This is a genomic window from Maribrevibacterium harenarium (assembly GCF_006385675.1).
Lineage (GTDB): Bacteria > Pseudomonadota > Gammaproteobacteria > Pseudomonadales > Marinomonadaceae > Marinomonas > Marinomonas harenarium.
On the sequence record NZ_VFRR01000025.1, the window covers coordinates 1 to 46,659 of the forward strand.

A 46,659-nucleotide genomic window follows, 5' to 3' on the forward strand; every position below is an offset into this window, starting at 1 on the left:
AAAGACGTTAAAACAGAGATCATATCTTGAACAAGATCGTCGGTGAGTTCTGATTGATCCACGATCATAAGTTTCACACCACGAGCTGAAAGTGACGCTTCGACGAATTCGGAACCAAAACGCATTAAGCGATCCCTGTGCTCAACAATGATGTGAGTTAACTCAGGGTCAGCAAGCAACTGCAACAGCTTCTTGCGTTTGCCATTCATCCCGGAACCGATTTCAGAGACAGTAGCGGATACAGCAATTCCTTGAGCATTTGCGAAGCTCAGGCAGCGGGCGATTTGACCATCTAAATCCTTTTTCTGATCGGAGCTGGAGACGCGACTATAAATAACAGCTTTAGACTCTCTAACAACCTCATCAACAATGATCGTGCCAGTAGGCAGCTGCCTTGCAGGCACAGGAAGCTTGCCGCTACGAAACTGGTTCCATGCGGTACGATAGCTTATTCCTTGTTTTCTTGCCCAATCTGAAAGCTTCATTTACACCAATATATTACTATGTATATACATACAGTAACATAAAATCAGCAACAGTTGCAAACCCTTCTTCATTAACATGACGACAGATCTTGTGTTGTCTGATGCTTTTTTTCCAATCGCACCGGAAACGGTATACATAGAAATTTTGGAAGAACAGGAAATCACCCCGCAATTCGTCACGGCCGTAGCGCTGGCATGAAGCAGGCTATCGCTTTGTACTGGATGACTATCAATTTTCGCAATCCTATGAAGCATTGCTGCCTTATATGTCGATGATTAAGGTGGACGTACTAGATACCCACCCCGAGTAATACATCGATCGCTTGAATGTATTAAAGGAGCGCGGTTTAATGCTCGTGGCCGAAAAGGTCGAAAATCAAGCCATGTTCGACTTGTGTCTAGAACTTGGGTTTGAATATTTCCAAGGCTATTTCTTGAAAAAGCCGGAGGTGATAAAAGGTAAACGTGTGGATGCCAATGTCCAAAGCGCTATGAATTTGGTCAGTGCACTACAGGATGAGCAGATTAACATCGATACGATTGCTAACTTGGTTTCCCAACACCCAAAACTATCATACCAACTACTACGCATACTAAATAGCCCAGTGGCTGGCATCCCGAGAAAAGTGGAATCAATCCGAGAAGCAGTGGTTTACTTGGGGCTAACGCAACTACGGAAATGGGCGCTGCTGATTACCGCTACCTCTAGTAGCAATAAAAATATCGATCAACTCAAACTACTGCTGGTTCGAGCCCGATGCTGCCAACTCCTTGCAGACAACTCAAAAAATATCTCCAGCGATGTAGCCTTCACCATGGGCCTGATGTCAGGCATAGATTTATTGTTAGGCATAGATAGGCAGACCGCTTTGAAGCAAATTGCGCTACAGGAAGGAATTACGAAAGCTATATTGCTAGGGGAAGGCCCTTTAGGAAAACTGCTTTACTGCACCATGTGCATCGAGCAAGAACGCTGGGACGCCATCGAAAAGATGCCCTCACCGATTCGTAAAGCTTTGAATCACGCTTTTTTTGATGCCTTGCGCTGGGCCAACGATATCGCTCAAGAATTGCGTCAGTAGACAGATTATTTCTACTCTAAATCGTTGACAAGCCTTTAAAAATACTTAGAATGCTCAACCACAATTTCAGCGCCAGTGTGATGGAATTGGTAGACATGACGGATTCAAAATCCGTTGCCGCAAGGCGTGGCGGTTCGAGTCCGCCCACTGGTACCATATTAAAGCCCATGCTAATCAACAGCATGGGCTTTTTTATTTTGGGCTTATCAATTAAAGCCTATCTCGCAAAATCCATTGTCATCCTCTAACACATAATCGGGCAACTCGTCTCTTGATGGGATGGGTTTAGATTTCCCTTCATCATCGATAGCAACAAATTTAAAAACACCTTCTGTTACCTTTTCACGCATCCCAATACGTCCGCGGCGTACCCACGCCTCTACATGAATATTCATGGAGGTGCGACCTACAGACTCGACACAAGTGTACACCCCAAGGATGTCACCCACTTTCACCGGACGGATAAAGCTCATCCCCTCAAGCGCTACAGTGACTACTCGACTTTGCGCCCTCTGACCAGCACAAATACCTGCCGCAATATCCATCTGGGACAACACCCAGCCACCAAAAATATCCCCAGCCGGGTTAGTGTCCCCAGGCATTGCCACCGTACGCGTGGTCAAACGCCCACGGGTCATTCCTTCATCAGACATGTTTACTCCTCTCGCTTTACGATTAGTTCTGCAGAGCATAACACGGGTTCAAGGAATGAAAATCAACCTAAGAATGGAATTTTAGTAAAGGAAGAAAAGGTGCAGTCTAGTAGTCAACTAGGAGAAGAATATGAGGGGAACAGAAACAAAAAAGGCACCAAATGGTGCCCGGGACCGGAATCGAACCGGTACGATATTTCTATCGCAAGATTTTAAGTCTTGTGCGTCTACCAATTTCGCCACCCGGGCAAGTAAAACTGAATTGGAGGCCGGAGTCGGAATCGAACCGGCGTACACGGAGTTGCAGTCCGCTGCATGACCACTCTGCCATCCGGCCTCAATCAGTTAATCTTAAGAGAGTGGAGCGGGAAACGAGGCTCGAACTCGCGACCCCAACCTTGGCAAGGTTGTGCTCTACCACTGAGCTATTCCCGCGTCTCAAAAGACGGTGCCTATTCTATGTATTCTCTCTGTGTCGTCAAGGAAAAAATCTAAATAAATAGCTAACTTAGCAAAATTTTTACAGATTGATTAAATCTCGTTCGATTTCTTCGGCATTAACACTGGCCAAGCCGCTTTCAGGTAAACATACATCGACCAAAGTGTCAGCACCGCAGCCACAGCTAGAATTCCTTGACCAATATCCGCATATAAAGTACCAGGATAACTACCTAGCAGTACAAAAATCGCCAGCATCTGCATAGCGGTTTTCAACTTACCAATAAAAGAAACAGCAACACTTGCCCGCTTGCCGAGCTCAGCCATCCATTCCCGTAATGCGGAAATAACAATCTCGCGGCCGACAATTACGGCACTAGCCAATGTCATTAAGATATTGTCATAGGCTGCGACCAACAAAACTAACGCCACGGATACCATCACTTTGTCAGCCACAGGATCAAAAAAAGCACCGAATGGGGTGGTTTGGTCTAACTTACGAGCCAAGTAACCATCTAGCCAATCTGTCACTGCCGCCACGCCGAAAATCAATGCCGATACTAAGTAGCGCTCACTCCAAGGCAAATAGTAAATCACTACCAAAACAGGAATTAGAGCAATCCTTAGCGTGGTTAAAAAATTTGGGATATTCATGCCATCTCTTGCATATATTAGGTTTACTGAAATTGTGCATAGCTTAGCTTTTATGGAGGTGCAGGTATATCTCTTGCGCTTTTTTTGCACCAATGCCATGCACTTTAGCAATATCTTCCTCGCTCGCGGCGAGTAACTCCTGCATACCACCAAAAGCGGTAAGTAAATCTTTACGACGTTTCGGACCAATACCCGGTATCGATTCCAAAGCCGAATGGCGCCGCTTCTTATCCCGCCGACGACGATGACTTTTTACGGCAAAGCGGTGAGCTTCATCGCGGATATGCTGAATCAAATGCAAAGCAGCCGAATCGGGGGGTAAAACCACTTCATCTTCCTTTGAACCGATATAGAGGGTTTCCAAACCAGGCTTGCGAGTATCCCCTTTCGCCACCCCCAACAAGAAGATATCAACTAGGCCGAGTTCTGCCAGCACATCCTGAGCTTGTTTGAGCTGCCCCTTACCACCATCAATCAGCAATACGTCAGGGGCATCGAGTTCCCCTTCTTTCACACGCTTATACCGCCGGGTTAGCGCTTGCTTCATTGCCGCATAATCATCACCCGGCTCAATACCCTCGATATTGAAAGAACGATAACGCTTTTTGTCTGGACCTTCCGCACCAAACACGACACAGGAGGCCACTGTTGCCTCACCACTGGAATGACTAATATCAAAACACTCCATGTGAGTCGGCGGCTCCTTGAAGCCTAAGACCTTTTGCAAAGCGGTAATACGACTAAAGTGATTACGCTTGTCGGTAAGCCGAGCCTGTAAACCTTGCTCCGCATTGAGACGCGCAAGTTCCAGCCAACGCGCCCGCTGCCCACGCACATTCCAAACAATTTCGATACGCTTACCGGTAGTGTCGGTAATCGCATCACCAATTGCATCGCCATCTTCCAATCCATGGCTAAGAATTAAGGATTTAGGCAATTCATGGGCACCACCTAAATAGGTTTGCGCGATAAAGGATGATAGCAACTCACCCTCATTAATTTCCAAAGGCATTTTGGGGTAGTAACTTTTGCTACCAATGACTTTACCTTGGCGCACTAGCATCACATGAACACATAAGCCACCGGGCTGAATTAGGGCAGCGATCACATCCGCATCACCACTTTGGCCATAAACATGTTGCTGCTCCTGCACATGTTTTAATTGCACCATCTGGTCACGTAATTCTGCGGCTCGCTCAAACTCCATCTCCTGGGCCGCTGCCGTCATTTTTGCGGTAATTTCAGCCGTTAGCTCTTGGCTTTTGCCTTCGAGGAATAATCTGGCATGACGCACATCTTCCGCGTATTGCTCATCATTAATCATACCGACACATGGGCCAGAACAACGCTTAATTTGATATTGCAGGCACGGACGAGAACGATTGCTGTAAACTGAATCTTCGCAAGGGCGTACTTTAAATACCTTTTGCAAGGTCGTGAGACTTTCTTTTACAGCCACACCACTCGGGAAAGGGCCATAAAGCTTGCCTTCTTTAGACTTATTGCCACGGCGGAACAGCAATGCCGGATGTTGATGATGAGACAATAAAATGTAGGGGTAGGATTTATCATCCCGCAGCAGAATATTGTAGGGCGGCCGGTGTTGCTTGATGAGGGTTTGCTCTAGCAATAGAGCTTCGGTCTCGCTTTTAGTAACCGTAATCTCAATATGGTCAATGCGACTGACCAGCGCCATCGTCTTAGTTGTTAGACCGGTGGCGCGAAAATAACTGCTGACACGGTTTTTCAGGTTTTTCGCTTTGCCAACATACAGCAATTCCCCCTCGCCATACATGCGATACACACCAGGACGAGAGGTAAGGTTGCTAACAAAGTGCTTAGGGTCAAAATCGAAAGACAAGCCGTGATCCGTGTTATCCGGTTAAGCCAAGCATATTATATTTCATTGCCATGCGAGTGAGTTCAACATCACTGTTGATACCCAACTTCTCAAAAATACGTTTGCGATAGGTGCTAACCGTTTTCTCGGAGATACTCAGCTTGTCGGCGATATCTTTATTACGCATACAATTAACGATCATTTGCGCCACTTGCAATTCCCGATCAGCCAAGCGCTCAAAGGGCACATCTACCCCCTTATGAGTAATTTTTTGCAAGGCGATTTTTTGTGCCAGATGTTTGCCAATATACTGCTGCCCATTTAGAACGCTGTGAATCGCATCCACTAATTCCGATGGCGGAGCACTTTTATCCACGTAACCACTGGCGCCAGCTTCCATAATTTTGGTGAGATAGGGAGCGTCCTCATAGCCAGACATAGCGATGATTTGCACCTCTGGAAAGCGCCGTTTGATTTCGATTGTGGCACCAAAGCCACCGATCCCGGGCATATGCACATCCATCAGGATTACATCGGGGGGAGTTCGCCGAGAAAATGCCAGTGCCTCTTCACCGCTCGCTAAACAAGCCAATACTTCCAGTCCCTCTATCTCTGCCAATACGCGACTAAGCCCTTCGCATAGCATATTGTGATCATCGACAATCAGAACTTTATGCACGCTCACCTCTAAAACAACGCTAACAATTACAGAATACTACTCCTATCCTTGGCTCTGTAAAAGTACTTAAATTTGACTAAACGCTTTGATTTGTCTCAATTTTACGGGCCAATACCACGACTATTCGGGTAGCTCTTCTCGGTAACCCAACTTAGCCAAAGTGAACTGCGCCCGCTGCCGATATTGTTGGCGAATACCGGTTCCTTTTGTCTTGTAAAGATAATACAAATGATGGGCCCACTCTTGCTCTGGTGCGTCTATTTGCTTGCGAATTTTCTGCATCAGAGTTTCAAGCTCAGGCGCTTGCTGATGTTCAATCATAGTCACCACAGGAATGGAAAGCGTTTCCCCAGCCATGACTCGGTCTATGATTTTTTGGTACGCCTGCTCAAACATGGGCCAACTGATGCGCTCTTCTTCGCTACGCAGCCTACTCCAACCACAGTCAGACCCCGCATGAAACACCGCAGGGTGACTCCATTTTACCAAACGTGGATCACCACTACTGGAACAGGCTTCCAAATAGGCTTGGCGCGGCTCTTTTAAGCCATAGGATTGATAAGCGGTGTGAATCTCACTTAAAAATTCGGAAATCGTTGGTGGCCAAGCAAACCTCTCTTTGACTCGCTCTACCGCGTAAGCTAATAGTGGTTCCTGAAAGCCCTTTAGCGCCAGAGCCCACTCTCGCTTCGCCAGTTTTAAATCATCTGACGTAGAATAAGCGGAATCAAAGCGATTGGTATAAATCGCCCGAAAACGGGCAAATACCATGTTGACCAACACCTTGGTACGCTCATGAACTTCATTACCGCCCTGTTGTGCTCCTGCCTGATTACCAGTCTGTGTCGTGGATGTTGCGAATGGCGTCCCGGACTTCTTCTCGATTGGATTTAGCAGTTGTTGAATAGGTTGAGGAGCCTTCATAGTTACCTCGATCAGATTGACGATATTGCCATTGGCGTTTTACATATTTGAAAAATTCACTGTTCCAAGTACGCACATTTTTACGCTGTTCTTTTATTCGCAGTAGAAATTCCGGCAACAATTGCTGTGCAAAAGAACGCTCGATCCCAGACTGTAAAATCTGTTCAAAAGTGGATTCCTCGGGCAGCCATTGGTCTGGCTGACGGGTACGTTCTTTTTCCTCTAAGTAACGGTCAAAATCTGACACCCCACGACGCTCCCCAGAGGAGGCGATTGGTTGAGATGCAGGATAACTCCGTTCCCGTGGGGAAAACGCAGGCTTACTTGGTGGTAACGGGGTTTGGACTTGAGGAGCTGCTTTCGCTGAATGTTGCAACCGGCTGACCTTAGCCAACACATCTTCTTCATGTGCTTTTGACTGCGCAGGAGGCTCAGTCAGCTCAGAGGTAACGCCGGAAGCTGGGCTTGTTTGAACAGCAATGCCCTGGTCAGTACGACGATACTGCAATAGCTGGCTGGCTTGTAGACTCGCCAAGAGGCGCAATACCATTGGCATCGTCCAAAATGGCAGCATATTCCCGATATCCCGATGAGACAAAAACATCTCACCCGCCCCTGTCAGAAATGCCCTTTGCCGCAAAAAGCTCAACAGGACACTTTCTTCTAAACCAATTTCGGCGGCCAAGTTAAAAGAAATAGGCAATAAATAATCAGTGTTAGACATATAACCAAAGCAAGGTACAGCATGGCTGTACAGTATTGTGAATTCTAGAAGCGATGGCGCTGACGATACCCCTTTGCAGCCTAACCCGCAAGCAAAGCGTCTTGCATCCATAGCTTGATGACCATTTTATGACTAAGCCATGAAATCTATTTGACAGGCATTTTTTGCACTTCTATGCTGAAACCGTGCCTAGTGGAGAGCACCCTTCCTTTCATCTAGCTTTACTCTCCATGCGGGTTCAACTTTATGAGGAGAAAGTTGTATGTATACAATCAATATTACTGGTCACCACATCGACGTTACCCCAGCCATTAAAGATCATATTAACGAAAAAATGGGGAAGATAGCCAAGCTCAGTGACCAGATAACCTCTGTCAACATCACACTTGTGAAGGACAACAAAGAACAAAAGGCCGAAGCCACTATCCACCTTCCTGGCAAAGAACTATTCGCTGCGGCCAGCTCTGAAGATCGCCTGTTCCATGCCATCGACGGCATGATTGATAAATTGGCCCGCCAAGTAGACAAACACAAAACCAAACAATCCGCTACCAACCATAAAGCGGCAGTAGCTTCATAGAAAGCCAGTTTGTACCCAACTATGCGCGCCTTTCGGGGCGCGTTTTGCATTCTGAAACCTCCCTTCCTGCTTTATTTCAAACAGCCTTTATCAAAAGTCATTGAACTGGGAACTCTTAACCACATATAGTGTCTTAGATTCAGGTTATTTTCTTAAAGGAGAAATCACACCATGCGTTATACAGAAACTCTGTCGACCAGTTCGTCGCAAGCTGCCAACAAAACGCTGCGTAACACCTACGGTCTGTTGTCACTGACTTTACTGTTTAGTGCTTTCACAGCAGGTTTAAGTATGGCATTCAATTTGCCACACCCAGGCCTAATCATCACCTTGGTTGGTTTTTATGGATTGTTGTTTTTGACCCATAAATTCCGTAACAGCGCAGTGGGTATTTTGTGCGTATTCGCATTGACTGGCTTTATGGGATTAACGCTTGGCCCAATTCTTTCGGCGTACCTAGCATTGTCGAATGGCGCTAGCCTGATTATGTCTGCTTTAGGCATCACCGGTCTGTCGTTCTTGGGTCTGTCTGCTTACGCGCTAGTCTCCAAAAAAGACTTTAGTTTCCTAAATGGCTTTTTAACTGTTGGCTTCTTTGCTTTATTGTTCGCCATGATTGCCGGCTTCTTTATCCAGATGCCAGCGCTACAAATCTTTATCTCGGTAGGCTTCACTTTATTCTCAGCCGCTGTAATTTTGCTGCAAACCAGTGAAATCGTACGTGGTGGTGAGACTAACTACGTGATCGCTACCGTGAACCTTTACGTGTCTCTATACAATATGTTCCTAAGCATTCTTTCACTACTAGGAATGTCTTCTGACGATTAAGTTAGCCTTCTCCCACCGCTAACTTACAGGAGAAAAGCCGCTGACCGCGGCTTTTTTTCTGTGTAGACTTAGCGAACCTTGTCGAATTGCCCATTAAATCCTATGAAATTTGCACTTCTTGTCACCGGCGGCCCGTTTCAGAGCAAATCCTGCCATTCCGCATTGTCATTTGCCAAAGCCATCATCGCCCATCCAGACCATGAGCTTATTGGCGTGTTTTTTTACGAAGATGCCGTTCTGGTTGCCAATCAGCTAAGTAACCCACCGCGAGATGAAATGAATATCACCCACAGCTGGCAGCAGTTAGCACAAACCAGCGGAGTGGAATTAAAAGTCTGCATCGCCGCCGCCATCCGCCGAGGCATCTTAAACGAAGCAGAAGCCACGCGACACGAACAAGCCCATCACAACTTAGCCTCTGGTTTCACCTTAGAAGGCCTAGGCACCTTGATCGAATTAGAGCAACAAGCAGATCGCCTTGTGAGGTTTCGCCCATGAGCACCCTGATTTATCTCACCAGCTCCAGTTACAGTAGCTTAACCATCAAAGAAGCCCTAGATATGGCCCTCGTGTTTGGCACCTTTGAGCAAGAAGTTGCCATCGCCGTCACCGGAGGGGGTCTGACCCTCTTACTTGAGGGTCAGACCCCTAGTGAAGAGCATGGCAAGCACTTGTTTAAACTACTGGATGGGCTTGAGTTTTACGATATCAACAAGCTTTATGTGCGAGCAGATGAAAGCGCTCATTTAGCCTTGTGGGAAGGCATCACGGCCCTATCAGACACTGAGTGGCAGCAGCTCTTTTCCCAATACCAACATGTTTTACGGTTTTAATATGGCGACTTTACATACTTTAAATAAAGCAGAGTACCCAGCGGCAGTGGAACGGGACTGGCGTTGCGCAGTAAAACCTGGCGATACGATTTTACTAATCGAAGAAGCGGTATTACGCTTACTCAATCCCGAGGCAATTAACCAGCTAAGTGGCGCAAACTTAACAGCACGGCAAGCTGATCTACAAGCTTACGGCTTACAGCCCCCATCTGTGTGTGATGACACTGCTTGGGTTGAGCTGTGTGTAAGTCATGATAAGTTGATCAATTGGTGATATGTATTTAACCCCATGACGGCCTTTCTCACCGCTGCTATACTTCTGCTATACGTGTATAGCAACGGAGTATCATGATGTTAGCCATACGTTTACCAGCAGATATTGAGTCCCGCCTAAATGCTTTAGCAAATGAAACAGGACGAACCAAAACCTACTATGCCAGAGAAGCGATCTTGAAGTATTTAGATGAACTTGAAGATCAATACATGGCGGAAAAGATTATGGAAAATGTAAAGAGCGGCAAAGAAAAGCTGCACTCATTGGATGAGGTGGAACGTGAACTTGGTCTGGACAACTGAGTTAACAGAGACAGCCAAAAAACAACTCGCAAAACTTGATCGCCAACAAGCTCAGCGAATCATCAAATATCTTAGACAAGTCGCCAGTCTAGAAAACCCAAAGGATAGAGGCAAAGCACTGACTGGCAATTTATCCGGTTTTTGGCGATATCGAGTCGGAGACTACCGTATCATTTGTGATATTCAAGCCAGTGAGTTGGTGATTGTCGCAGTATTCATCGGTCATAGAAAACATATCTATTAAAACAAGAGTAGAACGTATGTCAGTCCCTTTCCCTGAGGTAGACGAAGAAGGCTATTTACTGGATCTAAATAATTGGAATGAAGCCTTGGCAGAGCAAATTGCCAAGCAAGAGGGTCTAAGCCTCACTCCCGCCCATTGGGAGATTATTCATTTGCTGAGAGGATTCTACCAGCAGTTTGAAGTGTCTCCTGCCATGCGGCCGTTAGTCAAAGCCGTAACCAAAGAGCTCGGGGCCGAGAAAGGTAAAAGCATCTATCTGATGCAGCTTTTTCCCGGCAGCCCCCCAAAGCTGGCTGCCAAGATCGCTGGGTTACCCAAACCAGCTAACTGTCTATAGCTTATTTGCCGTACCAAGACAGCTTTTCATGCAAGGTGACCACTTCCCCAATGATTAACAAGGCCGGGGACTGCACGGCGTTATCGGTCACCACTTGATGAATATCCTTGATGCTGGAAGTAAATACCCGCTGTTCGGCAGAAGTCCCTCTCTCCACCACCGCCACCGGCATAGAAGGACGCATACCAAACCGAATCAGTGACTGGGAAATCGACTCCAAGCCGGTTAAGCCCATGTAAATCACCAAGGTTTGGCTAGGGTGTACCAGCTCATCCCAGGGCAACTCGGTGGTACCGTCTTTCAAATGCCCAGTTAAAAAACGCACCGATTGGGCGTAATCCCGATGGGTTAGGGGAATCCCCGCATAAGCCGCACAACCTGCCGCTGCCGTCACCCCAGGCACGACTTCAAAGGATACGCCAGCTTCTACCAACTCTTCTAACTCTTCCCCACCACGACCAAAAATAAATGGATCGCCCCCTTTAAGGCGCACTACGATCTTACCTTGCTGGGCTTTTTCCACTAACAGGGCATTAATTTGATCTTGGGGTAAGCTATGCAGCGACTTCGCTTTTCCCACATAAAGTTTTTCCGCGCTATCAGGGATGAGCGCAATAATGTCTTTCCCAACCAAACGGTCGTACAACACCACCTCCGCTTGAGTAAGTAAACGGTGCGCCTTCAGGGTAAGCAGCTCCGGGTCGCCGGGACCTGCACCAATTAAGTAAACTTTGCCATGCATATCTTGTTTCATCATTCCAATAAACGAAAAAGCCTCCACACAAAACCGACAAACAAAAGGGTCAATCCGTGTAAGAGGCTTTTAATAATCGAGCCGCAACCCGATAAAGTGTTAACCGATCTGGGTTTTACCACCCATGTAAGGCACCAGTGCTTCCGGAACGGTTACCGTACCATCGGCATTCTGGTAATTTTCTAGAATCGCTACCAAAGTACGACCAACCGCTAGACCAGAACCATTCAAAGTATGTGCCAATTCTGGCTTACCGGTTTCTGGATTGCGCCAGCGGGCCTGCATACGACGGGCTTGGAAATCCCACATATTGGAGCAAGAGCTGATTTCGCGGTATTTTTGCTGACCGGGCAACCAGACTTCAATATCGTAGGTTTTGTGAGCCGAAAAGCCCAAGTCACCACCACAAAGCACCACTGTACGGTAGGGTAGGTTCAGTTTTTGCAAAATGGCTTCCGCATTACCGATTAGCTCTTCCAATACCTCGGTAGAACGATCAGGACGACAGATGTGTACTAGCTCAACTTTTTCAAACTGATGCTGACGGATCATGCCGCGAGTATCGCGACCGTAACTGCCCGCTTCAGAACGGAAGCACGGAGTGTGTGCCACGTATTTTTGGTGCAAATCTGCATCGTTCAAGATCTCGTCACGCACCAAATTGGTAACTGGCACTTCTGCCGTAGGGATCAAATACAAGTCGCTGTTACCACTGTCTTTGTCTACTGGCACCTTAAACAGGTCTTGCTCGAATTTTGGCAACTGACCTGTACCACGCAAGGAAGCGCTGTTGACCAAATAAGGTACATATACTTCTTGGTAGCCATGCTCGTCGATGTGAGTATTCAACATAAACTGGATCAAAGCGCGGTGCAGGCGAGCGATATCTTTATGCATTACCGCAAAGCGTGAACCAGTGAGCTTGGCTGCTACTTCGAAGTCCAACATGCCAAGGGCGGCACCGACGTCAACGTGATCTTTGACGTCGAAATCAAATACCCGTGGCTCACCCCAACGGCGAATTTCCACGTTATCATCTTCCGATGCGCCAACAGGTACGGACTCATGGGGAATATTTGGAACCGCCTCAAGCATTGCATCTAGCTCTGCCTGAATGGCATGCAGCTCGTCCTTGGCTTTGGCGAGGTCATCCCCCAAGGTAGCCGTTTGTGCTTTGAGTTCCTCAGCACGGGCTTTATCACCGGCTTTCATAGCCACGCCAATGTCTTTGGAAACCGAGTTACGGGACTGTTGCAGATTTTCCGTTTCGATTTGAATGGCTTTACGACGTTCTTCCAAGCCTTTAAACCCGGCGACGTCTAGTTCAAACCCTTTCTTTTTTAGCAGAGCCGCAACCGCTTCTGGGTCCGCTCGCAGTGTTTTAATGTCTAACATTGCTGCAACAAAGTCCTCTGAATATAGTGAAAAGCTGGCGTTAAAAAGCGCGCGCGATAGCAATACCCGCTGCCAACGCGGCAATACCCACAACGCAGCTCAATAATAAATAGCTTGCTGCGGTTAGCCAAGCCTGCTGATTGATCAAGGCAACGATTTCTAACGAAAAGGTGGAAAAAGTCGTAAAAGCCCCGAGAAAACCCACCATTAATACAGGTCGTAACGATTCAAATGCTGGAACCCGCTCGGCGATCAACACAAAAGCCATCCCCATTAAGAAGCTACCTAATACGTTGATACTAAAAGTGGCCAACGGAAAGGTATGCCCCCAACTATGGTTAATAAAGCGAGTCATGGCAAAGCGCGCCATAGCACCAAATGCGCCACCTAACGCGACCGATAAATACATGGCTACCATAAATCGCCTTCCCCTTCCGTGCTTTCCTGATATTGACGTTGTCTCGGACTTTGGGCATCTAGCTCTGCCAACCAAGCCAACTTCTCGCCGATTTTCTTTTCTAAGCCGCGATCCGTCGGGTGGTAGTAGCGCTCTCCGGCCATTTCCTTGGGAAGATAACTTTCCCCAGCGGCGTAGGCATACTCCTCGTTATGGGCATAGCGGTAGTCTTCACCATGACCCATTTCCTTCGCTAGTTCCGTAGGGGCATTGCGTAAATGATTGGGCACTTCATAGCTCGGCTGCTTGGCAACATCTGCCATCATTTGATTGAAGGCTTTGTACAAGGCATTACTTTTGGGGGCACAAGCCATATAGACAGCGGCTTGAGCAATGGCACGATTCCCCTCATAGGCACCCACGCGCTCGTAAATGTCCCAAGCGTTTAGGCCAATTTGCAGCGCCCGTGGGTCCGCATTGCCAATATCTTCCGAGGCAATCGCCAACAAACGCCGAGCAATATACAGTGGGTCACAGCCACCATCGAGCATACGCGCCATCCAGTACAAGGCCCCATCCGGGGAAGAACCACGCACGGATTTATGAAATGCAGAAATCTGATCGTAAAAGGCATCCCCTTGGCGATCAAAGCGGCGCAAACTGGCCCCGAGCACTTCTTCTAATTGAGCGTCGGTAACTTGCTCCCCGTCTTCCACAAAGTCCGCTAAGACTTCGAGGAAGTTTAAGCTGCGGCGTACATCGCCATCGGCAGCCACGGCCATCAATTCTAAATGGCGATCAGAAATCATAATCTGCCGCTGCCCCAAACCGCGCTCACTATCCGTTAAGGCTTGCCGCATGGCTTGTACCAAGTCAGAGATTTCTGGCGTTTTCAGGCGGTATACCCGCGCCCGAGACAACAATGCCGAGTTGAGCTCAAAAGCGGGATTTTCCGTGGTCGCTCCCACAAAAATAAAGGTGCCATCTTCGATGTAAGGCAGAAACGCATCCTGTTGAGATTTATTAAAGCGATGCACTTCATCCACAAACAGCAAGGTGGGCTTTTGCGTCATATCACGCCATTGCTTGGCTTTATCTACCGCTGCACGGATATCTTTCACGCCGGACATAACCGCCGACAATTCAATAAACTGGGCATCCACGGATTTCGCAAACAACTGGGCAAAGGTCGTTTTCCCTACCCCCGGCGGCCCCCACAAAATAAAGGAGTGGGCTTGCCCTTTAGCCACCATCCGGTACAGAGGTTTATCCGGCGCAACCAAGTGTCGCTGCCCCACGTATTCATCCAAATTGCGTGGGCGCATACGGGCAGCGAGGGGTTTAAAACTGCCTTGCTGTTGATCGGCAAATAAATCATCCATATGGGAACTTAACCTGCTGGCTGCTCAACGCCAGGCTCGATGATCAAATCCACGTAATCCGGCAGGTCGACTTTAAAGTTTTCTGGCGATACCCCTTCGTGGGCTTCGACATTTTTGAACTCAATGAGGGTGGTTTGGCCCAGAGCATCTTTGATCGACATAGCTTGGATCAGATCATTACGGAACGACAAAGTCAGCGTTTGAAACAGGTCCTCCTCCCCTTTTGGAGCCAGCTGATACTTAGCACCCGACAAGGTTTTCACGTCATAGTGCTGCAATACATTCTCGGCGGACTCACCTAATAGGGCCGCTGGAGAATTACCCACGCTGGCAGCCAATGGCTTTTGGGTGGCTTGCTCGAAATCCACATCCCAAATGGTGACGGTTTTGCCATCGGCAATAATACGTTGCGGAAATGGGGAAATGGTATCCCACACAAAACGATTGGGCTCCGCTAGCAAAAATACCCCTTCACTGACCTGAATCTGCTTACCTTGGTCATTGTAAGTGGTTTGGCGGAACTCACCTTCCACATTGCGGTTGATTTCCAGCAACTCGGTAAGAGAACTTTCGGCTTGAGCAACGCTCGCCAACAATAGCAACAACAAACTAAATATACGCACTCGGGTAACTCCTTTGTCTCGCGGCATGACATCTGCCACGAATACCACTTTAATCAATAACGGAAAAATCAATATGGGGGCTTATTCGGGAATTAACACATCCCGCTGACCGTTTGTCCCCATAGGTCCGACTAAGCCCGCGTCTTCCATCGCTTCCACCAAATTCGCAGCCCGGTTATAGCCAATTTTTAAACGTCGCTGAATCGACGAAATCGACGCTTTGCGGGTTTCAATCACGATCTTCACCGCTTCATCATACAGGGGGTCAGCATCTTCACTGTTACCGCCGGTCATAAGATCTTCTGGGTTAGCTACCACCTCGGTGATGTAATCCGGCTCCCCTCTGGCTTTCCATTCTTCCACTACCGCATGAACTTCTTCATCGGATACAAAGGCACCGTGCACCCGAATCGGCGTTGGCAAACCCGCCGGAAGATACAACATATCCCCTTGTCCTAGTAGCTGCTCCGCACCACCCTGATCCAGAATTGTCCGAGAATCAATCTTGGTAGAAACTTGGAACGCCATGCGCGTCGGGATATTGGCCTTGATCAACCCCGTGATCACGTCTACCGATGGGCGCTGGGTCGCCAAGATCAAATGGATACCAGCAGCACGGGCCTTTTGCGCGATCCGGGCGATCAGCTCTTCGACTTTCTTGCCGACGATCATCATCATATCGGCAAACTCGTCTACTACGATGACAATATAAGGCAAGGGTTCCAAATGAGGTACGGTACGCGCCACGCCGTCCTGACCAAACATGGCTTCGTGCTCTGGCTGCCAGAGTGGGTCTTCTAACGGCTGCCCATCTTCGATAGCGTCCCGAACTTTCTTGTTGTAGCCAGCGATATTCCTCACTCCAAGTTTCGACATCAGCTTGTAGCGCCGTTCCATTTCATCTACCGACCAACGCAAACCATTGGCGGCATCTTTCATGTCGGTAATAACCGGGGTAATCAGGTGTGGGATGCCCTCATAAATCGACAGCTCCAGCATTTTTGGGTCCACCATGATCATGCGCACTTCGTCCGGTGTAGACTTAAGCAACATACTCAAAATCATGGCATTAACCCCTACCGACTTACCGGAGCCAGTCGTACCTGCTACCAGTAAGTGAGGCATTTTTGCTAAATCCACCACCACCGGCTCGCCGGAGATATCATGCCCCAATGCCATGGTCAGAGGCGACTTGGCATTGTCATACATGGGGGTGTTTATCACTTCAGAGAAATACACCGTGTCCCGATGCTGGTTCGGAATCTCGATACCAATGGTGGATTTGCCGGCGATCACCTCCACCACCCGCACACTTAATACGCTAAGGGAGCGGGCTAAATCTTTCGCCAAATTGGTAATGCGCGACACCTTAACCCCAGGGGCAGGCTGAATTTCAAAGCGCGTAATGACTGGCCCAGGATTCACTTCTACTACTTCTGCTTTCACGCCGAAATCCAACAGGCGCAGCTCCAATAGCGATGACAACTCGATCAACTCATCTTCCGAGTAGCCACCATTTTTTGGCTTCGGCTGCGTCAACACGCCACGGTCTGGCAGGGTATAACCTTCGCTCTCAGGCTGGGCTGGCGCTGGCTTGCCGGCCGCCGATGACTTCGGCTCATCCGATTGGTGTTCTGGCTCACTAAGGGAATCCAGCTGTTTGGCTTCCGACAAAGTACGCACCGCAGGGCGACTGGCGGCGGGCTTGGGTTCCACCAAGGGGTCAGACCCCTTTTCCACGAGGGTCTGACCCCTTTTAGGGGGTTCTACGGTAAAGGGTTCGTCGTCTTCGATATAGAGGGTATCGGTGAAACCAATTTCTCGGTCTTCGTCATCAAAGTCATCTAAAGTGAAGTCCGCTAGAGAGGGCTCTTCATGGCGTTTTGGAGTTTCCGGTTGAGCTTCCGGCTTAACTTTCTTGGCAGGCAAGAGCTTTTGCCACCAGGCTGGCTTGTCCTCGGCCTCTTCTTCCTCTTCTGCTAGATCCAATTCTTCCGTTTCAGTGACTGATGGCTGGCTGGCACCTTTTTTACGGAAAATAGCTGGGCGCTCTAGGTCTGCATCCCCGTCTTCCTGCTCCTGTTCAGCTAATTCGGCTTTACGCTCTTGACGGGCTTGATGTTTATCGCGAAGTTTTAAATAGCCCTTTTCTAGCATTGCGCCGATGCGTTCAAATACGCTTAACCAATGAATTTGCATCATTAAGGTAAAAGCCAACAGGGTCATGGCTAAACTCACTAGAGTGGCACCATCGTAGCCAAGCCAACGGTGTAGCCACTCCCCCACGCTATGCCCAAGAATCCCCCCTTGACCAAACTGCATCGGGGTAGTGCCGACCGTATGTAAAAAACACAATGCCGAGCCAAAAATAAGATAGCTAAAGGTGCCAAATAGACTAAACAAAGACAGGGTGAGGGGCTGCATACCATGGGGATTGCGCCACAGCACCAAAGTCACCGCCAAAAATAACACTGGCAGAGAGAAGAATAGCGTCCCGAAAAAGCCGGACAACAAATCTGCCAAGGTAGCGCCAAACAAGCCCATGGAGTTACGCACCAAACCATCGGCACCGGAGTAGAACCAGCCCGGGTCTTGAGGGCTATAGGTATAGGTGGCAAAGGCGAAAAAGAGAAAAAACACCAACGCCAATAAAACTGAGCTTTGCTTTGCAAAGGTTCCCCAAATCGGGGGCCGCACATCCTGCGTCAAACGTCACCTGCCTTCAGATCGTGAATTGCTGTGGCGCTAGAATAGCATACTTTAAGCTACAAGCTGACTAGTCAGGTGGGGCATGAGTAGCGAAGAAATTTTCAATCGACTTGATTGGCATCCAGAGCTTTGTAGTTTGAATTTCTTGTTGCAAAAAGATAAAGCCGACCTTTTGGTAAAAGGCAACCAGCGCATCATCTTTCGCATCGACAAACAATCCAACCACACCTAACTGTCTATTGATATGCAAAGTGCGCTGCATGGCATCGATAACCAAGATTTTGGCATAGCCTTGACCTTGGTAGTGCCTATCCACACCCATCCGAGCGAGGAGCACAGCCGGTAACGGATGGGGGTAATTTTTATAAAATTTGTGGTCAATAGGGATACTAACCTGAGTATCGCTCAGAGTATAAAAACCAGCGATGTCTCCTGCACATTCCCCTTCCAACACGAAGGATCTGGAAAGATTGTGTTTGCCCGCTCGACGAGCCGTTTCCCTTAGAAACTTATTGATAAGGTCATTTGCACAGTCAAACCCTTTACGGTTATGACTTGCGTTTAACTCTGGCAACGCCATTATCTATATCCTTATAGCTCTGGTAGGCATTATCAAGATGTTGAATTTTTGGGGGGTTATCCAGTGCATCGAAAAATCGATTCGCTCCGTCCATGGACAATTTTAAAAGCCTATCACGCTCAAATACCACTTTGGCGCGATCGAGAGCAGCATCAATCAAAAACTGAGACATAGAGGCACCAGAAAGCTCCGCCGCATTAAGAATGATCTCTTGAATCTCTTTCGGCGCACGAGCGACGAGTCGCACGTTTTCTGGTATGTGAGACATACTCATATTTATCCCCTTTCGAGTCGCTTTTCGATTAAAAGTAATTGTTGCCATTATGGCACCACGATAGTAAAAAATCAAAAAAGTGCCATTTTGGCATCTACCCCCACTAGCACAAAAAAATGCAATGAATTGAGCGCTGGTGATATAGAGGGATTTCTTTCTCAATTGGAGTACTTGCCTATCTCGATAGACTCCGCCATAGCGCTCAAGGCTTTTCTAGAACCTTAAACATTGCTAGAGCTTATAATCTAACGAGCTATGATGGGACTTACTTAGAGCTTGCCATTCGTAAAGGGGTTGCGCTTGCGACTATAGACAAAAAGCTTATTACCGCCGCGAAGCAAGCAGGAGTTGAAGTGTATTTACGTTAAATCAGTGCCGAGATCGAGCGTCAAACGTCACCTGCCTTCAGATCGTGAATTGCTGTGGCGCTAGAATAGCATAAAAAAACCAGCCCGAAGGCTGGTTTTCGCTTTCACTAAGATAGGGAATCTTAGAAAGAAGCTTTGGCACCGATAACAGTCTTCTCCATAGACTTATCGCCAGTCAGAGAAGCTGCGTAGTAAGTTACGTCACCAGCTTTGAACCAAGCAGCAACTTCGGTGTTGCTATCGTCAGCATTTTTCGCTGCTTCTTGGTTCATTGAGTGTTGGACGCTAAGTTTAAGAGCGTCTGTAGGAGCAAAAGTAGCACCCACTACTACAGAACCGACTTTTGATGCTTCAGCAGTTTTCGCTGCTTTATCGTAGTACTCACCACCAGCATATGAAACTGTTACAGTGGCCGGACCAGCAGGAATAGAAGCGCCGATCGCGTAAATAGTGTGCTCGTCTTTAAGTTTTGAAGTTGTCTCGCCTGCATAAGTACCGAATGATGCAGTAACGTTAGCTACACCAAGGTCTTGAGAGTACTTAGCAGCAGCACCAACACCATTCTGGTCAGTTGCCATTTCCAGTGCGACAGTTAAACCGGGCATTACTGCATAGCGGATACCCAAATCAGTTTGGGAACCATCACCATACTCGCCTTCGATAACACGGTCTGCTTTTAGGTAACCATCATCAGCGATAGAACCGTCGAAGTCACCAAAAGATACAGCACCTTGAGTAACTTTAGCAGAAACGATAGTTGCAGTTGCACCACGGAACTCGATCAACGTAGACACAACACCAGTATCGATGTTTAGATTGACTTCGCCTTTACTACCCCAAGTGTCATTGTTGCCATTAGCAGTAGCATCATCGTGCTTGTCACCAAGCATTGCCATTTCCAAGCCAGCTTGACCAGAAAAAACTGGCTCAGCAGCAAAAGTAGCAGTAGAAACAGCAGCCGCAACAGCAGTTACTGCGAAAACAGAAGCAAGTTTAATCGCTTTCATTCAAGATTCCCCTTTAATTATAAATAGTCGGTCTCAAGACCTTTTGAAAGGTTCTGTTACCTTATCAAGAAACGCTGAAAAATCAACGACTCAGATATACTAAAACCCATCAGTTGCAGTTTTGTGACAGATTCACACCACCGCAAACATTTTTAGTTCCAAAAAACGATATCCGAACGGTTATTCAACTGATCGCTTCGAACTAGGGTGATTAAAACCAAGTTTTCCTTTGTGGGTCAAGCACTCGACGCTATTTTTTTCAGTTTTTTTTGCTTTTTTCCGCCAATCACGCATCTAAATCAGGTTGGCGTTGACAGTTGCTCACGATTCTTATGAAATCTGAAGCAGGTTACAAGCCTTACTTGGTACACTCGTCATCTTGACGATAACATCTAGTTGGACACCAAGTTACTCTTTTTAAGACTGTTTTTAGAATCACAAACACCGACTTCATGACCTCTCACCCAGAACCTGAGCTGCTGATCCTAGCGGATGACCCACACGAGCTACCTAACCCCCACAAAGCTCTCCATGAGCCGGAGGGTTTAGCGGCTATTGGAGGGGATTTAACACCGAAACGCTTGCTCAATATGTATCAGCATGGTTTTTTCCCTTGGTTTAGCGAGCAAGACCCGATCTTGTGGTGGCACCCGGCAGAGCGTTGCGTGATTGCGCCAGAGGCGTTTCATTGCAATCGCAGCCTACGTAAGGCGGTTAAACGGGGCAATTGGCAATGGCGCATCAATGGGAACTTCCCGACTGTGATACGCACCTGTGCGGCCTTACGAGCCCATGAGGAAGGCACTTGGATCGTACCCGAGATCGAACAAGCCTATACCCGCCTGCATAAGCTTGGCTATGCTTTTTCCGTGGAAACCTATTTAGACGGGGAGCTGGCCGGTGGTTTTTACGGGGTCGCCATGGGTCAGCAATTTTACGGAGAATCCATGTTTTCCCTGAAGCCTAACGGCTCGAAAATCGCCTTAGGACAGTTTTGCGCTCTGTGCCCAGAGCTCGGTATTCGGCTCATCGATTGCCAAGTGGAGTCGGAGCATTTGCTTACCTTGGGGGCGAAACTGATGCCCCGCCCGGAGTTTGTTGACGTGTTAAAACGCCATGTACCGATGCAGACACCGAACCTTGCCCTACAAAAATTGGCACTAAATCACGAGTTAATGCCAGTTACATTTGCCTTATGACGCTGATTTGGGCAAAATATCGGCGATTCGAAAAACCGTGTGGCGCAGCCAGATACTGCCCACAGGACTTAAGCTATTGATCTAAATAGCAAATAAGCAATTTTGGCCGGTCGGCCTTTGATAAATTACAGGACTTCTATACAGTGGCAAAAGAAGACAGCATTGAAATGGAAGGGACTATCGTCGATACCCTTCCTAACACTATGTTCCGCGTGGAACTAGAAAACGGTCACGTTGTGACGGCTCATATCTCTGGCAAAATGCGTAAAAACTACATCCGCATCTTGACTGGCGATAAAGTGAAGGTGGAATTGACCCCTTACGACTTGTCTAAAGGTCGCATTGTTTACCGCTCGCGCTAAGACGCAGACGGAATGATTGAAAACGGTTGCCTCGGCAGCCGTTTTTTATTTTGATGCCCCTAATTTATCGGCCATAGAATGGCCTCGTACGAGCTCAATCCTTTGAGCGATTTTACGCTTATCGGCCATAGAATGGCCTCGTACGAACCCAATCCTTTGAGCGATTTTGGTTCCTATCGGCCATGGAATGGCCGTTAGATACGCTATACTGGTAGCCATTCATTACCAATCAGTTTTGAAAAACATGATTACTCAGAAAGAAATTTTCATCATTGCAGGGCCAAATGGCTCAGGTAAAACAACTTTCGCCATGGATTTAATTGACCAAGGCTTAATAGAGCATTACCTAAACGCAGATGAAATTGCAAAAGAACTGACGATTGAAAATTCTGCCCACGCTAACGCACGTGCCGCGAGATGTTTTCTGAAACGACTTAAAAAGGCTTCACTTAGCGGTGAAAGCTTTGCTCTTGAAACAACATTATCTGGACTTGGTTACCTTGACCATATCAAAAAGTGGCAAGAATCCGGCTGGAAAGTTTCGATCTTTTACCTATTTCTAAGCTCCGTGGATGTATCGAAACAGCGTGTAGCGGAGAGAGTCACTCACGGAGGTCATTCTATTCCAATAGAAGATATTGAGCGTAGATTCCCGAAAGGAATTAAAAACTTCTACCACAAGTACGCGAAATTAGCAGATTATGCTCAATGTATTTATAATGAAAACCAAACACCGGTTGCCGTTTTCAGTATCATCGGGGGTCGTGTAGAAATCCATGATGCACATTTGTTTGAGACGTTTTCAGAGGTAGCTAATGATTAAGCCTGAATCAGAGTACAAACCTCCATTTAATGGAGTGGAAATACTACAGTGCGCCGTTGACAAAGTAATACGTCGACGCAAGGCCATGGGGCAATATGTAATCATTGGAGAATCAGGGAAAGCGAAGAAACTGGACTTCTCCGCACGTGATACCGAAATGGAAGTTGATGTTCGGAAAACCTAATACTCAGCAGAAGCTTTAATACCTATCGGCTATGGCAGAGCCTCATGCGAACTCAATCCTTTGAGTGATTTACGCATATCGGCCATAGAATGGCCTCTTACAAAGACTGATCACCCGCACAGCGGGTTTCCACTTTGCAAAGCAAGGCATCGGGCTCTGTTTCGCAGCGACCTTACAAGCTTGCTTGTGGAGCCAGAAACAGTTGCCTGCTGGCGAAGCTGGTAATTGACCATGGAATGGCATAAAAAAATGATAGGCGAACTATTCGCCAAGAGGCCATTGCCTAGATGTGTGCAGTACTCGGAGTATGGCAATATCCGCGCCGTGATGTTGATATACGATAAGATAGCTGGGAGTCAGCACTAACTCACGAGTCATTTCAACAAGCCCCACGCGCCCCATATCTGGAAAATCTAGCAGTTGGGTCACACGCTGCTGAAGAAGGGCAAAAAGCTGTGCAGCAGCTGTTGGGTTCTTTGACTGAAGGTATTCCATTAGGTCAAAAAGATCATTTTGAGCGTACTCAGTCCATTGAATCTCTGCCATTACTACCGCGCTCCATGCGAGACTTCAACTCTTCCATGACTTGGTGATGTGGTTTCATATTGCCCGGCTCTGTTAGGGCCTGATGAACTTTTTGACGGAACCAAATATCGTAGCTTGCTTGATCCGTGGTTAATCCAGCTGGCAAGCCCCCTTCTTTGGCAATAAAAGTCAGCAGGATACGGACAGCATCGGATACAGTTAAACCAAATTCGGCAAGCTTCGCGGTAGCGTCTGCTTTCAACTCTTCGTCTATTCTAACGTGTAGCATTGAGGTTCGTGACATAGCAATTCCTCCTATCGATCTCAATATTATGTATCTCAATTGAGTGACAGGCAAGTAATCGCAAAGTCTCAAATAGGTTATAAATTGGCCACTCAATGGAAATGTACGAACCCAGTCCTTTGGGTGATTTACGCATATCGGCCATCGAATGGCCTCGTACGAGCCCAATCCTTTGGGTGATTTTGCATTTATCGGCCATGGAATGGCCTCGTACAAAAAATCACCCGCACAGCGGGTTTCCACTTTATGAAGCGAGACATCAGGCTCTGTTTCGCAGCGACCTTACAAGCTTGCTTGTGGAGCCAGAAACAGTAGCCTGAAGACGCAGCTGATAATCGGCTATGGAATAGCCTCCTACAAGCTCAATCCTTTGGGTGATTTTACGCTTATCGGCCATAGAATGGCCTATTGCAAAGAGCCGCCCTAGTGCAGGGCGGTTTCTTTGATGACTTTGAACTCCAGTTCGTCTTTGCTTTCATCCAAGGAGATGAGGACATTACCACCCTCGACCAGATCGCCAAATAGAATCATGTTCGCCAGTGGTTTCTTCACATGCTCTTGGATGACTCGCGCCATAGGACGAGCGCCCATCTGGCGGTCGTAGCCTTTGTGGGCCAGCCAGCCCCGTGCCGGCTCGGATACTTCGATCATGACGCCTTTTGGATCCAGCTGTGCTTGTAGCTCGACAAGGAACTTGTCAACCACGTTGAAGATGATGCGCTCATCCAACTGTCCGAACTGCACCACCGCATCCAAACGGTTACGGAACTCTGGTGTGAAGGTGCGGTTGATCACTTCCATGCCGTCGGTAGAGTTATCTTGGGTAGAGAAGCCGATAGAACGCTTCGCCAAGATTTCGGCTCCAGCATTGGAAGTCATGATCAAAATCACATTGCGGAAATCCGCTTTGCGGCCGTTGTTGTCAGTGAGCGTACCGTGATCCATTACCTGTAATAACAGGTTAAAGACTTCAGGATGGGCTTTTTCGATCTCATCCAGTAGCACCACGCTGTGTGGGTTCTTGGTCACCGCTTCGGTGAGCAAGCCACCTTGGTCAAAGCCCACGTAACCTGGGGGCGCACCGATCAAACGAGAAACCGCGTGGCGCTCCATGTATTCGGACATATCAAAGCGGATCAACTCCAAGCCCATGATTTTTGCCAACTGGCGGGTTACCTCGGTTTTACCCACACCAGTCGGGCCAGCCATGAGGAAGGAACCGATGGGCTTCTGCTCAGCTTTAAGACCAGCACGAGATAGCTTGATCGCATCCGCCAAAGTCTCGATGGCGCTGTCTTGCCCGAACACCACCATTTTCAGGTCGCGCTCTAGGTTGGCTAGTACTTTCTTATCGTCGGAGTTCACCGCTTTCACTGGCACGCGGGCGATTTTGGATACGATATCTTCGATCTCGGCGACGGTAATCAGCGCTTTGCGTTTATCCTCTGGCTGCAGGCGCTGGTAAGCACCCGCCTCGTCCATCACGTCAATGGCCTTATCTGGCATATGTCGGTCAGTAATGTAACGACCTGCCAATTCTGCCGCTGCCCGTAGCGCCCCATCCTCGTATTTGATTTTGTGGTGTTCTTCGAAGGCTCCCACAATCCCTCTCAGGATTTGGTAGGTGTCTTCCACACTTGGCTCGTTTACATCCACTTTCTGGAAACGGCGGGCCAAGGCATGGTCTTTTTCGAATATGCCGCGAAACTCTTTAAAAGTGGTTGAGCCAATACAACGCAGCTGCCCCGAGCTTAGCGCCGGTTTAAGTAAGTTAGACGCATCCATCACCCCACCAGAAGCCGCACCTGCGCCAATAATGGTGTGAATTTCGTCGATAAACAAAATCGCGTTAGGCTGCTTTTTCATTTCACCAAGCAAGTGCTTGAGGCGTTTTTCAAAGTCACCACGGTATTTTGTACCAGCAAGCAAAGCCCCTAAATCTAGGGAATAAACCACGCCGTCCTTGATCACATCTGGCACTTGGCCGTCTACGATGCGCTTAGCAAGCCCTTCGGCAATGGCAGTTTTACCTACACCGGACTCACCCACCAATAATGGGTTATTTTTGCGACGCCGGGACAGGGTTTGAATCACCCGCTCCACTTCTTGCTCACGTCCGACTAAGCGGTCAATACGCCCTGCTTTGGCTTCTTCATTTAAGTTAGTAGCGTATTTTTGCAAAGGTGCTTTGCTGGAATCTTCGCCTTCGTCCTCATCGTTATCCATCGAGTTAGACTGGCTTTGATCACCCAGTTTCGAGATGCCGTGGGCAACATAGTTCACCACGTCGATACGGGCTACGTTATGACGACGCAACAGGTAAACCGCTTGGCTTTCTTGTTCACTAAAAATAGCGACTAGCACGTTCGCGCCAGTGACTTCCCGCTTACCGGAAGACTGAACATGAAATACCGCACGTTGTAGTACACGCTGAAAACCAAGTGTTGGCTGAACTTCACGCTCTTCATCGTTTTCTGGAATCAGTGGTGTAGTGCTATCGATAAACTCTTCCAGCTCTTTACTGAGCACTTCTAATTTAACACCACAGGCTTCGAGCACTTTCGCGGCCGCAGGGTTATCGATCAACGCTAATAGTAAATGCTCCACGGTCATAAACTCATGGCGCTTAGCGCGGGCTGCTTTGAAAGCCATATTTAGGGTTTGTTCGAGTTCTTTATCTAGCATTGCTCGTCCCTCTCTCTTAAATCGTTGGACCCGTTGCAAGTCACTCTGCTTTTTCCAAGTCACACATCAATGGGTGTTCGTTTTGTTGCGCGAACTGTTGTACCTGCACCACTTTGGTTTCGGCGATATCGAAGGTGTAAACGCCGCAGACACCTTTTCCCTTCGTGTGGACTTCCATCATTACATGTTGGGCCTTTGCAGCGTCCATGTTGAAAAAGCGTTGTAGCACATACACGACAAAATCCATTGGCGTGAAATCATCATTGAATAGCACCACCTGATACATGGAAGGTGGTTTTAGCTCGGTTTCATCCGGCGCTATGGCAACCGATGAATGACCTAGATCATCATCGTCCTCTAAATTTAGTCTAATTTGTTCAGATGCAAACATGTTTAGGGTCCGAAACTACAAAAATATACGCTTCATGCACACAACCTTGTTGGTAGAGCAAATTTTGCAGGATATGTGCAAGATATAATTTACAAATGGGAAATACCGTTCTAATCTCAAGCATATGGGCAAAAAATAGGCAAACAAGCCCTGAGCCCAATTTTAAAAGAGCATGTGGGATTTTAGCACGATTGTTTAAGGAGTGATTCATGCACCGCGGGTCTGTAAAGTGGTTCAACAATGCTAAGGGCTACGGCTTTATCGTGGCGGATAATTTTGATGAAGATTTATTTATTCATTATTCCGCAATCAATATGGAAGGCTACAAGACATTGAAAGCCGGACAAGCCGTTACTTTTGATGTAACGCCAGGCAATCGTGGTCTGCACGCCATTGATATCACGCCGGTGAGTGCCACTGAAGCGCAAGCTGCCGCAGTCGAGGCATAACTTCACTGGGAATACTCGAGCTCACGGCAAGTATTTGCTATGCTCGTTTACCGCGTTTGTAGCAATCCGCAGTAACACTTTTTCCTTTGGTATTTGTGTTGCTGCGTTTTTGCGTCTATGCAAAAACTTCATTTCTTTTCCTTTTGCCAAAGTGAGCAAGCTTTCTAGCAATGGCCAAGCTATTCCTGTTTAACAAACCTTTCCAAGTGCTCAGTCAATTTACCAGTGATGATGGTAAAGCAACGCTGGCTGATCATATTTCTGTACCAGATATTTACGCAGCGGGGCGGCTCGATTATGACTCCGAGGGGTTATTGCTGCTCACAGATACGGGCAGTGTGCAGCATGTGATCGCTTCCCCTAAGTTTAAATTGCCGAAAACTTACTGGGTACAAGTCGAAGGGGAAATAACGGCTGACGCGGTGGCGCAACTTTGTTGTGGCGTTGAACTAAAAGATGGCATCACACAGCCCGCCCAGTGTCAGATCATTCCCGAGCCTGATTGTCTGTGGCCACGGGTGCCGCCGATTCGAGAGCGAGCAAGCATCCCAACGTCATGGATTGCGTTGACCATTCATGAAGGCAAAAATCGGCAAGTGCGACGCATGACAGCAGCGGTAGGTTTTCCTACATTACGTTTGATTCGCAATGCCATTGGCCCTTACACCCTAGATGGACTGCTTCCCGGCGATTTACAAGAAACCCAACTAACCCCCGATTTAGAGGAGCGCATCCATGGCTTCGAACAACGCCCGCGAACGTCTACCCCACCTCACCGTCGCCGCACTGGTCACACGGGGCGACCGGTTTCTGGTGGTAAAAGAGTGGCAGGACGGGGAGCTAGTACTCAACCAGCCCGCCGGCCACGTTGAGAATGGGGAAACGTTACAACAAGCTGTTATGCGGGAAACCTTGGAAGAAAGCGGCTGGCAGGTTGAGCCAAAAGCCATCGTCGGGCTCTATGCTTTCACCCCATTTGTCGGTGCAGATACTTACCACCGAGTATTGATTCATTGTGAGGCCATTGGCGAAGTAACAACCCATCTCGACAGTGATATCGACTCCGCCCACTGGCTGACCATGGACGAGATTTGCGCCAGCAAATTACGTAGTCCGTTGGTGCAAGCTGGATTTGATGATTACCTCAAAGGGCAAGGCTTTCCGCTTGAAATGATAGATAACAGCCATATTTCTCCGGTAACGGCGTAACTCAGACAGCAGGTTTCCCGCGCATCAAAGTGGGGAATCCGCTATACTGGGCCGTTTCCATCAATGTCGGGCCTTAACCCCGTTTTATTGCCGAGAAGTTGTTATGACCCCAACAAAATCCATTCAAGATACTAAAGTGATCGTCGGTATGTCCGGCGGTGTTGATTCCTCCGTTTCTGCCCTCTTACTGATGCAGCAAGGCTATCAGGTCGAAGGCCTATTTATGAAAAACTGGGATGAGGACGACGGCACCGAGTATTGCACCGCCAAGGAAGACCTAGCCGACGCCCAAGCCGTATGCGACAAGCTAGGAATAAAGCTCCATACCGCCAATTTCGCCGCCGAATACTGGGATAATGTGTTCGAACATTTTCTGGCGGAGTACAAGGCTGGCCGCACTCCCAACCCGGATATTTTGTGCAACAAAGAAATCAAGTTTAAAGCCTTCTTAGAATACGCTATGGCGTTGGGGGCAGATGCCATTGCCACCGGCCACTACGTACGTCGCGGCGAACAAAATGGTGAGCCGGTATTATTAAAGGGATTGGACAACAACAAAGATCAAAGTTATTTCCTTTACGCTGTTGGTAAAGACGAGATCGGCAAAACCTTCTTCCCGGTGGGCGAGTTAGAAAAGCCCGAGGTGCGTCGTTTGGCGGAAGAGCATGGCTTAGTGACTCACAATAAAAAAGACAGCACCGGGATTTGCTTTATCGGCGAGCGCCGCTTTAAAGACTTTTTACAACAGTATTTACCGGCGCAACCGGGCAATATTGAAACCCTGGATGGGGATGTGATCGGCAAACATCATGGTTTGATGTACCACACTATTGGTCAGCGTCAAGGATTGGGGATCGGGGGATTATCCAAATATCCGGACGAGCCGTGGTATGTGGTGGAAAAAGACTTAGAGCGCAATGTTTTGTTGGTAACTCAAGGTGGTCAACACCCTTCTCTTTTCAAGACCCATCTGATCGCCGATCAGTTTGATTGGGTTGCGCGAGAGAAACCAACGCTTCCACTTACTTGTAAAGCCAAGTGCCGTTACCGCCAGCCAGATCAGGATTGCACCCTGTATGAGCTTGAAGACGGTAGTATTGAGGTCTCTTTCCGCGAACCACAGCGCGCTATTACTCCAGGTCAGTCGATTGTTTTCTATGTTGGGGAACATTGCCTAGGTGGTGGCATCATAAATAAGGCGTTCAATAAATAAGGATTCCCTATGGCCCATTCCGAAACTGAACAAGCGATCGCCTTAGCTGCGGTATTTCAAGCAGCAGAATTAGTGGCAACCTTGGCCCGCAAAGGCACGCTAGATAATGACAGTGCCGAGCCCCTACTGGCCAGTGTATTGGTGACCAATGCGCCAACCACCCAAGATATTTATGGCGGTCAATTTGACTGCCAAGGTAATTTGGCGTTGGGGCGACGTATCGCCAAGCAGGTATTTGGCAAAGACAAAAACGCGGTCAACCCTGACACCATCCGTTATGCCCTAAGCTTGGTACACCTAGAAAGCAAGCTTAGTAAAGATAACGATATGCTGGCACAAATCGGCAAAGGTATTCAGGGCATTGAACGCCAGCGGGAACATTATGATTCTGTGCTGCATGATAATATCGTTGCCGGCATGTCGGGCTTATACCAAGACACCTTGAGTAAGATGCCATTTCGTATCCAAGTACACGGGGATAGTCGCTATCTACAACAGGCTGGCGTGGCTCATCAAGTGAGGGCTTTGCTCTTGGCGGGGATTCGGGCGGCTATGTTATGGCGCCAGCTAGGTGGACGACGTTGGCATTTCCTGTTTAAACGCAAAGCGATTTTAGCGGGCCTCGACAGTCGTTTTTAAGCGACTATTGGCTAAATAGCGGCTAAAAACTGAAGAAAAGCTCCTCCATGGGGCTTTTTCTTTATGTTGTGCTCGGCAATAATCATTTGAATCAATTTTCGGTATACGCTTGGTCAATGTAAATAAATTACCCAAATCGGGTAGTATTATGACCAAAATTTTGATCAAACTGATTTGATTACCTAGAAATGGCGGCCAAAAGTCACCTTCTACATAACCGGGCTACTGCGCCCAGCAAGTTAGGGGAATTACATGTCTAAAGATACTATTTACTACACTCTGACAGACGAAGCGCCAGCATTGGCAACCGCTTCTCTACTACCGATTTACCGTGCCTTTGCCAAAGAAGCCGGCATCAAGCTTGAATTAACTGATATTTCATTAGCGGGTCGTATTCTTTCGACTTTTGCTGACCGTCTCCCTGAAGACCAACGCCCACAAGATGGCCTTGCGTTCCTAGGTGAACTGACTGCCGATCCAAATGCGAACTTCATCAAACTGCCGAACATCAGTGCTTCTATCCCTCAGCTAAACGCTGCGATTAAAGAACTACAAGCTCAAGGCTTCGACGTACCAAGCTACCCAGAAGCACCAAAAACTGACGAAGAAAAAGAGATCCAAGCCCGTTACTCGAAAATCCTTGGTAGTGCAGTAAACCCAGTGTTGCGTCAAGGTAACTCTGACCGTCGCGCACCAGCAGCAGTAAAAGCCTACGCTCGTAAGCACCCACACAGCATGGGTGAGTGGAAGAAAACCTCTCAAACTCACGCAGACTACATGCGCGGCGGTGACTTCTTCTCTTCTGAGCAATCTATTACCACTGACAAAGCTCAAACCGTGCGTATCGAATTCGTTGACCAAGCAGGCAACGTAGAATTGAAAAAATCTTTGCCGCTAGTAGAAGGCGAAGTACTAGACAGCATGCGCATGAGTGCTAAAGCGCTACGGGACTTCTTCGAGCAATCTCTACAAGAAGCCAAAGAAGCCGGCATTATGTGGTCTTTGCACGTCAAAGCGACCATGATGAAGGTTTCTCACCCGATCGTATTCGGTCATGCAGTAACCGTATTCTACAAAGAAGTATGGGATAAATTCGGTGATCTATTCGCTGAGATCGGTGTGAACCCAAATAATGGCCTAGGTAGCGTACTAGACAAAATCAAAGTACTACCACAAAGCCAGCAAGACGAAATCCTACAAGCAATCCACGATTGCTACGAGCACCGCCCTGAAATCGCCATGGTAGATTCTGTACGCGGTATCACTAACCTACACGTACCTTCTGACGTAATCGTAGACGCCTCTATGCCTGCGATGATCCGTAACTCAGGCAAAATGTGGGGCCGCGACGGCAAGACTAAAGACACTAAAGCAGTAATGCCTGAGTCTACCTACGCCCGTATTTACCAAGAAGTGATTAACTTCTGTAAAACCAACGGCGCATTTGACCCTACCACTATGGGTACCGTGCCAAACGTGGGTCTAATGGCGCAAAAAGCCGAAGAGTACGGTTCACACGACAAGACTTTTGAAGTACAAGCGGATGGCGTAATGCGTGTGGTTGCCGAAAACGGCGACGTGTTGATGCAACACGATGTTGAGAAAGGCGATATTTGGCGTGCATGTCAAACCAAAGATGCCGCGATCAAAGACTGGGTGAAACTTGGCGTAACTCGCGCCCGTAACTCAAATACACCAGCCGTATTCTGGTTGGATGCAGAGCGTGCCCACGACAACGAACTACGCAAGAAAGTTGAGTTATACCTACAAGACTACGACCTAACTGGCTTAGACATTCATATTATGTCTTACAACGAAGCAATCCGTTTCTCTATGGAGCGTATGATTCGTGGTCAAGACACTATCTCTGTCACTGGTAACGTATTGCGCGACTACCTAACCGACCTTTTCCCAATTATGGAACTAGGTACTTCTGCGAAAATGCTATCTATCGTGCCAATGCTAAATGGTGGTGGCATGTACGAAACGGGTGCCGGCGGTTCAGCACCTAAGCACGTTCAGCAATTGCTAGAAGAAAACTACCTACGCTGGGATTCACTCGGTGAGTTCCTTGCTACTGCCGTTTCTTTCGAAGAACTTGGCATCAAACAAGGCAACGACAAAGCGAAAGTGTTGGCAAAATGCCTAGATAAAGCGACCGAGAAATTGTTGGATAACAACAAGTCTCCGTCTCGCAAAGTGGGTGATATCGACAACCGTGGTAGCCACTTCTACCTAGCGATGTACTGGGCACAAGAGCTTGCAGCTCAAACCGAAGATGCTGAGCTTGCGGCGAAATTTGCGCCTTTGGCAGAAACTCTAACAGCCAACGAAGCAAAAATCGTAGAAGAACTTAACTCAGTTCAGGGCAAACCAGCTGATCTTGAGGGTTACTACCATATGGACCTAGCGGCTGTTGAGAAAGTGATGCGCCCAAGCGCTACCTTCAACGCAGCACTTGAGTCTCTATAAGTCGACAAGACCGATCTTTAAGTTACAAAAAAGGGAGTCCGATTGTCGGGCTCCCTTTTATTTTGTACAGTCTTTTGTCAAATGGCACCCAAAACCGCCTTGCATTTGCCTAGCAATAGCACATCCTCCCCCTTTCCCCTATAATAGCGGCTCCCTGAAAACCATGGTCGAGGCGTTATCTCAATGCAATTAACTAGCTTAAATGCGATTTCCCCAATTGACGGTCGTTACGGATCGAAAACTCATGCTCTACGCCGTTCAGTGAGCGAATATGGACTGTTGCGCATGCGCGTCATTGTGGAAGTGCGTTGGCTACAAGCTCTGGCAAGCCACCCACAAATTACTGAAGTACCTGCTCTAAGTGCTGAAGCAAACACTATTTTGAATAATCTTGCTGAAAACTTCAGTGAAGCGGATGCCCAAGCCATTAAAGACATTGAACGTACGACAAACCACGATGTAAAAGCGGTTGAGTACTTCATTAAAAACAGCATTGCCGGTAACGCTGAATTGGCTGCTATTTCTGAGTTCGTGCACTTTGCTTGTACTTCAGAGGACATCAACAACCTATCCCATGCACTGATGCTACGTGAAGCGTTGGAAGAAGCGATTCTGCCAGAAATGCGTGCCGTCTTGACTGCTATCGAAGATTTAGCGCTTGAACACGCCGAGCAGCCCATGTTGTCCCGTACTCATGGTCAAACGGCTTCTCCGAGTACCATGGGTAAAGAGATGGCCAACGTGGCTGCACGTCTGCGCCGTCAGATCAAACAAGTAGAAGCTGTGGAATTTTTAGGCAAAATCAATGGTGCGGTTGGTAACTACAATGCCCACCTATCTGCTTACCCAGATGTAGATTGGCAAGCCAATGCCGAGAAGTTCGTGACTTCTTTGGGTCTAACTTGGAACCCCTACACCACTCAGATCGAACCACACGATTACATTGCTGAATTGTACGATGCCATCTGTCGCTTCAACACTATCTTGATCGACTTCGATCGCGATGTGTGGGGCTATATCTCTATGGGCTTCTTCAAGCAAAAAACCATTGCTGGGGAAATCGGCTCTTCCACTATGCCGCACAAAGTGAACCCTATCGACTTCGAAAACTCCGAAGGCAACTTGGGTATCGCCAACGCCATCATGGGTCACTTGAGCGCCAAATTGCCAATTTCTCGCTGGCAGCGAGATCTAACTGACTCTACCGTTTTGCGTAACCTAGGTGTTGGTTTGGCCCACAGTTTGATCGCTTACCAAGCCACTTTGAAAGGTATCAGCAAACTGGAAATCAATGCTGCGCGCTTGGCTGCTGACTTGGATGCTGCATGGGAAGTATTGGCAGAGCCAATCCAAACAGTTATGCGCCGCTACGGTATTGAGTCTCCGTACGAGAAACTGAAAGAACTAACCCGTGGTCGCACTATCGACGCAGCGACAATCGGTGCATTTGTAGATACTCTAGAGCTACCAGAAGCGGCTAAAGCAGAGCTTAAAGCCCTAACTCCTGCTAGCTACATCGGTAACGCGGTTGATCAAGCCAAAGCCATTCGCGGCTAAGTCTCAACTGTTCTGATTTTGTTGAAAGAGCCGACTTGTTCGGCTCTTTTCTTTTTAATTGATGTCTTTATCTGGCCCTTGGCCAACTTGAAGGTGATCCATGATGGATTTAGATACGCCGTTAACAATTTTAGGCGGCATGAGTGCCGGTGAATTTTTACGCGACTATTGGCAACAAAAACCATTGCTCATCCGCGCCGCAGCTAAACACTTTGAATTACCGATTTCGGCTGATGAATTAGCTGGCCTTGCCATGGAAGAGGAAGTGGAAGCCCGTATCGTGCTGGAATCCGGCGCGACACCCTGGGAGCTTCGTCAAGGGCCCTTTAGCGAAGCAGACTTCGCCGATCTGCCAGAGCGAGAATGGACTCTGCTTGTCCAAGCGGTGGATCATTGGGTGCCAGAAGTGCAGGAACTACGGGAGGCTTTCAACTTTTTGCCAAGTTGGCGAGTAGATGATGTCATGATCAGCTATGCGGTGACCGGCGGCAGCGTTGGCCCCCATTATGATCAATACGATGTGTTCCTAGTACAAATGGCGGGTAAACGTCGTTGGCAAGTTCTAGCGCCAGAGCAGTACCAAGACCAAGCCCTCGTAGGCACAAAATTACACATTCTAGATAACTTCCCTGTGGATCCAACCATGGAATGGGATGTAGAAACTGGAGATATTCTTTATCTGCCGCCAAACTGGGGTCATAATGGTCGAGCATTGGATGACGACTGCATGACTTTTTCTATCGGTTTTCGCGCACCCGCTGCCCATGAAGCACTCGCCGGGATCACCGAGCAAGTTTGTGAACAAGCTAATGAGAAACTTCGTTTCGCCGCGACAGAGACCGAAGCTAGACTGCATCACAGTCATATCAGTATCGACGACATTCAGCATTTGCGGGACACCATGACTCGCCTATTGGCTGACGATGCACTACTGGCTAGCTGGCTGGGGGAAACCATGAGCGCCCCGAAATACCCTGAATACTCCGCCCCATTATCAGGGGAGGAGGTAGATGAGGTGTTTGACTTGGTCGCGCAAGGGGTGAAGTTCATCCGTCCTGGAGATGCCCGATTATGCTATTACACACTTTCCGACAATGTGATTCGTGTGTTTGCTAATGGTGAATACCATGATGTCGATGGCGAACTAGTTGGTCTAGTTCAAGCGCTAGCAGACCAATTGGAATTTGACTTTAGCGGCCTAGATTTAACCCAGCATCCACAATTACCGGAACTGCTTCGTTTCTTGCTACAACAGCAAGTACTTGTGCCGTTGGATTAATTTGGCCCGGTTCACCAAAGGAGACAAATGATGAAAGTACTCACCTCAGACTGGAATAGCAGCAAAGCACAGTTGATGTTTGTACGTAAACAGGTATTCGGCATCGAGCAAGGGATTGCCGCTGAGGACGATTTTGATCACCAAGATGCCAGTGCGGTGCATTTTGTCTCCTTTGGTACCACCGCCGTACCAACCGGCGTGTGTCGCCTAACAGAGCAAGGACAAATCGGGCGCCTATCGGTTTTGCCGAATTATCGTAGCCAAGGCTATGGCAAAATGCTGTTACGTAAAGCCATTGAGGTAGCGCGAGAGATGGGCTTTAAAGAAGTATTTCTGCATGCTCAGGTAGAAGTTCAGGTTTACTACGAGCATTTTGGTTTCAAAACGGATGGCAAAATCTTTTTCGAGGCGGGTAAACCTCACGTTAATATGATTCGTGAGATCTAAGAGCGAACGCAGCAAAGGCGTATTTTACCTTTGCTGCGTAAGGTGCTTTAGACGATGGCGATTAGCTCAACGTCAAATACCAATACGGAGTGTGGCTTAATCAGAGCGCCAGCACCTTGAGCACCGTAAGCTAAGTCAGAAGGAATAGTGAAGCGGTACTTCGCACCTTCTTTCATTAGCTGTAGACCTTCCGTCCAACCTGCGATAACGCCAGAAAGCGGGAATTCGATTGGCTCACCACGGGCGATGGAGCTGTCGAATACTTGGCCGTCTACCAAACGACCTTCGTAGTGCACACGCACAGTAGAAGAAGCGACAGGTTGCTCACCCGTACCTTCTTCGATTACTTCAAATTGCAAGCCACTCGCCGTTACTTGAACGCCCTCTTTGGCTTTATTAGCTTCTAGGAAGGCTTCGCCTTGGGCCACGCTTTCAGCCGCAGCTGCTTTTGATTTCGCTTCCATTTGTTCTTGTAGCTCAGCAAACGCACTTTCTAGTTCGTTCGCAGGTACACGCATTGGCTGCTCTGCTAGGGCATCTTCAATCGCTGCAAACAGGTGTGGTAAAGACAGCTCACCTAGGTCGCTGCCGCGTAGTTGATCACCAATTTGACGGCCAATGCCGTAGGCGATTTTGGCTTCGTTAGAAGCGAAAGTTAACTCAGACATGTAGTTTCTCTAATTACATAAATTTTAAGAGCGCACAGCATAACATAAATCTCACAGTAAGCCGATGGGGACTATAGACAACATAAATGACATTCATTATCATTTAATGACTGAATTACGGAGGCTTACATGTCACAGTTTCAGCTAAAACACTCTACAACACCCTCAGGGTCACGCCGTTCTAAATGGCTCTCCTATGGCCTAGCCGGCATTCTGTTTACCGTTGTTTCAGGAAGCTTTATTCTGGATAGCTACTTAGATCAAGTTAATAACGTAAATTTATCAGAGGCAGGGCAATTGGCTGACCCAAATCAGTACCCGTCTTAACAGTAGGATTAGACTTTGGTTGTATTCGATCAATGGAGAAAACAACCATGTTACCAAAAGTCAGCACCATCCTTTACGCATGTGACTTGGACGGCAAAACTAACCAAGCGATGGAACTTGTTATGAATCTGGCTATCGCGAACCAAGCGAAAGTTATCATTATGCACGCGATGGAGCCAATTGGTGCGCAAGCCGCCAATATGATTCACAACTACATGTCGGAAAAAACCGTCAAAGCAATGCGTGACGAAGCAGAAGCTTCTGTTCAAGAGCGTATGCAAAAACATTTGGCTGACTTTATCGAGACCCATAAAGAAGATATGGCACAGCTAGAACAAACGCCTGAAACCGTTGTGGTTCATGGTATTCCGGCTGATGCAATCCAAAAAGCCGCCGAAAAACTTGGCGCAGACATGATTGTTATGAATAGCCGTACCCATAGTCGTATTGGGCAGATGGTAATTGGATCTACCGCCAACAAAGTCGTACACCATAGCCGTGTTCCTGTATTAGTGGTGCCAATTCACTAAACAGTTCTTTTCTACAGGAAGGCGTTTGGCTACACTAGCACTGTATAAATAAACATGCTTTTGAGCCATGCGCCTTTTTATTGCCGAAAAACCCAGTCTTGCCCGCGCCATTGCTAGCGCTTTTCCTGGCCCTCAAAAAAAGGGGGACGGTTTCATACAACTTCCCGGCGGAGATTGCATCACTTGGTGCATTGGTCACTTACTGGAGCAGGCCGAGCCAGAAGACTATTCCCCATCCTATAAGCGCTGGTCGTTTGACACTCTCCCCATCGTGCCCGATATTTGGCAGCTCAAGCCGAAAGCTAATACCAAAAAGCAGCTTGCTGTGGTAAAAAAACTCATCAAACAAGCGGATCAAATTATTCACGCTGGCGACCCTGATCGTGAAGGGCAATTGCTTGTGGATGAAGTACTGCATTATTGTCAGACCGCGAAAACCAAATTAAGCCAATGTCAGCGTTTGCTGGTAAGTGACCTGAATACGAATGCGATTAAAAAGGCTCTTGGCAAACTACAAAGTAACGGCAACTTTGCTCCATTAAGCCGATCAGCGTTGGCTCGCTCACGAGCAGATTGGTTATTTGGCATGAATCTGACCCGCGCCTACACCTTGAAAGGCAAGCAGGTAGGTTATCAAGGCGTTCTTTCCATTGGCCGAGTACAGACACCAATTCTCGGCATGGTTGTTAAACGGGAACAAGAGATTAACGCCTTCATTCCCCATGACTTTTATCAGGTAGAAGCCTTGATTCGCACCCCTGATACCCAAACTTTTACGGCAAAATGGGTACCTAGCGAAGCCTGTCAGGGACATATGGATGAAGAAGGCCGCATTATCAACCCCAAACTGGCAGAGCATGTAGCAAACCGCATTACGGATAAACCCGCTGCTGTGAGCAAAGCCGAGCGCCAACAAAAGAAACAACCTCCTCCGCTGCCCTACAGCTTATCTAGCTTACAAATCGATGCTGCTAAGGCTTTCGGCTTATCCGCTCAACAGGTGCTAGATATATGCCAAAGTCTCTACGAGACTCACAAGATGATCAGTTACCCTCGATCCGATTGTCGCTACTTGCCAACAGAGCAACACCAAGAGGCTGGGGCGATTTTAAGCGCCATAAATCGCACCACCTCAGCTTATCAACCCCATGTGATAGCATGTGATCCGAAGCGTAAAAGCCGCGCTTGGAATGACAAACAAGTGGGTGCTCACCACGGGATAATTCCTACCCAAAGCTTAGCCGCCTACAGCAAGCTAAATGCTAATGAACAACGTGTTTTTGACTTAATCTGCCGTCAATATCTGGTGCAATTTCTTGAAGATTACGAATATCGAGCGAGCCGTATTGAGCTTATCATCGAAGGCGGTGTGTTTGTTGCCCAAGGCAACGTGCCGACTAAACTAGGATGGAAAGCGTTATTTAAGCAGGATAAGAAAACCTCCGATGAACTCCCCAATGTTACGGAGCAGGATCAGCTTTGGTGTGAACAAGGTGTACTATTGACTAAGCAAACCACACCGCCGGAGTACTTTACCGATGCAAGTCTTTTGGCCGCGATGACGGGAATCGCCAAATTCGTGGTCGATAAAGAATTGAAAAAAGTACTACGTGACACCGATGGACTAGGCACCGAAGCCACGCGAGCTGGGATTATAGAGTTGCTATTTAAACGGCAGTTTTTATATCGACAAGGAAAACAGATACGCCCTACTCCAGCCGGTATGCGTTTTATAGAAAGCCTACCCGCCAGCTTAGCGACACCTGATATGACTGCCAGGTGGGAGATGATATTAAACCGCATCAGTCACAATGAGGCAGACTATCAAAGCTTTTTAAATGAATTGGTCGCGAACTTGAGACAACAGATCGACACTTGTCAACAGCAACGTTTGACAGCTCTTGCAGATCTACCGGCAAGCCCTAAAACTAATCCTAAACGGCGCTATCGAAAAGCAAACACAGCAAGTAGTGGCAAAGGTCGACGCTCAACCAAACGCCAACCAAATTCCCACACCAACCATTAGACTACCGGCAATGCGATTCATCAGACGAACGTTGCCGGATTGCATTAACAACGAGCGCAATGTGCGACCGCCGCTGGCGTAAATCAACAGACAAATAAACTCTAACATCAGAATCACACTAATCAAGGAAACAAGCTGACTTGCCATCGGCTGGCTAGCGTTGAGGAATGGCGGTAACAAGGCGACAAAAAAGGCCCAGCCTTTCGGGTTTGCGATTGCGGTTACAAACCCTTGAGAAATCAATTCAAAGGCACTAGCTTGGCGCTCACCATCGTCTAGTTTGATTGCCATCTTCCCTTTAGAGAGCCACATTTGCACCCCGATATAGGCCAAATAGACGCCGCCAACGTACTTAAATACCAAGAAAGCGGTTGGATAGTTGAGCAGTAAGGTAGCAACACCAATTGCTGATAAAGTTGCCACTAAACCAACACCGGTGAGTTCCCCAAGCATCATCCACAGGGCACGTTTGACACCGATAGTCATACCCATGGTCATTGCCAAAGTCATGCACATACCTGGGGTAATGGAGACAAAAAAGAAGGTTGGAACAAAAACCGACAAAAGCGCCAGACTCACATGCTTACCTATAGCTGATTAGTAAAAGAGTCGGATAATCTGCCACGGGGATTGCATGACTACAAGCGAGCAAGTGTGGCAGAAATATGAATAACTGGTCAGAAGTGCTTTTTCTTTTGGAAATCATCCTGATTCATAAATTTATTCCACTCATCATCGAGTTCTGCGTCCTCTTCTTCGTCCAGTTCTAATTCGGCCTCCCGTTTCTGTAACTCTAAATCCGCCTCGATTTCATCGATGATACTTTGAAACTGTGTAATCACCGGCTGAGCTTCTGGATTTTCTTGCACAGGCAACAATTGCGAAATGGCTTCCTTATATTGGGCAATGGCGTCATCGAATTTTTGTGTTAGGAACGCTTGGCGAGCCAAGTAAGCATGAAAGTCAGCCATCACTTTGTAACGATAAAAATTCATCAAACTTTCGTAGCGAAATGCTTGGTCAGGCTCAATCTGCTTGTTGTTCTTGGCAAATGCGACAAACTGGGCCACGGCTTCGAACAAGCGCTTCAATTCCATTATTTCCAATTCATCAATGACAGGTTTGGCGCGACGTTTTTGCTTACTCGATTGGAAGTTGATCATCTCCTCTTCAAGATTACGTCGACGGCGGCTGAGGGACTCATCTGGTTGGGTTGTTAGCAACTCATCAAATACCGACATCAAGCGTTGATATAGCCAGACTCGCAACTCTTTGGGCTGATATTGAGGGGGCAAATCATCAATATAGCGACGTATCTGACGTAGTTGATTGTTTAACAGCGCCACCTTACGCAAACGCTCTAGACGGGCTTGTTCTTTCATCTGCAAGTAGATCGCAAAGGCGATAAAACCGCCGATGATCAATAGCAGTATGGTCACTATTAACGCTGTCATATAGTGAAGTTGCTCATCTTGATATGAATTCCAAAGTTATCATCCTTATTAAACACCAGTTGCTCCCTTTGCACAAAATTTGCTAGTTATTCTGACGAGTTACGTTTAAATAATTGATCTTCTAGCTGTTTGATAGTGTTTTTCAATCCTTCAATTACGGGCTCGGATTCGGTGTGGCTACTTACCTTTTCTACCTCTATAAGAGCCTCCCGATAATACTCCAGCGCACGAGCTCGCCGATCGTTGTCCAAAGCATCTCGAGCTCGCTTTAGCAATAAGTCATGATGAGCTAAGGCAAATCGAAAGCGGATAAGTTCTGTTTGATAGCGAGCGCTGGCTTTATCAGCCAAACCATGGGCAATCATTGCTTTTAGTAAGCTAGGTAGTGCCTTGAGAGCCTGTTCCACCCGCTCCAATTGCTCTTCATTACTGATGCGGTCTTTTAATGTGGCTTGTTGTCCCTGCTTTAGCTCACCCAGTAATTGGTTGTATTCAATGAAATCCTTTTCTAATTCAGCATCTAAGTAGGCTTTGGGTAAGGTGGAAACCGTGTCGAGTAAATACTGCACCAACCAAGTTTTGCTTTCTAGCGGTATATAACGGTCGGGAATACCTTTCACGACTTCACCAATGCGATGGCAACGACGTTGTAATTGCTCATGTAACGCATGCCGCTGGCGCTCCCGTTCTTGATACCAGCGCACAATACCAATACCGATGATGACCACCAATAAGGCCAACAGCAACCCCATCGCACTGTACAACCAAGTGTCTGCAGACAAGACTTCACCTTTGCTAAATACTTTGCCCTAAGGTTATCCCGAAACGACGTCAGACAAAACAAAAAAGGCCAGCAATGCTGACCTTTTTCAGTAATTGAGTACCGCTTAGTTAACCGTTGAGTACCCAATTAGCGCATAGAATAGGAAAGAAGCCAGTAGCGCCGATGCAGGAACCGTGATTACCCACGCTGCTGCGATACGCAAAATCGCCGTACGTTTCACCAATTCTTGCTTCGTTGCTTTCTTCAAGGATTTGCGTTCTTCTTTGGAAATCGGCGCGGATGCTTGATGTTCCTTAATCTCTCTTAAGATAGCGCGTTTTTCTTCTACATCGGCAGATTTAAAGCGGGCGATAAAGGCTTCTGTTTCTTCCATATCGTGACCGGCGGCTTGGGAGTGACGCTCAATCGCCATCAACTTATTGTTGTAGGATAGCTTCAGATACTCACGCAAAAAGCCAACACCAAATACACCACCCACGGCAATATGAGTTGAACTCACCGGTAAGCCAAGTTGCGACGCAATGATTACTGTAATTGCAGCGGCCATAGCGATACAGAAGGCACGCATTTTATCAAGTTCAGTAATCTCGCTACCTACTGTACGGATAAGTTTAGGTCCGAATAGTGCCAAACCAATGGCGATACCGATACCGCCAACAATCATAATCCACAAAGGGATGGCAGCCTTGGAGGCTACTGCACCGTGTACCAAGGCTTCATTAATGGCAGCCAAGGGACCAATCGCGTTGGCAACGTCGTTCGCACCATGGGCAAAGCTCAATAGAGCCGCAGACACCACTAGTGGCACAGTAAATAGACTGTTTACCGCATCTTTATCATTACGCAATTGCTCTGCCGCACGGTCGACCATAGGACGCACGATAAAGTAAGCCGTTACCGCAATCCCTAGACCGATGATCCCAGCGGTTAGCATATCGGTTTTCCAGATCTTCTTCAGACCTTTCATTACCAAGTAGGTAGAGAAGGCCCAAACCATGAGCGCAACCAACAGTGGCACAACCTTGCGCGCTGCCTGCACCATGTCACTTTGATAAGTAATTGAGCGTTTGATGTAGATAAGGAAGGCCGCGGCAATCACACCACCCATAACCGGAGAAATAACCCAACTTGCCGCAATCGCGCCCATTTGTCCCCAGTTGGCAATATCCCAACCACCGGCAGCAATACCTGCACCTAGCACACCACCAACAATGGAGTGAGTAGTAGAAACTGGCGCACCGAGGTAAGTGGCTAAGTTGAGCCATAATGCACCGGCAAGCAAAGCAGCCATCATGACCCAAATAAAGGTTGTAGCATCGCCGATGGCGGCTGGATTGATGATGCCGTTCTTGATGGTTCCTACCACATTACCACCGGCAATGATCGAACCAGAGGCTTCAAATACCGCTGCAATCAAAATGGCACCGGTCATTGATAAGGCTTTGGCACCTACAGCAGGGCCCACGTTGTTGGCTACATCGTTAGCACCGATGTTCAAAGCCATGTAAGCACCAATTGCAGCAGCAACCGCTAAAATTGACACATTCGAAATAGCCTCTCCGGTTGACACAGCATAGCCACCGACTAAGACCACAAAACACAGGGCGACAAGTACGCGCACCATTTCCACTCCACGACGTTTAGTTGATTGAATTTGGTTAGTTTCTGTAATTCCCATAACAGCTTCTCTTTTCCGAGTATGTTAGCGGAGGTCCATCAACTGGCCGGAGCCAAATGGCTAACAGACGACACCCTGTCACTTTTATTTAACAAATTTGAAACGTGCGCATTTTATAGTTGAACGTTTTTGTTAAAAACCCTTTTTGCTCAAAAGATTGAGATTTGTTGCGTTCTTGCCTGAACATTACAGATATGTGTCAACTATATTTCCGTTATGTGACAGAAATATTACAAGCCGTCATATTACTGCCATATACAAACAAATTCTCATTGTGACATTTTTTGATCGGCCAATAAAAAAGGCCCTCAGCGCACGGGGCGACGGAGGGCCAAGCAGAAAGAAAGGAGGACCTATCGGTTAGAAGAAACCAAGAGGGTTGATGTCGTAGCTTACCAACATATTCTTAGTTTGCTGGTAGTGATCCAACATCATCTTGTGGGTCTCTCGACCAACACCAGATTTTTTGTAACCACCGAATGCAGCATGAGCTGGGTATTGGTGGTAGCAGTTCATCCATACACGGCCGGCTTCGATGCCACGACCCATGCGGTAAGCAAGGTTAGTGTCACGGGTCCATACACCAGCACCTAGACCAAATTCAGTATCGTTGGCAATCGCTAGTGCTTCAGCTTCATCTTTGAAGGTAGTTACCGCAACCACTGGACCAAAGATTTCCTCTTGGAATACACGCATGTGGTTAGAACCTTTTAGCAGTGTCGGCTTGATGTAGTAACCGTCTTGGAAGCCTTCGATCACTTCATGTTCACCACCGATTAGGACTTCAGCACCCTCATTGCGGCCGATTTCCAAGTAGCTCATGATCTTGTCAAACTGCTCTTGAGAAGCCTGTGCGCCGACCATGGTATCGGTATCAAGCGGGTTACCACGTTTGATTTGACCGATACGATCCACTACTAGCTTGATGAAGTCATCGTAGATGTCTTCTTGAATTAGCAAGCGAGACGGACAAGTACAAACTTCACCTTGGTTAAAGAACGCTAGTACCGCACCTTCAACACATTTGCTAATGAACGCATCTTCTTTGCTCATGATGTCGGAGAAGTAGATGTTTGGTGATTTACCACCTAGCTCAACGGTAGAAGGAATGATGTTCTCAGCGGCACATTTCATAATGTGCGAACCAACTGGCGTAGAACCAGTGAAGGCGATCTTAGCAATGCGTGTGCTGGTTGCTAGTGCTTGACCGGCTTCGGCACCGTAGCCATTGACGATGTTTAGCACGCCTGCTGGTAGCAAATCTTTAATTAGATCCATCAGTACTAGGATGGAAGCTGGCGTCTGCTCCGCTGGCTTCAATACGATACAGTTACCGGCAGCCAAGGCTGGCGCAAGTTTCCAAGCCGCCATCAGCAATGGGAAGTTCCAAGGAATGATCTGACCCACTACACCTAGTGGCTCATGGAAATGGTAGGCAACAGTGTTGTTATCGATTTCACCCAGTGTACCTTCTTGGGCACGGATACAGCCCGCAAAGTAACGGAAGTGATCAGCAGATAGCGGCACATCGGCTGCTAGAGTTTCGCGTACAGCTTTACCGTTATCCCAAGTTTCCGCCACGGCTAGGGCTTCGAGGTTTTGTTCGATGCGGTCAGCGATTTTCAGTAGGATATTTGAACGTTGGGTGACAGACGTTTTGCCCCATGCGTCTTTGGCTGCATGGGCTGCGTCTAGCGCTAGATTAATATCTTCTTCGCTAGAACGGGGAATGCGACAAAAAGCTTTGCCATCTACCGGGCTGATATTGTCGAAGTATTGACCTTTAACCGGTGCGACCCATTCGCCACCGATAAAGTTCTCATATTGTGTTTGAAATGATACGACACTGCCTTCAGAACCAGGTTTTGCGTAGATCATGTTATTTGCTCCGTTGTTTTTGTTTTGTTGGAAACTGATTACGCTTTTCACTCTAGTCCCAGTCTTTGGATATTTCTTGCCTGAGAGTCTAAACTTTTTGTCTGACAATCCAGGAAAGTTGACCCTGATACCCTTTTGGGGTATCTCTAGTCAGGCGTCCAAAGTGAGCACACACAACAAAAAGAGGTTCAAACTATGGGGCAAGCTTCTCAACAAGGAATGTTACAACAAGCCAGTCTACCGAAACGCCAACCTACTCAGTTGGTAGAGAACCGTATTTGTTTTGCCGGCCCCCATGCTGAACTGAGTATTTACGATACCTTTGAACAAGCCAATAAAGTGAGTTTGCAAGCTGATTCACTGTTATTTTGTGGCATGGTATCTGGTGCCAAGGTAATGCATACTCAACACCAACAAGATGTGCCTTTTCTGCCCCATGAATCCTTTATTTTGGCTCCCAAAGAGGAAGTGTTTATCGACTTCCCGGAAGCGACGCTGGATAACCCTACCACCTGTTTGACGATCGAGATTTCTGAGGAACGAATTGCGCAAATTTGTGACCGGATGAATGACGTGCTTACCCCCTCACCTTTTAAAGATCATCAACAATTCAATCCAAACCGACCACTACATACGTTACACACCCAAGCAACCCAACAGGTGTTGAATCGTCTCGTGAGTGACTTCGTGCAAAATGACCCAGACCGGGACTTGCTGGTGGATTTCGGTGTGAGTGAGCTGGTAACGCGCATTTTACGCCACCATGGTAGGGATACCCTATTACACTTCGTCAAAACTCAACCCGATGCCAGTGGCCTAACCATGACCTTACATTGGATTGAGCAAAACTTATCAACCCCGTTAGATGTGGAGCATTTAAGTCGCATGGCTTGTATGAGCCGCAGTCGTTTCTACCAAGAGTTCAAACGCCATTTGGGCTGTACTCCAGCCGAATACCAGCACCAACGGCGTATGACTAGAGCGCTACAACTACTTAAAGAAAAGCGCTCTGTCACTGAGGTCAGTTTTGAATTAGGCTACCAAAGTCTGAGTCATTTTAGTCGTCGCTTCCATCAGCACTTTGGTGTGACACCGCGACAGATAGCTTCTCAAAATACCGTTCCTAGTTGTATGGAAAAATATTCCATATCGCCGGGCGAACAGTGTTCCCGGCTGTGAGTGCTCCAAGCTTACGCTCGGGCACTTACCC

The 46,659-nt window shown here is 47.7% G+C and carries 51 protein-coding genes and 4 tRNA genes; 26 read left to right on the forward strand and 29 right to left on the reverse strand.

The window, feature by feature from the left end; genetic code table 11:
• Positions 1 to 485, reverse strand: a 485-nt coding sequence (locus FJM67_RS11950) for an IS607 family transposase (protein ID WP_140589588.1), incomplete at its 3' end; no start/stop codon positions are given.
• 350 nt (positions 486 to 835) lie between these two features.
• Here FJM67_RS11950 and FJM67_RS11955 point away from each other — a divergent pair.
• Both FJM67_RS11955 and FJM67_RS11960 read left to right on the forward strand, forming a co-directional pair.
• Positions 836 to 1,567 (forward strand): EAL and HDOD domain-containing protein, encoded by a 732-nt coding sequence (locus FJM67_RS11955; RefSeq protein ID WP_140589662.1) that lies wholly within the window; start codon positions 836 to 838, stop codon positions 1,565 to 1,567.
• A 71-nt stretch (positions 1,568 to 1,638) separates the two neighbouring features.
• A tRNA-Leu gene (locus tag FJM67_RS11960) sits at positions 1,639 to 1,723 on the forward strand.
• 50 nt (positions 1,724 to 1,773) lie between these two features.
• On the opposite strand, the gene FJM67_RS11965 is transcribed toward FJM67_RS11960, so the two are convergent.
• The 9 genes from FJM67_RS11965 to FJM67_RS12005 all read right to left on the reverse strand — a co-directional run bounded on the left by FJM67_RS11965 (position 1,774) and on the right by FJM67_RS12005 (position 7,359).
• Complete coding sequence (locus FJM67_RS11965) at positions 1,774 to 2,220, reverse strand: acyl-CoA thioesterase (RefSeq protein ID WP_140589590.1); 447 nt, start codon at positions 2,218 to 2,220, stop codon at positions 1,774 to 1,776.
• 162 nt (positions 2,221 to 2,382) lie between these two features.
• Positions 2,383 to 2,469, reverse strand: a tRNA-Leu gene (locus FJM67_RS11970).
• 14 nt (positions 2,470 to 2,483) lie between these two features.
• Positions 2,484 to 2,557, reverse strand: a tRNA-Cys gene (locus tag FJM67_RS11975).
• A gap of 23 nt (positions 2,558 to 2,580) precedes the next feature.
• A tRNA-Gly gene (locus tag FJM67_RS11980) sits at positions 2,581 to 2,655 on the reverse strand.
• Positions 2,656 to 2,751: 96 nt separating this feature from the next.
• On the reverse strand, positions 2,752 to 3,312 hold the full coding sequence (gene pgsA / locus FJM67_RS11985) for a CDP-diacylglycerol--glycerol-3-phosphate 3-phosphatidyltransferase (protein WP_140589592.1): 561 nt from the start codon (positions 3,310 to 3,312) through the stop codon (positions 2,752 to 2,754).
• A 43-nt stretch (positions 3,313 to 3,355) separates the two neighbouring features.
• Positions 3,356 to 5,173, reverse strand: coding sequence for an excinuclease ABC subunit UvrC (gene uvrC, locus FJM67_RS11990; RefSeq protein WP_140589593.1), 1,818 nt, complete (start codon positions 5,171 to 5,173; stop codon positions 3,356 to 3,358).
• A gap of 13 nt (positions 5,174 to 5,186) precedes the next feature.
• Positions 5,187 to 5,831 (reverse strand): response regulator, encoded by a 645-nt coding sequence (locus FJM67_RS11995; RefSeq protein ID WP_140589595.1) that lies wholly within the window; start codon positions 5,829 to 5,831, stop codon positions 5,187 to 5,189.
• A gap of 120 nt (positions 5,832 to 5,951) precedes the next feature.
• Positions 5,952 to 6,755 (reverse strand): replication protein P, encoded by an 804-nt coding sequence (locus FJM67_RS12000; RefSeq protein ID WP_235890047.1) that lies wholly within the window; start codon positions 6,753 to 6,755, stop codon positions 5,952 to 5,954.
• Entirely contained in the window at positions 6,664 to 7,359 is a 696-nt protein-coding gene (locus tag FJM67_RS12005; RefSeq protein WP_235890048.1) for a DnaT-like ssDNA-binding domain-containing protein, read from the reverse strand. Before FJM67_RS12005 ends, FJM67_RS12000 begins: the two co-directional genes overlap by 92 nt.
• Before the next feature lie 382 nt (positions 7,360 to 7,741).
• On the opposite strand from FJM67_RS12005, the gene hpf reads away from it, so the two are divergent.
• From hpf to FJM67_RS12045, 8 genes are all read left to right on the forward strand, one after another.
• The gene (hpf, locus tag FJM67_RS12010; protein ID WP_140589598.1) at positions 7,742 to 8,059 is read left to right on the forward strand and encodes a ribosome hibernation-promoting factor, HPF/YfiA family; all 318 of its coding nucleotides are present in this window, start codon (positions 7,742 to 7,744) and stop codon (positions 8,057 to 8,059) included.
• A 171-nt stretch (positions 8,060 to 8,230) separates the two neighbouring features.
• Complete coding sequence (locus tag FJM67_RS12015) at positions 8,231 to 8,887, forward strand: Bax inhibitor-1/YccA family protein (RefSeq protein ID WP_140589600.1); 657 nt, start codon at positions 8,231 to 8,233, stop codon at positions 8,885 to 8,887.
• 102 nt (positions 8,888 to 8,989) lie between these two features.
• On the forward strand, positions 8,990 to 9,385 hold the full coding sequence (gene tusD, locus FJM67_RS12020; RefSeq protein ID WP_140589602.1) for a sulfurtransferase complex subunit TusD: 396 nt from the start codon (positions 8,990 to 8,992) through the stop codon (positions 9,383 to 9,385).
• A complete protein-coding gene (locus FJM67_RS12025) occupies positions 9,382 to 9,720 on the forward strand; it encodes a DsrE family protein (protein WP_140589604.1) in 339 nt (112 codons plus the stop codon). The genes tusD and FJM67_RS12025 overlap by 4 nt, the downstream gene beginning before the upstream one ends.
• Before the next feature lies 1 nt (position 9,721).
• On the forward strand, positions 9,722 to 9,994 hold the full coding sequence (locus tag FJM67_RS12030) for a DsrH/TusB family sulfur metabolism protein (protein WP_181161491.1): 273 nt from the start codon (positions 9,722 to 9,724) through the stop codon (positions 9,992 to 9,994).
• Between the two features lie 74 nt (positions 9,995 to 10,068).
• Positions 10,069 to 10,296 carry a type II toxin-antitoxin system RelB family antitoxin gene (gene relB, locus FJM67_RS12035; RefSeq protein WP_235890049.1) on the forward strand — a complete coding sequence of 76 codons (228 nt, stop codon included), beginning with the start codon at positions 10,069 to 10,071 and terminating at the stop codon, positions 10,294 to 10,296.
• Positions 10,280 to 10,540 (forward strand): type II toxin-antitoxin system RelE family toxin, encoded by a 261-nt coding sequence (locus tag FJM67_RS12040; protein ID WP_140589607.1) that lies wholly within the window; start codon positions 10,280 to 10,282, stop codon positions 10,538 to 10,540. Before relB ends, FJM67_RS12040 begins: the two co-directional genes overlap by 17 nt.
• Before the next feature lie 16 nt (positions 10,541 to 10,556).
• Entirely contained in the window at positions 10,557 to 10,877 is a 321-nt protein-coding gene (locus tag FJM67_RS12045; protein WP_140589608.1) for a TusE/DsrC/DsvC family sulfur relay protein, read from the forward strand.
• Position 10,878: 1 nt separating this feature from the next.
• Here FJM67_RS12045 and cobA read toward each other — a convergent pair whose 3' ends face one another.
• The 9 genes from cobA to FJM67_RS12090 all read right to left on the reverse strand — a co-directional run bounded on the left by cobA (position 10,879) and on the right by FJM67_RS12090 (position 20,366).
• The gene (gene cobA, locus FJM67_RS12050; RefSeq protein ID WP_235890050.1) at positions 10,879 to 11,634 is read right to left on the reverse strand and encodes a uroporphyrinogen-III C-methyltransferase; all 756 of its coding nucleotides are present in this window, start codon (positions 11,632 to 11,634) and stop codon (positions 10,879 to 10,881) included.
• Positions 11,635 to 11,730: 96 nt separating this feature from the next.
• Positions 11,731 to 13,026, reverse strand: a complete 1,296-nt coding sequence (serS, locus tag FJM67_RS12055; RefSeq protein ID WP_140589610.1) for a serine--tRNA ligase — start codon at positions 13,024 to 13,026, stop codon at positions 11,731 to 11,733.
• Positions 13,027 to 13,066: 40 nt separating this feature from the next.
• Positions 13,067 to 13,444 carry a fluoride efflux transporter CrcB gene (gene crcB / locus FJM67_RS12060; RefSeq protein ID WP_235890051.1) on the reverse strand — a complete coding sequence of 126 codons (378 nt, stop codon included), beginning with the start codon at positions 13,442 to 13,444 and terminating at the stop codon, positions 13,067 to 13,069.
• Complete coding sequence (locus FJM67_RS12065) at positions 13,438 to 14,805, reverse strand: replication-associated recombination protein A (protein WP_140589612.1); 1,368 nt, start codon at positions 14,803 to 14,805, stop codon at positions 13,438 to 13,440. The genes crcB and FJM67_RS12065 overlap by 7 nt, the downstream gene beginning before the upstream one ends.
• A gap of 8 nt (positions 14,806 to 14,813) precedes the next feature.
• Complete coding sequence (lolA, locus tag FJM67_RS12070) at positions 14,814 to 15,428, reverse strand: outer membrane lipoprotein chaperone LolA (protein WP_235890052.1); 615 nt, start codon at positions 15,426 to 15,428, stop codon at positions 14,814 to 14,816.
• Positions 15,429 to 15,509: 81 nt separating this feature from the next.
• The gene (locus FJM67_RS12075) at positions 15,510 to 18,137 is read right to left on the reverse strand and encodes a DNA translocase FtsK (RefSeq protein ID WP_140589613.1); all 2,628 of its coding nucleotides are present in this window, start codon (positions 18,135 to 18,137) and stop codon (positions 15,510 to 15,512) included.
• Between the two features lie 67 nt (positions 18,138 to 18,204).
• Positions 18,205 to 18,717 (reverse strand): GNAT family N-acetyltransferase, encoded by a 513-nt coding sequence (locus FJM67_RS12080; protein WP_140589615.1) that lies wholly within the window; start codon positions 18,715 to 18,717, stop codon positions 18,205 to 18,207.
• Positions 18,686 to 18,991: a type II toxin-antitoxin system TacA family antitoxin gene (locus FJM67_RS12085; RefSeq protein WP_181161492.1), complete on the reverse strand. Its 306-nt coding sequence runs from the start codon at positions 18,989 to 18,991 to the stop codon at positions 18,686 to 18,688. Before FJM67_RS12085 ends, FJM67_RS12080 begins: the two co-directional genes overlap by 32 nt.
• A gap of 490 nt (positions 18,992 to 19,481) precedes the next feature.
• Positions 19,482 to 20,366, reverse strand: coding sequence for a hypothetical protein (locus FJM67_RS12090; RefSeq protein WP_140589618.1), 885 nt, complete (start codon positions 20,364 to 20,366; stop codon positions 19,482 to 19,484).
• Between the two features lie 452 nt (positions 20,367 to 20,818).
• Between FJM67_RS12090 and aat the strand changes: the two genes are divergently transcribed.
• From aat to FJM67_RS12105, 3 genes are all read left to right on the forward strand, one after another.
• Complete coding sequence (gene aat, locus FJM67_RS12095; protein WP_140589620.1) at positions 20,819 to 21,565, forward strand: leucyl/phenylalanyl-tRNA--protein transferase; 747 nt, start codon at positions 20,819 to 20,821, stop codon at positions 21,563 to 21,565.
• 143 nt (positions 21,566 to 21,708) lie between these two features.
• Entirely contained in the window at positions 21,709 to 21,927 is a 219-nt protein-coding gene (gene infA / locus FJM67_RS12100; RefSeq protein WP_055461515.1) for a translation initiation factor IF-1, read from the forward strand.
• Positions 21,928 to 22,171: 244 nt separating this feature from the next.
• Positions 22,172 to 22,750, forward strand: coding sequence for an AAA family ATPase (locus tag FJM67_RS12105; RefSeq protein ID WP_181161493.1), 579 nt, complete (start codon positions 22,172 to 22,174; stop codon positions 22,748 to 22,750).
• Positions 22,751 to 23,195: 445 nt separating this feature from the next.
• On the opposite strand, the gene FJM67_RS12110 is transcribed toward FJM67_RS12105, so the two are convergent.
• The 4 genes from FJM67_RS12110 to clpS all read right to left on the reverse strand — a co-directional run bounded on the left by FJM67_RS12110 (position 23,196) and on the right by clpS (position 26,839).
• Entirely contained in the window at positions 23,196 to 23,480 is a 285-nt protein-coding gene (locus FJM67_RS12110) for a type II toxin-antitoxin system RelE/ParE family toxin (protein WP_140589624.1), read from the reverse strand.
• The gene (locus FJM67_RS12115) at positions 23,458 to 23,763 is read right to left on the reverse strand and encodes a type II toxin-antitoxin system RelB/DinJ family antitoxin (protein WP_140589626.1); all 306 of its coding nucleotides are present in this window, start codon (positions 23,761 to 23,763) and stop codon (positions 23,458 to 23,460) included. Before FJM67_RS12115 ends, FJM67_RS12110 begins: the two co-directional genes overlap by 23 nt.
• A gap of 423 nt (positions 23,764 to 24,186) precedes the next feature.
• Entirely contained in the window at positions 24,187 to 26,448 is a 2,262-nt protein-coding gene (gene clpA, locus FJM67_RS12120) for an ATP-dependent Clp protease ATP-binding subunit ClpA (protein WP_140589628.1), read from the reverse strand.
• Positions 26,449 to 26,488: 40 nt separating this feature from the next.
• Positions 26,489 to 26,839: an ATP-dependent Clp protease adapter ClpS gene (clpS, locus tag FJM67_RS12125; RefSeq protein WP_140589630.1), complete on the reverse strand. Its 351-nt coding sequence runs from the start codon at positions 26,837 to 26,839 to the stop codon at positions 26,489 to 26,491.
• Between the two features lie 209 nt (positions 26,840 to 27,048).
• Between clpS and FJM67_RS12130 the strand changes: the two genes are divergently transcribed.
• The 9 genes from FJM67_RS12130 (at position 27,049) to FJM67_RS12170 (ending at position 36,104) form a co-directional block, all read left to right on the forward strand.
• Complete coding sequence (locus tag FJM67_RS12130) at positions 27,049 to 27,288, forward strand: cold shock domain-containing protein (RefSeq protein WP_140589632.1); 240 nt, start codon at positions 27,049 to 27,051, stop codon at positions 27,286 to 27,288.
• 170 nt (positions 27,289 to 27,458) lie between these two features.
• On the forward strand, positions 27,459 to 28,160 hold the full coding sequence (locus tag FJM67_RS12135) for a pseudouridine synthase (protein WP_140589633.1): 702 nt from the start codon (positions 27,459 to 27,461) through the stop codon (positions 28,158 to 28,160).
• Complete coding sequence (locus FJM67_RS12140) at positions 28,102 to 28,497, forward strand: NUDIX domain-containing protein (protein ID WP_235890053.1); 396 nt, start codon at positions 28,102 to 28,104, stop codon at positions 28,495 to 28,497. Before FJM67_RS12135 ends, FJM67_RS12140 begins: the two co-directional genes overlap by 59 nt.
• A 103-nt stretch (positions 28,498 to 28,600) precedes the next feature.
• Positions 28,601 to 29,710, forward strand: coding sequence for a tRNA 2-thiouridine(34) synthase MnmA (gene mnmA, locus FJM67_RS12145; protein WP_140589635.1), 1,110 nt, complete (start codon positions 28,601 to 28,603; stop codon positions 29,708 to 29,710).
• Positions 29,711 to 29,719: 9 nt separating this feature from the next.
• A complete protein-coding gene (hflD, locus tag FJM67_RS12150; protein WP_140589637.1) occupies positions 29,720 to 30,349 on the forward strand; it encodes a high frequency lysogenization protein HflD in 630 nt (209 codons plus the stop codon).
• 252 nt (positions 30,350 to 30,601) lie between these two features.
• Positions 30,602 to 32,821: an NADP-dependent isocitrate dehydrogenase gene (locus FJM67_RS12155; RefSeq protein WP_140589638.1), complete on the forward strand. Its 2,220-nt coding sequence runs from the start codon at positions 30,602 to 30,604 to the stop codon at positions 32,819 to 32,821.
• Positions 32,822 to 33,004: 183 nt separating this feature from the next.
• Positions 33,005 to 34,378 carry an adenylosuccinate lyase gene (gene purB / locus FJM67_RS12160; RefSeq protein WP_140589640.1) on the forward strand — a complete coding sequence of 458 codons (1,374 nt, stop codon included), beginning with the start codon at positions 33,005 to 33,007 and terminating at the stop codon, positions 34,376 to 34,378.
• A gap of 100 nt (positions 34,379 to 34,478) precedes the next feature.
• Positions 34,479 to 35,657, forward strand: coding sequence for a cupin domain-containing protein (locus tag FJM67_RS12165; RefSeq protein ID WP_140589642.1), 1,179 nt, complete (start codon positions 34,479 to 34,481; stop codon positions 35,655 to 35,657).
• A 27-nt stretch (positions 35,658 to 35,684) separates the two neighbouring features.
• Positions 35,685 to 36,104 (forward strand): GNAT family N-acetyltransferase, encoded by a 420-nt coding sequence (locus tag FJM67_RS12170; RefSeq protein WP_235890054.1) that lies wholly within the window; start codon positions 35,685 to 35,687, stop codon positions 36,102 to 36,104.
• Positions 36,105 to 36,151: 47 nt separating this feature from the next.
• On the opposite strand, the gene FJM67_RS12175 is transcribed toward FJM67_RS12170, so the two are convergent.
• Complete coding sequence (locus FJM67_RS12175; protein WP_140589644.1) at positions 36,152 to 36,772, reverse strand: FKBP-type peptidyl-prolyl cis-trans isomerase; 621 nt, start codon at positions 36,770 to 36,772, stop codon at positions 36,152 to 36,154.
• Positions 36,773 to 36,901: 129 nt separating this feature from the next.
• Here FJM67_RS12175 and FJM67_RS12180 point away from each other — a divergent pair, with 129 nt between their 5' ends.
• From FJM67_RS12180 to FJM67_RS12190, 3 genes are all read left to right on the forward strand, one after another.
• Positions 36,902 to 37,099: a hypothetical protein gene (locus FJM67_RS12180; RefSeq protein WP_140589646.1), complete on the forward strand. Its 198-nt coding sequence runs from the start codon at positions 36,902 to 36,904 to the stop codon at positions 37,097 to 37,099.
• Between the two features lie 47 nt (positions 37,100 to 37,146).
• On the forward strand, positions 37,147 to 37,629 hold the full coding sequence (locus FJM67_RS12185; RefSeq protein ID WP_140589648.1) for a universal stress protein: 483 nt from the start codon (positions 37,147 to 37,149) through the stop codon (positions 37,627 to 37,629).
• 67 nt (positions 37,630 to 37,696) lie between these two features.
• A complete protein-coding gene (locus tag FJM67_RS12190; protein WP_140589650.1) occupies positions 37,697 to 39,655 on the forward strand; it encodes a DNA topoisomerase III in 1,959 nt (652 codons plus the stop codon).
• On the opposite strand, the gene FJM67_RS12195 is transcribed toward FJM67_RS12190, so the two are convergent.
• The 5 genes from FJM67_RS12195 to exaC form a co-directional block, all read right to left on the reverse strand.
• Entirely contained in the window at positions 39,617 to 40,234 is a 618-nt protein-coding gene (locus FJM67_RS12195) for a LysE family translocator (RefSeq protein ID WP_140589652.1), read from the reverse strand. The genes FJM67_RS12190 and FJM67_RS12195 overlap by 39 nt on opposite strands.
• 98 nt (positions 40,235 to 40,332) lie before the next feature.
• On the reverse strand, positions 40,333 to 41,109 hold the full coding sequence (locus FJM67_RS12200) for a hypothetical protein (RefSeq protein ID WP_140589654.1): 777 nt from the start codon (positions 41,107 to 41,109) through the stop codon (positions 40,333 to 40,335).
• Positions 41,110 to 41,195: 86 nt separating this feature from the next.
• Complete coding sequence (locus tag FJM67_RS12205) at positions 41,196 to 41,891, reverse strand: hypothetical protein (protein WP_140589655.1); 696 nt, start codon at positions 41,889 to 41,891, stop codon at positions 41,196 to 41,198.
• A gap of 105 nt (positions 41,892 to 41,996) precedes the next feature.
• Complete coding sequence (locus FJM67_RS12210; RefSeq protein WP_140589657.1) at positions 41,997 to 43,571, reverse strand: inorganic phosphate transporter; 1,575 nt, start codon at positions 43,569 to 43,571, stop codon at positions 41,997 to 41,999.
• Positions 43,572 to 43,931: 360 nt separating this feature from the next.
• Positions 43,932 to 45,449, reverse strand: a complete 1,518-nt coding sequence (gene exaC / locus FJM67_RS12215) for an acetaldehyde dehydrogenase ExaC (protein ID WP_140589658.1) — start codon at positions 45,447 to 45,449, stop codon at positions 43,932 to 43,934.
• A gap of 195 nt (positions 45,450 to 45,644) precedes the next feature.
• Here exaC and FJM67_RS12220 point away from each other — a divergent pair, with 195 nt between their 5' ends.
• On the forward strand, positions 45,645 to 46,628 hold the full coding sequence (locus FJM67_RS12220) for an AraC family transcriptional regulator (protein ID WP_140589660.1): 984 nt from the start codon (positions 45,645 to 45,647) through the stop codon (positions 46,626 to 46,628).
• The last annotated feature ends 31 nt before the right edge of the window (positions 46,629 to 46,659 follow it).

Coding starts and splice junctions, on each gene's coding strand:
- hpf (WP_140589598.1), top strand. CDS start 7,742: ATGTATACAATCAATATTACTGGTCACCACATCGACGTTACCCCAGCC.
- FJM67_RS12015 (WP_140589600.1), top strand. CDS start 8,231: ATGCGTTATACAGAAACTCTGTCGACCAGTTCGTCGCAAGCTGCCAAC.
- FJM67_RS12210 (WP_140589657.1), bottom strand. CDS start 43,571: ATGGGAATTACAGAAACTAACCAAATTCAATCAACTAAACGTCGTGGA.
- pgsA (WP_140589592.1), bottom strand. CDS start 3,312: ATGAATATCCCAAATTTTTTAACCACGCTAAGGATTGCTCTAATTCCT.
- FJM67_RS12000 (WP_235890047.1), bottom strand. CDS start 6,755: ATGAAGGCTCCTCAACCTATTCAACAACTGCTAAATCCAATCGAGAAG.
- FJM67_RS12005 (WP_235890048.1), bottom strand. CDS start 7,359: ATGTTTTTGTCTCATCGGGATATCGGGAATATGCTGCCATTTTGGACG.
- FJM67_RS12135 (WP_140589633.1), top strand. CDS start 27,459: ATGGCCAAGCTATTCCTGTTTAACAAACCTTTCCAAGTGCTCAGTCAA.
- hflD (WP_140589637.1), top strand. CDS start 29,720: ATGGCCCATTCCGAAACTGAACAAGCGATCGCCTTAGCTGCGGTATTT.
- FJM67_RS12180 (WP_140589646.1), top strand. CDS start 36,902: ATGTCACAGTTTCAGCTAAAACACTCTACAACACCCTCAGGGTCACGC.
- FJM67_RS12220 (WP_140589660.1), top strand. CDS start 45,645: ATGGGGCAAGCTTCTCAACAAGGAATGTTACAACAAGCCAGTCTACCG.
- FJM67_RS12065 (WP_140589612.1), bottom strand. CDS start 14,805: ATGGATGATTTATTTGCCGATCAACAGCAAGGCAGTTTTAAACCCCTC.
- aat (WP_140589620.1), top strand. CDS start 20,819: ATGACCTCTCACCCAGAACCTGAGCTGCTGATCCTAGCGGATGACCCA.
- FJM67_RS12165 (WP_140589642.1), top strand. CDS start 34,479: ATGATGGATTTAGATACGCCGTTAACAATTTTAGGCGGCATGAGTGCC.
- FJM67_RS12085 (WP_181161492.1), bottom strand. CDS start 18,991: ATGAGTATGTCTCACATACCAGAAAACGTGCGACTCGTCGCTCGTGCG.
- exaC (WP_140589658.1), bottom strand. CDS start 45,449: ATGATCTACGCAAAACCTGGTTCTGAAGGCAGTGTCGTATCATTTCAA.
- FJM67_RS12090 (WP_140589618.1), bottom strand. CDS start 20,366: ATGAAAGCGATTAAACTTGCTTCTGTTTTCGCAGTAACTGCTGTTGCG.
- FJM67_RS12170 (WP_235890054.1), top strand. CDS start 35,685: ATGATGAAAGTACTCACCTCAGACTGGAATAGCAGCAAAGCACAGTTG.
- relB (WP_235890049.1), top strand. CDS start 10,069: ATGATGTTAGCCATACGTTTACCAGCAGATATTGAGTCCCGCCTAAAT.
- FJM67_RS12175 (WP_140589644.1), bottom strand. CDS start 36,772: ATGTCTGAGTTAACTTTCGCTTCTAACGAAGCCAAAATCGCCTACGGC.
- purB (WP_140589640.1), top strand. CDS start 33,005: ATGCAATTAACTAGCTTAAATGCGATTTCCCCAATTGACGGTCGTTAC.
- FJM67_RS12200 (WP_140589654.1), bottom strand. CDS start 41,109: ATGACAGCGTTAATAGTGACCATACTGCTATTGATCATCGGCGGTTTT.
- FJM67_RS12030 (WP_181161491.1), top strand. CDS start 9,722: ATGGCGACTTTACATACTTTAAATAAAGCAGAGTACCCAGCGGCAGTG.
- FJM67_RS12115 (WP_140589626.1), bottom strand. CDS start 23,763: ATGTCACGAACCTCAATGCTACACGTTAGAATAGACGAAGAGTTGAAA.
- mnmA (WP_140589635.1), top strand. CDS start 28,601: ATGACCCCAACAAAATCCATTCAAGATACTAAAGTGATCGTCGGTATG.
- tusD (WP_140589602.1), top strand. CDS start 8,990: ATGAAATTTGCACTTCTTGTCACCGGCGGCCCGTTTCAGAGCAAATCC.
- FJM67_RS12190 (WP_140589650.1), top strand. CDS start 37,697: ATGCGCCTTTTTATTGCCGAAAAACCCAGTCTTGCCCGCGCCATTGCT.
- FJM67_RS12130 (WP_140589632.1), top strand. CDS start 27,049: ATGCACCGCGGGTCTGTAAAGTGGTTCAACAATGCTAAGGGCTACGGC.
- cobA (WP_235890050.1), bottom strand. CDS start 11,634: ATGATGAAACAAGATATGCATGGCAAAGTTTACTTAATTGGTGCAGGT.
- clpA (WP_140589628.1), bottom strand. CDS start 26,448: ATGCTAGATAAAGAACTCGAACAAACCCTAAATATGGCTTTCAAAGCA.
- FJM67_RS12105 (WP_181161493.1), top strand. CDS start 22,172: ATGATTACTCAGAAAGAAATTTTCATCATTGCAGGGCCAAATGGCTCA.
- FJM67_RS12080 (WP_140589615.1), bottom strand. CDS start 18,717: ATGGCGTTGCCAGAGTTAAACGCAAGTCATAACCGTAAAGGGTTTGAC.
- serS (WP_140589610.1), bottom strand. CDS start 13,026: ATGTTAGACATTAAAACACTGCGAGCGGACCCAGAAGCGGTTGCGGCT.
- FJM67_RS11955 (WP_140589662.1), top strand. CDS start 836: ATGCTCGTGGCCGAAAAGGTCGAAAATCAAGCCATGTTCGACTTGTGT.
- crcB (WP_235890051.1), bottom strand. CDS start 13,444: ATGGTAGCCATGTATTTATCGGTCGCGTTAGGTGGCGCATTTGGTGCT.
- FJM67_RS12110 (WP_140589624.1), bottom strand. CDS start 23,480: ATGGCAGAGATTCAATGGACTGAGTACGCTCAAAATGATCTTTTTGAC.
- FJM67_RS12155 (WP_140589638.1), top strand. CDS start 30,602: ATGTCTAAAGATACTATTTACTACACTCTGACAGACGAAGCGCCAGCA.
- clpS (WP_140589630.1), bottom strand. CDS start 26,839: ATGTTTGCATCTGAACAAATTAGACTAAATTTAGAGGACGATGATGAT.
- FJM67_RS12045 (WP_140589608.1), top strand. CDS start 10,557: ATGTCAGTCCCTTTCCCTGAGGTAGACGAAGAAGGCTATTTACTGGAT.
- FJM67_RS12185 (WP_140589648.1), top strand. CDS start 37,147: ATGTTACCAAAAGTCAGCACCATCCTTTACGCATGTGACTTGGACGGC.
- FJM67_RS12025 (WP_140589604.1), top strand. CDS start 9,382: ATGAGCACCCTGATTTATCTCACCAGCTCCAGTTACAGTAGCTTAACC.
- FJM67_RS11965 (WP_140589590.1), bottom strand. CDS start 2,220: ATGTCTGATGAAGGAATGACCCGTGGGCGTTTGACCACGCGTACGGTG.